The 55,609-nt window shown below is 60.3% G+C and carries 52 protein-coding genes, 4 tRNA genes, 1 rRNA gene and 1 pseudogene (1 of these 58 cut by a window edge); 35 read left to right on the forward strand and 23 right to left on the reverse strand.

The features are described from left to right. The first annotated feature begins 42 nt into the window (after positions 1–42). Together rrf and ACF8E5_RS04315 are read left to right on the forward strand one after the other, a co-directional pair. Positions 43–158: ribosomal RNA gene (gene rrf, locus ACF8E5_RS04310) — 5S ribosomal RNA — on the forward strand. Positions 159–385: 227 nt separating this feature from the next. Beyond that, a complete protein-coding gene (locus ACF8E5_RS04315; RefSeq protein ID WP_078478801.1) occupies positions 386–940 on the forward strand; it encodes a histidine phosphatase family protein in 555 nt (184 codons plus the stop codon). Here ACF8E5_RS04315 and ACF8E5_RS04320 read toward each other — a convergent pair. The 4 genes and pseudogenes from ACF8E5_RS04320 to ACF8E5_RS04335 all read right to left on the reverse strand — a co-directional run bounded on the left by ACF8E5_RS04320 (position 922) and on the right by ACF8E5_RS04335 (position 4,755). Then, on the reverse strand, positions 922–1,707 hold the full coding sequence (locus ACF8E5_RS04320) for a sulfite exporter TauE/SafE family protein (protein ID WP_058603770.1): 786 nt from the start codon (positions 1,705–1,707) through the stop codon (positions 922–924). The two genes, ACF8E5_RS04315 and ACF8E5_RS04320, sit on opposite strands and share 19 nt — an antisense overlap. Before the next feature lie 142 nt (positions 1,708–1,849). Next, entirely contained in the window at positions 1,850–2,590 is a 741-nt protein-coding gene (locus ACF8E5_RS04325; RefSeq protein ID WP_371259668.1) for a methyl-accepting chemotaxis protein, read from the reverse strand. 114 nt (positions 2,591–2,704) lie between these two features. After that, positions 2,705–3,736, reverse strand: a pseudogene (locus tag ACF8E5_RS04330) (cache domain-containing protein); the annotation flags it as partial. A gap of 140 nt (positions 3,737–3,876) precedes the next feature. Then, a complete protein-coding gene (locus ACF8E5_RS04335) occupies positions 3,877–4,755 on the reverse strand; it encodes a LysR family transcriptional regulator (RefSeq protein WP_058637421.1) in 879 nt (292 codons plus the stop codon). Positions 4,756–4,854: 99 nt separating this feature from the next. Between ACF8E5_RS04335 and ACF8E5_RS04340 the strand changes: the two genes are divergently transcribed. Next, positions 4,855–5,283: a PACE efflux transporter gene (locus ACF8E5_RS04340; protein ID WP_058603773.1), complete on the forward strand. Its 429-nt coding sequence runs from the start codon at positions 4,855–4,857 to the stop codon at positions 5,281–5,283. A gap of 37 nt (positions 5,284–5,320) precedes the next feature. Here the strand turns inward: ACF8E5_RS04340 and ACF8E5_RS04345 are convergent, their stop codons facing one another. The 4 genes from ACF8E5_RS04345 to folD form a co-directional block, all read right to left on the reverse strand. Next, positions 5,321–5,989 carry a GntR family transcriptional regulator gene (locus tag ACF8E5_RS04345; RefSeq protein ID WP_196124796.1) on the reverse strand — a complete coding sequence of 223 codons (669 nt, stop codon included), beginning with the start codon at positions 5,987–5,989 and terminating at the stop codon, positions 5,321–5,323. A gap of 15 nt (positions 5,990–6,004) precedes the next feature. Continuing rightward, a complete protein-coding gene (locus ACF8E5_RS04350) occupies positions 6,005–6,709 on the reverse strand; it encodes a FadR/GntR family transcriptional regulator (RefSeq protein WP_058637419.1) in 705 nt (234 codons plus the stop codon). A 44-nt stretch (positions 6,710–6,753) separates the two neighbouring features. Beyond that, a complete protein-coding gene (locus tag ACF8E5_RS04355; RefSeq protein WP_058603776.1) occupies positions 6,754–8,064 on the reverse strand; it encodes a C4-dicarboxylate transporter DctA in 1,311 nt (436 codons plus the stop codon). Positions 8,065–8,674: 610 nt separating this feature from the next. Next, positions 8,675–9,532 carry a bifunctional methylenetetrahydrofolate dehydrogenase/methenyltetrahydrofolate cyclohydrolase FolD gene (gene folD, locus ACF8E5_RS04360; protein ID WP_058603777.1) on the reverse strand — a complete coding sequence of 286 codons (858 nt, stop codon included), beginning with the start codon at positions 9,530–9,532 and terminating at the stop codon, positions 8,675–8,677. Between the two features lie 270 nt (positions 9,533–9,802). Between folD and ACF8E5_RS04365 the strand changes: the two genes are divergently transcribed. From ACF8E5_RS04365 to ACF8E5_RS04415, 11 genes are all read left to right on the forward strand, one after another. Continuing rightward, a tRNA-Arg gene (locus ACF8E5_RS04365) sits at positions 9,803–9,879 on the forward strand. A gap of 41 nt (positions 9,880–9,920) precedes the next feature. Continuing rightward, a tRNA-His gene (locus tag ACF8E5_RS04370) sits at positions 9,921–9,996 on the forward strand. A 51-nt stretch (positions 9,997–10,047) separates the two neighbouring features. Continuing rightward, positions 10,048–10,132 (forward strand) — tRNA-Leu (locus ACF8E5_RS04375). A 36-nt stretch (positions 10,133–10,168) separates the two neighbouring features. Next, positions 10,169–10,244 (forward strand) — tRNA-His (locus tag ACF8E5_RS04380). Positions 10,245–10,542: 298 nt separating this feature from the next. Continuing rightward, entirely contained in the window at positions 10,543–10,842 is a 300-nt protein-coding gene (locus ACF8E5_RS04385; RefSeq protein WP_058637417.1) for a DUF6388 family protein, read from the forward strand. A 246-nt stretch (positions 10,843–11,088) separates the two neighbouring features. After that, positions 11,089–12,402, forward strand: a complete 1,314-nt coding sequence (gene tig / locus ACF8E5_RS04390) for a trigger factor (protein ID WP_058603779.1) — start codon at positions 11,089–11,091, stop codon at positions 12,400–12,402. Positions 12,403–12,492: 90 nt separating this feature from the next. Then, positions 12,493–13,134, forward strand: a complete 642-nt coding sequence (gene clpP / locus ACF8E5_RS04395) for an ATP-dependent Clp endopeptidase proteolytic subunit ClpP (protein ID WP_023536171.1) — start codon at positions 12,493–12,495, stop codon at positions 13,132–13,134. A 108-nt stretch (positions 13,135–13,242) separates the two neighbouring features. Beyond that, on the forward strand, positions 13,243–14,526 hold the full coding sequence (gene clpX, locus ACF8E5_RS04400; RefSeq protein WP_023536000.1) for an ATP-dependent Clp protease ATP-binding subunit ClpX: 1,284 nt from the start codon (positions 13,243–13,245) through the stop codon (positions 14,524–14,526). 161 nt (positions 14,527–14,687) lie between these two features. Next, positions 14,688–17,084 (forward strand): endopeptidase La, encoded by a 2,397-nt coding sequence (lon, locus tag ACF8E5_RS04405; RefSeq protein ID WP_058603780.1) that lies wholly within the window; start codon positions 14,688–14,690, stop codon positions 17,082–17,084. Between the two features lie 150 nt (positions 17,085–17,234). After that, positions 17,235–17,507 carry a nucleoid-associated protein HU-beta gene (hupB, locus tag ACF8E5_RS04410; RefSeq protein ID WP_058603781.1) on the forward strand — a complete coding sequence of 91 codons (273 nt, stop codon included), beginning with the start codon at positions 17,235–17,237 and terminating at the stop codon, positions 17,505–17,507. A gap of 183 nt (positions 17,508–17,690) precedes the next feature. Further along, complete coding sequence (locus ACF8E5_RS04415; RefSeq protein WP_392474950.1) at positions 17,691–19,562, forward strand: SurA N-terminal domain-containing protein; 1,872 nt, start codon at positions 17,691–17,693, stop codon at positions 19,560–19,562. Positions 19,563–19,634: 72 nt separating this feature from the next. Here the strand turns inward: ACF8E5_RS04415 and ACF8E5_RS04420 are convergent, their stop codons facing one another. Continuing rightward, positions 19,635–20,675: a patatin-like phospholipase family protein gene (locus ACF8E5_RS04420; RefSeq protein WP_058603783.1), complete on the reverse strand. Its 1,041-nt coding sequence runs from the start codon at positions 20,673–20,675 to the stop codon at positions 19,635–19,637. Positions 20,676–20,838: 163 nt separating this feature from the next. Here ACF8E5_RS04420 and ACF8E5_RS04425 point away from each other — a divergent pair, with 163 nt between their 5' ends. The 3 genes from ACF8E5_RS04425 (at position 20,839) to ACF8E5_RS04435 (ending at position 22,780) form a co-directional block, all read left to right on the forward strand. Beyond that, positions 20,839–21,117 (forward strand): hypothetical protein, encoded by a 279-nt coding sequence (locus ACF8E5_RS04425; RefSeq protein ID WP_023536014.1) that lies wholly within the window; start codon positions 20,839–20,841, stop codon positions 21,115–21,117. A gap of 14 nt (positions 21,118–21,131) precedes the next feature. Continuing rightward, positions 21,132–21,911, forward strand: coding sequence for a CHAD domain-containing protein (locus tag ACF8E5_RS04430; RefSeq protein ID WP_058637415.1), 780 nt, complete (start codon positions 21,132–21,134; stop codon positions 21,909–21,911). A gap of 71 nt (positions 21,912–21,982) precedes the next feature. Beyond that, complete coding sequence (locus tag ACF8E5_RS04435; protein ID WP_058637414.1) at positions 21,983–22,780, forward strand: acyl-CoA thioesterase II; 798 nt, start codon at positions 21,983–21,985, stop codon at positions 22,778–22,780. Positions 22,781–22,786: 6 nt separating this feature from the next. Here the strand turns inward: ACF8E5_RS04435 and ACF8E5_RS04440 are convergent, their stop codons facing one another. The 3 genes from ACF8E5_RS04440 to ACF8E5_RS04450 form a co-directional block, all read right to left on the reverse strand. Then, on the reverse strand, positions 22,787–23,155 hold the full coding sequence (locus ACF8E5_RS04440) for a hypothetical protein (protein WP_058603786.1): 369 nt from the start codon (positions 23,153–23,155) through the stop codon (positions 22,787–22,789). Between the two features lie 75 nt (positions 23,156–23,230). After that, the gene (locus ACF8E5_RS04445; RefSeq protein WP_078478799.1) at positions 23,231–24,709 is read right to left on the reverse strand and encodes a methyl-accepting chemotaxis protein; all 1,479 of its coding nucleotides are present in this window, start codon (positions 24,707–24,709) and stop codon (positions 23,231–23,233) included. Positions 24,710–24,815: 106 nt separating this feature from the next. Next, entirely contained in the window at positions 24,816–25,613 is a 798-nt protein-coding gene (locus ACF8E5_RS04450; RefSeq protein ID WP_392474951.1) for a TatD family hydrolase, read from the reverse strand. 152 nt (positions 25,614–25,765) lie between these two features. Here ACF8E5_RS04450 and ACF8E5_RS04455 point away from each other — a divergent pair, with 152 nt between their 5' ends. Both ACF8E5_RS04455 and ACF8E5_RS04460 read left to right on the forward strand, forming a co-directional pair. Next, complete coding sequence (locus tag ACF8E5_RS04455; RefSeq protein WP_392474952.1) at positions 25,766–27,178, forward strand: transglycosylase SLT domain-containing protein; 1,413 nt, start codon at positions 25,766–25,768, stop codon at positions 27,176–27,178. Positions 27,179–27,385: 207 nt separating this feature from the next. Next, positions 27,386–27,694, forward strand: coding sequence for a hypothetical protein (locus tag ACF8E5_RS04460; protein ID WP_392474953.1), 309 nt, complete (start codon positions 27,386–27,388; stop codon positions 27,692–27,694). Between the two features lie 32 nt (positions 27,695–27,726). On the opposite strand, the gene greB is transcribed toward ACF8E5_RS04460, so the two are convergent. From greB to ACF8E5_RS04475, 3 genes are all read right to left on the reverse strand, one after another. Beyond that, positions 27,727–28,230 (reverse strand): transcription elongation factor GreB, encoded by a 504-nt coding sequence (gene greB / locus ACF8E5_RS04465; protein WP_058603791.1) that lies wholly within the window; start codon positions 28,228–28,230, stop codon positions 27,727–27,729. A 215-nt stretch (positions 28,231–28,445) separates the two neighbouring features. Next, the gene (locus ACF8E5_RS04470) at positions 28,446–29,780 is read right to left on the reverse strand and encodes an MFS transporter (protein ID WP_392474954.1); all 1,335 of its coding nucleotides are present in this window, start codon (positions 29,778–29,780) and stop codon (positions 28,446–28,448) included. A gap of 44 nt (positions 29,781–29,824) precedes the next feature. After that, positions 29,825–30,745, reverse strand: coding sequence for an SMP-30/gluconolactonase/LRE family protein (locus tag ACF8E5_RS04475; RefSeq protein ID WP_058637407.1), 921 nt, complete (start codon positions 30,743–30,745; stop codon positions 29,825–29,827). A gap of 203 nt (positions 30,746–30,948) precedes the next feature. Between ACF8E5_RS04475 and ACF8E5_RS04480 the strand changes: the two genes are divergently transcribed. The 9 genes from ACF8E5_RS04480 (at position 30,949) to msrA (ending at position 40,562) form a co-directional block, all read left to right on the forward strand. Further along, positions 30,949–31,980 carry an ABC transporter substrate-binding protein gene (locus ACF8E5_RS04480; protein ID WP_392474955.1) on the forward strand — a complete coding sequence of 344 codons (1,032 nt, stop codon included), beginning with the start codon at positions 30,949–30,951 and terminating at the stop codon, positions 31,978–31,980. Next, positions 31,980–32,795 (forward strand): ABC transporter ATP-binding protein, encoded by an 816-nt coding sequence (locus ACF8E5_RS04485; RefSeq protein ID WP_058637405.1) that lies wholly within the window; start codon positions 31,980–31,982, stop codon positions 32,793–32,795. The genes ACF8E5_RS04480 and ACF8E5_RS04485 overlap by 1 nt, the downstream gene beginning before the upstream one ends. Then, the gene (locus ACF8E5_RS04490) at positions 32,788–33,660 is read left to right on the forward strand and encodes an ABC transporter permease (protein ID WP_078478794.1); all 873 of its coding nucleotides are present in this window, start codon (positions 32,788–32,790) and stop codon (positions 33,658–33,660) included. Before ACF8E5_RS04485 ends, ACF8E5_RS04490 begins: the two co-directional genes overlap by 8 nt. An 84-nt stretch (positions 33,661–33,744) precedes the next feature. Beyond that, the gene (locus tag ACF8E5_RS04495; RefSeq protein ID WP_392474956.1) at positions 33,745–34,767 is read left to right on the forward strand and encodes an amidohydrolase family protein; all 1,023 of its coding nucleotides are present in this window, start codon (positions 33,745–33,747) and stop codon (positions 34,765–34,767) included. A gap of 192 nt (positions 34,768–34,959) precedes the next feature. Then, a complete protein-coding gene (locus ACF8E5_RS04500) occupies positions 34,960–35,652 on the forward strand; it encodes an IclR family transcriptional regulator (RefSeq protein WP_078478792.1) in 693 nt (230 codons plus the stop codon). Positions 35,653–36,086: 434 nt separating this feature from the next. Next, the gene (locus ACF8E5_RS04505) at positions 36,087–38,117 is read left to right on the forward strand and encodes an ATP-binding cassette domain-containing protein (protein ID WP_392475008.1); all 2,031 of its coding nucleotides are present in this window, start codon (positions 36,087–36,089) and stop codon (positions 38,115–38,117) included. Positions 38,118–38,134: 17 nt separating this feature from the next. After that, entirely contained in the window at positions 38,135–39,181 is a 1,047-nt protein-coding gene (locus ACF8E5_RS04510) for a glycine betaine ABC transporter substrate-binding protein (RefSeq protein ID WP_058603798.1), read from the forward strand. Then, complete coding sequence (locus ACF8E5_RS04515; protein WP_392474957.1) at positions 39,178–40,098, forward strand: homocysteine S-methyltransferase family protein; 921 nt, start codon at positions 39,178–39,180, stop codon at positions 40,096–40,098. Before ACF8E5_RS04510 ends, ACF8E5_RS04515 begins: the two co-directional genes overlap by 4 nt. Next, positions 40,095–40,562, forward strand: a complete 468-nt coding sequence (msrA, locus tag ACF8E5_RS04520; RefSeq protein WP_392474958.1) for a peptide-methionine (S)-S-oxide reductase MsrA — start codon at positions 40,095–40,097, stop codon at positions 40,560–40,562. The genes ACF8E5_RS04515 and msrA overlap by 4 nt, the downstream gene beginning before the upstream one ends. 50 nt (positions 40,563–40,612) lie before the next feature. On the opposite strand, the gene ACF8E5_RS04525 is transcribed toward msrA, so the two are convergent. Further along, positions 40,613–43,120 carry an ABC transporter permease gene (locus ACF8E5_RS04525; protein ID WP_392474959.1) on the reverse strand — a complete coding sequence of 836 codons (2,508 nt, stop codon included), beginning with the start codon at positions 43,118–43,120 and terminating at the stop codon, positions 40,613–40,615. Beyond that, entirely contained in the window at positions 43,117–43,803 is a 687-nt protein-coding gene (locus ACF8E5_RS04530) for an ABC transporter ATP-binding protein (protein WP_058637398.1), read from the reverse strand. Before ACF8E5_RS04530 ends, ACF8E5_RS04525 begins: the two co-directional genes overlap by 4 nt. 10 nt (positions 43,804–43,813) lie before the next feature. On the opposite strand from ACF8E5_RS04530, the gene ACF8E5_RS04535 reads away from it, so the two are divergent. From ACF8E5_RS04535 to ACF8E5_RS04545, 3 genes are all read left to right on the forward strand, one after another. Beyond that, the gene (locus ACF8E5_RS04535; RefSeq protein WP_145255347.1) at positions 43,814–44,419 is read left to right on the forward strand and encodes an arylesterase; all 606 of its coding nucleotides are present in this window, start codon (positions 43,814–43,816) and stop codon (positions 44,417–44,419) included. Positions 44,420–44,477: 58 nt separating this feature from the next. After that, a complete protein-coding gene (locus tag ACF8E5_RS04540; protein WP_058603804.1) occupies positions 44,478–44,768 on the forward strand; it encodes a hypothetical protein in 291 nt (96 codons plus the stop codon). Positions 44,769–44,879: 111 nt separating this feature from the next. After that, entirely contained in the window at positions 44,880–45,857 is a 978-nt protein-coding gene (locus ACF8E5_RS04545; protein WP_078478787.1) for a L,D-transpeptidase family protein, read from the forward strand. 117 nt (positions 45,858–45,974) lie between these two features. Here ACF8E5_RS04545 and oprI read toward each other — a convergent pair whose 3' ends face one another. After that, a complete protein-coding gene (gene oprI / locus ACF8E5_RS04550; RefSeq protein ID WP_003259780.1) occupies positions 45,975–46,226 on the reverse strand; it encodes an outer membrane lipoprotei OprI in 252 nt (83 codons plus the stop codon). A gap of 500 nt (positions 46,227–46,726) precedes the next feature. Here oprI and ACF8E5_RS04555 point away from each other — a divergent pair, with 500 nt between their 5' ends. Then, positions 46,727–47,008, forward strand: coding sequence for a GNAT family N-acetyltransferase (locus tag ACF8E5_RS04555; protein ID WP_023536046.1), 282 nt, complete (start codon positions 46,727–46,729; stop codon positions 47,006–47,008). A 42-nt stretch (positions 47,009–47,050) separates the two neighbouring features. On the opposite strand, the gene ACF8E5_RS04560 is transcribed toward ACF8E5_RS04555, so the two are convergent. Continuing rightward, entirely contained in the window at positions 47,051–48,127 is a 1,077-nt protein-coding gene (locus tag ACF8E5_RS04560; RefSeq protein WP_058603806.1) for a 3-deoxy-7-phosphoheptulonate synthase, read from the reverse strand. Positions 48,128–48,359: 232 nt separating this feature from the next. Here ACF8E5_RS04560 and ACF8E5_RS04565 point away from each other — a divergent pair, with 232 nt between their 5' ends. From ACF8E5_RS04565 to cysB, 3 genes are all read left to right on the forward strand, one after another. Beyond that, positions 48,360–49,313 carry a putative 2-dehydropantoate 2-reductase gene (locus ACF8E5_RS04565; protein ID WP_196121650.1) on the forward strand — a complete coding sequence of 318 codons (954 nt, stop codon included), beginning with the start codon at positions 48,360–48,362 and terminating at the stop codon, positions 49,311–49,313. A 90-nt stretch (positions 49,314–49,403) separates the two neighbouring features. Continuing rightward, positions 49,404–49,901: a universal stress protein gene (locus tag ACF8E5_RS04570; protein ID WP_058603808.1), complete on the forward strand. Its 498-nt coding sequence runs from the start codon at positions 49,404–49,406 to the stop codon at positions 49,899–49,901. A 161-nt stretch (positions 49,902–50,062) separates the two neighbouring features. After that, on the forward strand, positions 50,063–51,037 hold the full coding sequence (cysB, locus tag ACF8E5_RS04575) for an HTH-type transcriptional regulator CysB (protein WP_023536044.1): 975 nt from the start codon (positions 50,063–50,065) through the stop codon (positions 51,035–51,037). 53 nt (positions 51,038–51,090) lie between these two features. Here the strand turns inward: cysB and ACF8E5_RS04580 are convergent, their stop codons facing one another. From ACF8E5_RS04580 to ACF8E5_RS04595, 4 genes are all read right to left on the reverse strand, one after another. Continuing rightward, positions 51,091–51,825, reverse strand: a complete 735-nt coding sequence (locus ACF8E5_RS04580) for a phosphoadenylyl-sulfate reductase (RefSeq protein WP_058637394.1) — start codon at positions 51,823–51,825, stop codon at positions 51,091–51,093. Positions 51,826–51,947: 122 nt separating this feature from the next. Further along, positions 51,948–53,291 (reverse strand): aminodeoxychorismate synthase component I, encoded by a 1,344-nt coding sequence (gene pabB / locus ACF8E5_RS04585; protein WP_392474960.1) that lies wholly within the window; start codon positions 53,289–53,291, stop codon positions 51,948–51,950. 120 nt (positions 53,292–53,411) lie between these two features. Beyond that, entirely contained in the window at positions 53,412–54,392 is a 981-nt protein-coding gene (locus ACF8E5_RS04590) for an alpha-L-glutamate ligase-like protein (protein WP_023536214.1), read from the reverse strand. Further along, positions 54,392–55,609, reverse strand: partial view of an inactive transglutaminase family protein gene (locus ACF8E5_RS04595; protein WP_027914607.1) — the 3' portion only. The gene runs 318 nt beyond the window's last position; 1,218 of the gene's 1,536 nt are visible here — the last part of the coding sequence; the start codon falls outside the window, past its right edge — the gene reads right to left on this strand; its stop codon occupies positions 54,392–54,394. Before ACF8E5_RS04595 ends, ACF8E5_RS04590 begins: the two co-directional genes overlap by 1 nt.

The raw sequence follows: 55,609 nt of genomic DNA on the forward strand, positions 1-55,609 counted from the left end.
ATTCGCTGGGCTGTCCAACAGGACATTCTGGTTACAGAATTTCTTGACGACCATAGAGCATTGGAACCACCTGATCCCATCCCGAACTCAGTAGTGAAACGATGCATCGCCGATGGTAGTGTGGGGTTTCCCCATGTGAGAGTAGGTCATCGTCAAGATTCATTTCGCAAAACCCCTATCTGCGCATGCAGGTAGGGGTTTTGTCTTTGGGCTGCAAAAAGTCTCAACGGTGCTTCTCCATCTGCCTGTGAGCAGGGCGTTGAAAAACAACAACTGTGTTTGATTAATGAATCATCCTGCGTAGGCTATACCGCTCCGGACGAGGTCACTAGGATGATCGCCTTCGGGGCTAACTGAATTCATTCCTACCCTCGAGGCCCAAAAGGTGAAAGCCACTCGCCTGACGATGATCTGCCATGGACTAACGCTGGCTCAAAAGCGTGGGTATTTCCCTGAACCGGAAGAGCCGCTGGTGTCCGTACCCCGCCGCTGCGTACCGCACGGTACATTTCAGATCCTGACAGCGCCGGAACAGCGCGCTCAGCAAACCGCCCTGGCCTTGGGCGATGCAACGATTGCGTCAGGATTGGCGGATTGCAACATGGGGCGATGGCAAGGGCTGGCGTTAAAGCGCGTACAAGCCGAGCAGCCGTCAGCCTTGGCCGACTGGCTGGAGAACCCCGCGAGCGAGGTGCATGGAGGGGAGTCTTTTCAAGCGCTCTGCCATCGTATGAGCGTTTGGCTGAAGGATTTTGAGCTGCCGGGTGAATGGTTCGCTGTCACTCACCCAATGGTCATGCGTGCAGTATTGGTACAGGTGCTGGGCTGCCCAATGGTGGCAGCCCAACGCATCGATGTCCTGCCATTGTCACGCATCGAATTGAGCTTCAGCGGCCAGTGGCGGTTGAGGATCAACTGCCCTCAGAACGCCAGCTTATAGCCAATCAACAGTAGCATCGCGGCCAAGCACGGGCGCAGCACGCGGTCCGATATGCGCCCGGTCAGGTGGCTACCCAGGTAGATACCCGGCAGTGATCCCAGCAGCAGGTAGCCGAGCAATGACCAGTCCATGTTACCCATGCCCGCATGACCCAGCCCAGCCACCAACGTGAGCGGGACGGCATGAGCTATCTCGGTGCCAACCAGGCGACGTGTGATCAGGAAAGGGTAGAGCAGGAAGAGGGCGACGGTGCCCAGTGCGCCAGCGCCGATGGAGGTGAGCGTTACCATGACACCCAATACGACGCCGGTCAGGACAGTCAGGGTATTGAGGCTACGATCGCTCAGATGGTAATGGTCACCGGCGTGGCGGCTAGCGAATGCCTGCAACCGCGATTTGAACAAGATAGCCAAGGCTGTGAGGATCAATACAACGGCTAGGCCCTGCTTGATGATCGCGTTTACGGCCGTGGTGTCGGTGTGCAGCGTACTGAGGAACCACAGCGTCAGTGCAGCCGCGGGAACGCTCCCCAGGCTGAGGAGCCCCGTGATCTTCCAATCGATGTTCTTGTTACGCGCATGTACCCATACGCCGCTGGCCTTGGTGATCGCCGCATAGAGCAAGTCGGTACCCACTGCCGTTGCTGGGTTGATCCCGAACCACAGCAGGATTGGCGTCATCAGCGAGCCACCGCCTACACCTGTCATGCCAACGATGAACCCTACGACCAATCCTGCAATGGTAAAACCGAAAGAACCTACATCCATACGCTACTCGACTGCCCAGCTTTGCCTGTTATCGGATGCAGCCAGCATATAGATTTTTTTATAGCCAAATAGACTTGTTCGTTATTAGGTTATAACTGGGGGCAGCCCGCATCATGGCGCTGCCCCATACGACGTTAAACAATCAGATCCGGAAACTGCCCACCAGCTGCTTCAACCGGCCGGCTTGCTGGGCCAATTGATCACAATGGCGCAGCGTTTCGTTGAGATTCTCCACACCCTGCTGGTTCAACGCATTGATCTGGGTGATATCCAGGTTGAGGCTTTCCACCACGGCAGTCTGCTCTTCGGTGGCGGTGGCCACCGACTGATTCATGCCGTCGATTTCGCCAATGCGCTGAGTCACGCTGGCAAGGCGTTCACCAGCCTGGTTGGCTACCTGGACGGTTTGCTCACTGGAAACCTGGCTGGTGTTCATCGTATGCACCGCCTCGCGTGAGCCGACCTGCAGGCCGGTAATCATTCGATGGATTTCCTCGGCCGACTCCTGCGTACGGTGGGCAAGATTTCGCACTTCATCAGCCACAACGGCAAAGCCACGGCCGGCCTCGCCAGCGCGAGCGGCTTCGATGGCCGCGTTCAAGGCCAACAAGTTGGTTTGCTGAGAAATGCCCTTGATCACATCCAGGATCTTGCCAATTTCGTCGGTGCTGGCGTTCAGGGTTTCGATTTGTGCACACGATTCGCTGATGCGCTGCGACAGCGAGGTCATGGCGCTGATCGCTTCCTCCACCACGGCACGCCCATCGTGGGCCTGCTCACTGGCGCCGCTCGCATGCTGCGATGCATCGGCTGCGTTACGCGCGATTTCCTGGGTCGCGGCGCCCAGTTCATTGATCGCTGCCGCCACGCTGTTGGTGCGCATGCTTTGTTCTTCAGAACCGTTGATGGAGGCATTGGAAGCGCTGACGACTTTTTCAGACAGGTCGTGGACCAGCCGTGTGGCCGAGGACACCTCGCTGATGGAGGCATGGATACGTTCAACGAAGCGGTTGAAAGAGGTAGCCAACTCACCGAACTCATCCTGATTCTGCACCGCCAGGCGGCGGGTCAGGTCACCTTCGCCTTCGGCGATGTCACGCATGGCGCGTCCCATGGTGGTCAAGGGGCGCATCAGCACCGGAATCAGCAAGCCAAGCAGGCCTGCGATGGCAGCGACCGCGATGAGCATGGCGATCAGTGCCGAAGTACGGAACTGGCTCAGGGCTGCATAAGCCTTGTCCTTGTCGATCGAAAGACCGATGTACCACTTGGCCGAGGGCAGGCCGGCTACTGGCGCAAATGAGATCAAGCGTTCCTGGCCATTGAGCACGACGTCCTGCATACCGGGTGTAACGCGCAGGTTGGTGCCAGGGTAGATGTCCTTGAGGTTTTTCATGACCTGATCTTTGTCAGGACTGACGATCACCTGGCCATCGCTGTCGGCGAGGAAGGCGTGGCCTATGCCGCCAAAGTCGACACTGTTGATGATTTCGACCAGTGTATCGAGGCTGACGTCGCCGCCCACTACACCGAGCAGCTCGCCGTTTGACCGGCTTTTGACCGGGATGGCTACCGTCACCACCAGGCCACCCACAGCCGCTTGATAGGGCGGCGTCAGCAAGGTCTGGCCGGCGTTGGCAGCTGCGCTGTACCAAGGGCGTTTGCGTGGATCATAGTCTGCAGGCATTTGCGCATCCGGGCGCTGCGTGAATAGCCCGTTGGCCTGGCCCATGTAGGTGAAGAGGAAGTTGCGCGTATAGGAAGGCTGATCCACCAGGCCAGCGAGGGTATCCCCCGTTCCGAGCTGGGCGATGTCTTGCGCCAGGTTTTCCAGTACAAGAATGCGCCCGCTCATCCAGTTCTGCACGCTGCTGGCGGTCAATGCGCCGGATTGTTCCACCGATGCCTCGATGTTCTGCCGGATCGTATTGCGTTGCAGGTAATCGTTGTACAGCGTGAACAAGGCGAATGCCAATACCACTACGCCGCTGGCGCTGAGCAGAATCTTGTGGCGAAATTTCAGGTTCATGTTTCGAGACCTTGAGCCATTAACGGGAGGGCACAGCGCGGGTGTGGTGCGCTGTCAGCCCTGTCCAAAGGGGTATCGGCGTGGCGGGTAAAAGGTTGATACGCCTACGGAAATTTCTCACAGCTTTCGACAAGCGGCGATCACCTCAAGGCCAGCCGCTCGACCAGCATCCTGGCAGCCTTGAGCAGCGGTTGCTGCTTACGCCAGAACACATGCACCGGGAGTTGCAGCTCGTTGCGCGTGTTCTGGAAGGCCAAACGTTTCAGGCGGCCTGCGTCCAGCAGCGGCGCGACCCTGGACAGCGGCAGATCACCCCAGCCCAGGCCTGCCTCGACCATCTGCAAGGCGAAATCGAAGCTGTCGGTCGTCCAATGGGTGGCACCAATGACCATGCGCGGGTCGGTCAACGGCAGGTCGCGGCTGCGTACCAGGATCTGCCGCACGCCTGTAAGGTCTTCGAGGTTCTGGATTACACCAGACCGTGCGGCCGGATGATGAGGAGCAAGGGTCGCCACCAGAGACTCGACGCCAATCAGCTGAAACCCGCGCTGCGGGTCGACGTGAAGACCTGCAAATGCCACGCACAGGTCGGCCCGACCGCTGTCCAGCAAATCCAGCGCTTGTTCTTGCGGCGCACTCAGTATCGCGACTTCGAGCAATGGATAACGTTGGCCGAGCTCGGCAATGGCCGCTATTAGCAGCTGCTGATCGACGTCCGGCACCACCGCCAGGGTCAGGTTGCTTTCCAGGCCCTCGGAGAGCTCTACGGCATGCACTTGCAGCAAACCCAACTGCTCGGCAATCAGCCGCGCATGGGGCTCAAGCGCAAGGGCTTGGACTGTGGGTCGAACATCGCGAGCTCCGCGCTGGAACAGGCTGTAGCCCAGCTCGGCCTCCAGGTTGCCGATTGCCATGCTGACCGCCGAGGGCACGCGCTGCAGGCTGCGCGCGGCGGCAGAGAATGAGCCTTTGTCCAGCACGGTGAGAAAAACCTGGATAGTTTCACTGGTAAATGACACACGCTTCTCCTGTCAGTCAGGCTGAAAGCTGCTGACTTTTGTTGTCAGATGTAATGACGCACTATACCCGGCCCAAGCTATTTAGATGAGGTCGATGCAGTGCAGGGTTTGAAGCGCAAACTGGTTTATGTGACGTTTTACGAGTTGATCGGCCTGTGCATGTCCACCTTGGGTCTTGCCTACCTGTCCGACACCCAGGCTTCTCACACGGGGCCGCTCGCGGTGATGATCACCACCATCGCCATGATCTGGAACCTGGTCTACAACACGCTGTTTGAATATTGGGAAAGCCGGCAAGCCACACGAGGGCGCAGCGTGGCTCGGCGCGTAGTGCACGCAGTAGGGTTTCAGCTGACCCTCGTGATCTACCTGATTCCGCTGATCGCGTGGTGGTTGGACATGAGCCTGCTCGATGCGCTGCTGGTGGACATGGCATTCATCGTGCTGGTGCCTTGCTATACCTTTGCCTACAACTGGGCTTTCGACAAAATGTTCGGCCTGCCCAGTTCGGCAATGGCAGCAACTTGAGGCGCTGCTGTCAGCAGGTTCGCTGAAATCACCTGGCTCAGTCCAGTCGAAGCTTGGCTTCAAGCCGGTCAAGGTGCTCGTTCATCAGGGCGAGGGCGGACTGTGCATCGCCTCGCTCGAGCGCCTCAATCAGCGCTGCATGTTCTTGCCAGGCGCAATGGTCACAGCACGGTGACTCGTATCGCGCGATGATAAGGGACGTCATGGGCACCAACCCATTGAGAAAGCGCGACAACGGAGCATTGTCCGCCACCTGGGCCAGTTTCAGGTGAAACTCACCACCCAGACGTATAGCGGCGCAGCGTTCGCCCTTTTCATGATGCACGCGTTCACGCTCGACCAATTGGCGCAGCTGCTTGAGTTGCTCGGGGCGGGCGCGTTCGACGGCCAGGGTTATCAGCGTGGTTTCGGCAAGCCGGCGCGCGCTCAGTACCTGACGTGCCTGATTCGGATCGGGCGCAACCAGATGAGCCGTATGGCTTGGGCGTTGTACTACTACTTGCTGGTCGCTCAAGCGGCCTAGCACTCGGCGGATGACCGTACGGCTCACGCCAAATGCCTGGCCCAGCGCTTGCTCTGGCAGCAAAGTGCCAGGCGGCAGGCGTTGCTCCAGAATGGCATCGAACAACCGTGGGTAGATCTGTTCGGCGCAAAGCCGGGTCTCACCGGCTGCAAGCAGGTCGGGCAGGTGATGTGCACCCTTCATGATTGCTCTCCTGGATTATGGGTGCCGATGTTCGTCCGGCACATTGAGCGCAATGCCCATGCGCAAACCCTCGGCGAGAATGTGTTGCCGCATCTGGGTGCTGGCCTGGGTGCTATTGCGCTCACGAATCGCCCGCACCACGGCTTCGTTTTCCTTGAGACGGGCAGCCAGGTGCTCGGGTGAATTGCGCAGCATGTCCGCGCTTTGCTTCAGGGCAATGCCCGTTTGCTGTACGACGCTCTGGAAAATGGGGTTGGTGGTCAGGGCAAACAGCGCCTGGTGGAATGCAATGTAAGCGTTCATGCCCGCTTCGCTGTCATCGGCCTCAAGGGCTTCACGCATGTCCATCAAGGTCAACCGTAACTGGCCGATGTCCTGGCTGTTGGCCGACTGGGCCACCAGTCCGACGATGAAGGGTTCGAGGGTATAGCGCAGTTCAAGCACATCGGCGAGGCTGGCCTGTGCACTGGCAGTGGGCGCCGAAGCCGAGGTAGCTGTATCGGCATCCAGCACCAGCACACCTTTGCCTGGCAAAGCGCGCACCAGCCCAAGGGTCTCGAGCACGATGACCGCCTCACGCAGGCTCGGGCGGCTGATGCCCAATTGTTCGGCCAATTCTCGCTGGCCAGGGAGCATGTCGCCACTGCGCCATTGGCCACGGGCGAGGGCTTGACGCAGCTTTTCCACCACAGCGTTGACGACGGTTGATGAGCTGATCACGTTTCGCTCCTTCAGGGGCCGGCATGCGAGCCGGCCCTTTTCTTTCAGAATTCCTGTTGGTGGGCTGCAGGCTGCTTACGCGGGTTGTGCGCAAAGCCAGGCTTGCCGTCGAGCACGTTCTGAGCGCGCTCCAGGTCGATGTCTTTTTCCCAGCGGGCGATGGCCACGGTGGCAACGCAATTGCCAATCAGGTTGGTCAACGCGCGTCCGATGCCCATGAACCAATCCACAGCGAGTACCAGTACCAAGCCCACCACCGGGATCGCAGGGACTGCAGTCAGTGTCGCGGCAAGTATCACCAGCGCCGAGCCTGGAATCCCATGCGCGCCCTTGGACGTGACCAGTGAAACCAGCAAGATCGTCAGCAGGTCTGTCATCGCCAGGGGCGTACCGGTGGCATTGGCGATGAAGACAATGGCCAAGGTCAGGTAGATGGAGAAACCATCAAGGTTAAAGGAATAGCCGGTTGGAATCACCAGCCCGACCGTTGAGCTGCCGATGCCCAGGTGTTCGAGCTTGCGCATGATCTGCGGTAGCACGGCATCGGAAGAAGCCGTACCCAGGACGATGGTCAGCTCTTCGCGCAAATACTTGATCAGGGGCAGCAATTTCAGCCCCGACAAACGCATGACGGTACCCAGCACGATCAGCACGAACCCTGCGCAGGTGAGGTAGAACAACGCCACCAGGCCGCCCAGATGCTGGAGCGACTCCAGGCCGTACTTGCTGGTCGTGAAGGCGATGGCGCCGAACACGCCAATGGGCGCCAGACGCACGATCATGCCCATGATGCGGAAGATCACATGGCTAAGCTCGTTGATCAGCCGCGAAATGCCCGCAGCCGAATCGCCCACCAGGTTGAGCGCGCTGCCGAACAGTACCGAGAACAACAGTACCTGCAGGATGTTGTTGTCAGCAAAGGCACCTACCACCGAAGTGGGGATCAGGTCCATAAAGAACGCTGTGGCGCCATGGATATGCTGACCACGCTCGGCCAGGCTGTTGGCATCAGCGCCGGACAACTGGTCGAGGTGGATGTTGGCGCCGCTACCGATACCACTGGTGAACGCGAACACCAGGCCGATGACCAGCGCCAGCGTGGTCAGCACTTCGAAATAGATGACCGATTTGAGGCCGATGCGACCGACCTTCTTCAGGTCACCGGCACCGGAAATGCCGCTGACCACTACGCAAAAGACGATCAGGCCGATCAGCATCTTGATCAGCTTGATGAAGCCATCGCCGAGGGGTTTGAGCTGCAAGGAAAGGTCGGGGAAACTCAGGCCGCAGGCAACGCCAAGGGCCAGGCCCAGCACGACTTGAAGGAAGATCGAACGCGAGCACCATTTGAGCATGGGAGTGATCTCAGGTCGGTGTCCTTGCTTCGTTGGCCGCACGGGGCGAATGAGCGCAGGACTTAATTATTGTGGTCTTACCGGTTTGTTCAGCGCTTGGCCATAAAACGCCTATTTTCGGCGCAGTGCAAGCTTTTTTGGCCTTACCGGTCTGACCAGTCATGGTGCATGTAAACGCTCAATGCTCTGTTGGAGTGCAGTAAGTGTCAGCTCACCCATCAGAGGGCCTAGAGCTTAGGCAACATGCTACAGGCAGCAATAAGCTTGCCATGGAGGGCGGCATTCAACGCGAAAGCGTTTTAGATACAGACCCCAAGGGGATGTGATGAGGCTTGCGCAGGCCCGCGGGTTTAGGGCATCTGTGTTTATTGGAAACCCAATGGGGCAATGGATTGTTAGCTGACCCATGTAGTGCCAATTGTCACGCGCTGGCAGGTGGAGCCGAGAGGAGTCTGGCGTTCGATATCAGAGGTGCGCGATTAGCGGTGACTAAACGCAGCGGCAGGGCGGGCAGGCTGGCCAATAATCGAATTCGCCTGAATGAGGATGGGGCGGTAGATAACCGCCCGTCGCTCAAGCAATGACGGCAGGGCCGCCATGCTCGCTTGCCTCAATCGCCGTGAAGCGTTTCGGCCGCATACAAGGTGTTTTCCAACAGGCAGGCGCGGGTCATCGGCCCTACGCCGCCTGGCACCGGAGTGATCCAGCCAGCACGGGGAAGGGCGGTTTCGTAGACGACATCGCCCACCAGCTTGCCATCCTCCTGACGGTTGATACCGACGTCGATGACGATGGCACCTTCCTTGATCCATTCACCCTTGACCAACCCAGGCTTGCCGGCGGCAACGACCACCAGGTCCGCGCGCCCGACATGCCCTGCCAGGTCCTGGGTGAAGCGATGGCACACGGTGATCGTACAGCCGCTGAGCAACAACTCCAGCGCCATTGGCCGGCCAACGATGTTCGAGGCCCCGACGATCACGGCATTCATGCCGTACAGGTCCTGCCCGGTGCTCTGGAGCAGGGTCATGATGCCCTTGGGTGTGCAGGGGCGCAGCAACGGGATGCGCTGTGCGAGGCGACCGACGTTATAGGGGTGGAAGCCGTCCACATCCTTGTCCGGGCGGATGCGCTCGAGCAGCAACGACGCGTCGAGGTGCGCGGGCAGCGGCAGTTGGAGCAGGATGCCGTCAATGGACGGGTCGTCATTGAGGCGATCGATCAGTTCAGTAAGCGCTTCTTGCGTGGTGTGGCTAGGCAGGTCGAAGGCCTGCGACAGGAAGCCTACTTCTTCGCAATCCTTGCGCTTGTGCGAGACGTAGACCTGGGAGGCAGGGTCGGTGCCGACCAGAATCACTGCCAGGCCCGGCGTGCGCAGGCCCTCCTGGCGCCGCTGCGCGACACGTTGAGCGATTTGCTGGCGCAGCTTGGCGGCAATCGCCTTGCCATCGATTAGTTGTGCAGTCATAGACGCGTGATTAACCATCGGAAGGGAAACAATAAAGAACGCGTATTCTCGCACGACATGGCCGGAGGGCAAAGGCGGGCGGTCGGGCAAATGCCCTAACCCCTTCAATAATTTAAATTTTTTTTAGAAAGTTGTTGACGACCCCAGGGGTCGGCTATAAGATTCGCCGCACTTGTCGGGCACAGCCTAGCACTGGTTGGCGAAGTCGGGCAGAATGAGTCGTTTGGCAGTGAGCTGTCAGTGCCTTGTTCAGTTAGGCTTCAAGCTTAAGCGCCCGTAGCTCAGCTGGATAGAGCATCCGCCTTCTAAGCGGATGGTCGCAGGTTCGAGTCCTGCCGGGTGCGCCACTTAGGCAGCTTTGGCAAGCAAGGTGTTTGAACGCGTTATGGTGGGCGTAGCTCAGTTGGTAGAGCGCTGGATTGTGATTCCAGTTGTCGTGGGTTCGATTCCCATCGTCCACCCCATATTCTTCGAAGGCGCCGCGCGGTAACTGGCGCCTTTGTTTTAAGCGTTACGCGGACGTGGTGAAATTGGTAGACACACTGGATTTAGGTTCCAGCGGCGCAAGCTGTAAGAGTTCGAGTCTCTTCGTCCGCACCATGCTTCAGTAAGGCAGTACCGTTACACCGCAATATGGTGGGCGTAGCTCAGTTGGTAGAGCGCTGGATTGTGATTCCAGTTGTCGTGGGTTCGATTCCCATCGTCCACCCCATCCTTAATACGAAAGGCGCCTTGATCGCGAGATCGGGCGCCTTTTGTTTTTTGGTGCGCCCGGATCCTGTGTGGGTGTTCGACGCGGTCGATCCTGTGATGATCAGGTCGGTCAACGCGCTGGACTGGCTCGCTCCCAGGCACCCGGCTTGCCTAATGGCTCGGCAGCGCTGCCTCGGGCCGTGGCGTCAGTATTTATTGCAGGCCGCCCTTGCAATCCGCTGGTTTCGTCCCAATAAAAGCTGATAGATTTCAGCCGGTTGAAACCCGGTGAAGCGGGAAGTACCAGGACATAGCCAATGATCGCAAAAGAAGCCCGCCAGGCTGCCGCGCTGCAGCGTTTCGCCGAAGCGAACCCTCACTTGCTCGAAGAGATCCGCGCGCTGGATGCGCGTGAGCAGGCGCAGCAAATTCAATGGGCGTTCGAGGATGCCGCTGAAGAGCAAGGTATCCAGCCCTGGGAGCTCGCACTTGAGCTGATCGCCGAAACCCCGGAACAATTGCGGGTCATGCGCCTTGAGACCCACCGGGAGGTGGCCGATGCGCTGGGGTTGTCCTGGGAGGAGTACTGCGAGTTCAACGAGATAGAGCCCGAATAAGGGGCGTGCAGTTCAAGGTGTATTTGTTGAGCAAGATGTTGCGGCAAGTGATCGTTGCAATGTCTGGCCAGGCTTCTTGGAAACAGGTCGCGCGGTTCGCCGTGCGGCCCTTGAAAGTTAATCGACCGGCGTTGTTTCAGGTCGTCCCGAGTGGGGTGACTTCTGCTGCGCGACTCACTAGAATGCTTGCCCTTGATTCTGGAGTCGGGCTAACGCCGGCTAACGTCTGTGCAACGAGGAATATCCATGCAAGTTTCTGTTGAAAACACTTCCGCTCTCGAGCGCCGCATGACCATCGCCGTTCCGGCTGAGCGCGTCGAGAACGAAGTCAACAAGCGTCTGCAGCAGACTGCCAAGCGCGCCAAGGTTGCCGGCTTCCGCCCCGGCAAGGTGCCCATGAGCGTGATCCGTCAGCGCTTCGAGGCCGATGCCCGCCAGGAAGCCTTCGGTGATCTGGTTCAGGCTTCCTTCTACGAAGCCATTGTCGAGCAGAAACTGAACCCTGCCGGCGCGCCGTCCGTGGAACCGAAGTCGTTCGAAAAAGGCAAGGACCTGGAGTTCGTCGCGATCTTCGAAGTATTCCCGGAGTTCACCGTTGCCGGCCTCGAGTCGATCACCGTCGAGCGCCTGAGCGCCGAAGTCGCCGATTCTGACCTGGACAAGATGCTGGAAGTGCTGCGCAAGCAGAACACGCGCTTCGAAGCCGTCGAGCGCGCCGCGCAAACCGATGATCAGCTCAACATCGACTTCGTTGGCAAGGTTGACGGTGAAACGTTCGCCGGTGGCTCGGCCAAAGGTACCCAGTTGGTGCTGGGCTCCGGCCGCATGATCCCAGGCTTCGAAGACGGCCTGGTCGGCGCCAAGGCTGGCGAAGAGCGCGTCGTCAACGTGACCTTCCCAGAGGACTACCAGAACTTGGACCTGGCCGGCAAGGCCGCCGAGTTCACCATTACCGTCAACAGCGTGTCGGCCCCTGTGCTGCCTGAGCTGAACGAAGCGTTCTTCGCCCAGTTCGGTATCAAGGAATCGACCCTGGAAGGCTTCCGCGCCGAAGTTCGTAAGAACATGGAGCGTGAGCTGCGCCAAGCCATCAAGACCAAGGTCAAGAACCAGGTCATGGACGGTCTGCTGGCTGCCAATCCGATCGAAGCGCCAAAGGCTTTGCTGGAAAACGAAGTCAATCGTCTGCGCGTGCAGGCGGTTCAGCAGTTCGGTGGCAACATCAAGCCTGAGCAACTGCCGGCCGAGCTGTTCGAAGAGCAAGCCAAGCGCCGTGTTGCGCTGGGCCTGATCGTGGCAGAAGTGGTCAAGCAATACGACCTCAAGCCAGACGATGCCAAGGTTCGCGAGATGATCGAGGAGATGGCTTCGGCCTACCAGGAGCCTGAGCAAGTCATCGCCTGGTACTACAAGAACGACCAGCAGATGAACGAAGTGCGTTCGGTTGTGCTTGAAGAACAAGTTGTGGATACTGTTCTGCAGAAAGCGACTGTGACTGACAAGTCGGTCTCGTATGAAGAGGCCGTCAAGCCAGCCCAGGCACCTGACGAAGCCGAGTAAGCGGTCTTTTCGCAGGAAGCCCCCACAAGCCAGCCTTCGCGCTGGCTTGTGTGTATTCAAGCCATGACTATTTGGGAGTGAGCGCAGGACATGTCCCGCAATTCTTTTATTCAGCAGAGCTCTGACATCCAGGCTGCAGGCGGCCTGGTCCCTATGGTTATCGAGCAGTCCGCCCGTGGCGAACGCGCCTACGACATCTACTCGCGCCTCCTGAAGGAGCGCGTGATCTTCCTGGTTGGCCCGGTCGAAGACTACATGGCCAATCTCGTCGTCGCACAGATGCTGTTCCTTGAGGCGGAAAACCCGGACAAGGATATCCATCTGTACATCAACTCGCCGGGTGGGTCCGTAACCGCCGGCATGTCGATCTACGACACCATGCAGTTCATCAAGCCGGACGTATCGACCATCTGCATCGGCCAGGCCTGCAGCATGGGTGCGTTCCTGCTCGCTGCCGGTGCCAAGGGCAAGCGTCACTGCCTGCCGAACTCGCGTGTGATGATTCACCAGCCCTTGGGCGGGTTCCAGGGCCAGGCTACCGATATCGAAATCCATGCCCAGGAAATCCTGAACATCAAGGCGCGCCTGAACGAGCTTCTGGCCTACCACACCGGTCAGGATCTGGAGACCATCAAGCGCGACACCGAGCGCGACAACTTCATGAGCGCCTCGCGCGCAGCCGAGTACGGCCTGATCGACTCGGTATACGACAAGCGGCAACTGGCTTCCTGAAGCGGGAGGCCAGGGCAGGTAGGCGCATGATGCGCCTGCCTGCGGACTTGAAAAAGCCCGCAATTGCCTTCATCTTGTGTTGCAAGCCTACCGGATTGGATCGATCGAATGACTGACACCCGTAACGGCGAGGACAGCGGCAAATTGCTTTATTGCTCCTTCTGCGGCAAAAGCCAGCACGAAGTGCGCAAACTGATTGCCGGGCCCTCGGTATTTATCTGCGACGAGTGCGTCGACCTGTGCAATGACATCATCCGCGAGGAGGTGCAGGAAGCTCAGGCCGAAAGCAGCGCGCACAAATTGCCTTCGCCGAAAGAAATCAGCGGTATCCTCGACCAGTACGTCATTGGTCAGGAACGCGCGAAAAAGGTGCTTGCCGTGGCGGTTTACAACCACTACAAGCGCTTGAACCAGCGTGACAAGAAGGGTGACGATGTCGAGCTGGGCAAGAGCAATATCCTGCTCATCGGCCCGACGGGCTCGGGTAAGACCTTGCTCGCCGAAACCCTCGCGCGCTTGTTGAACGTACCGTTCACAATCGCGGACGCCACCACCCTGACCGAAGCTGGTTATGTGGGTGAGGACGTTGAGAACATCATTCAGAAACTGCTGCAGAAGTGCGACTACGATGTGGAAAAGGCCCAGATGGGTATCGTCTACATCGACGAAATCGACAAGATTTCGCGCAAGTCGGATAACCCGTCCATCACCCGTGATGTTTCGGGTGAAGGTGTGCAGCAAGCCTTGCTCAAGCTCATCGAGGGCACCGTTGCCTCCGTACCTCCACAGGGCGGTCGCAAGCACCCACAACAGGAATTTTTGCAGGTTGATACCCGTAATATCCTGTTCATCTGCGGTGGCGCGTTCTCTGGCCTCGAAAAGGTCATTCAGAACCGCTCCACCAAAGGTGGTATGGGCTTTGGTGCTGAAGTGCGCAGCAAGGAGGAGGGCAAGAAAGTCGGTGAATCTCTGCGTGAGGTCGAGCCTGACGACTTGGTCAAGTTTGGCCTGATCCCCGAGTTCGTGGGGCGCTTGCCCGTGTTGGCAACGCTTGATGAGCTGGACGAAGCAGCGCTTATCCAGATCTTGACCGAGCCCAAGAACGCGCTGACCAAGCAGTATGCCAAGCTGTTCGAGATGGAAAGCGTCGACCTCGAGTTCCGCAGCGATGCGCTCAAGGCCGTTGCTCGCAAAGCTTTGGAGCGCAAGACTGGCGCCCGTGGCTTGCGTTCCATCTTGGAAGGGGTGCTGCTCGACACCATGTACGAGATTCCCTCTGCGAAGGAAGTCAGCAAGGTGGTGATCGATGAAAGCGTCATCGAGGGCACCTCGCAGCCGCTGATGATCTACGAGAACAGCGAGCCGCAAGCCAAGGCAGCGCCTGACGCCTGATTCGGGGCAGGTCGCCTGACCGCGTAGCACAGAGGGGGCCTAGGGCCCCCTTTTTGCTTTTCCTGCGCCAGCGCTTGTAATTTCGCGGGTGTACCCCCACATTAGGTCCAAACATCAATTCCACGGTTTCCGGCCACTAAGGCCGCTGTAGAGGCGAAATCATGAAGACCACCCTCGACTTGCCTCTTTTGCCATTGCGCGACGTCGTTGTTTACCCGCACATGGTCATCCCGCTGTTTGTGGGGCGTGAGAAATCCATCGAGGCCCTCGAAGCCGCGATGACGGGCGAAAAGCAGATTCTCCTGCTCGCCCAGAAAAACCCGGCTGATGATGATCCGGGCGAAGACGCGCTATACCGCGTTGGTACCGTAGCTACCGTGCTCCAGCTGCTGAAACTGCCTGACGGTACCGTTAAAGTGCTGGTCGAAGGCGAGCAGCGGGGTACTGTCGAGCGCTTCAGTGAAGTCGACGGCCATGTGCGCGCTGAAGTGTCTCTGATTGACGAGACCGAGGCTGTCGAGCGCGAATCGGAAGTCTTCGTGCGTACACTGCTTTCGCAGTTCGAGCAGTACGTGCAACTGGGCAAAAAAGTGCCAGCCGAAGTGATGTCCTCGCTCAATAGCATCGATGAGCCCGGGCGCCTGGTCGACACCATGGCTGCCCACATGGCCCTGAAGATCGAGCAGAAACAGGAAATTCTGGAAATCGTCGACCTGCCAACGCGGGTCGAGCATGTCCTGGCATTGCTCGATGCCGAGATCGACCTGCTGCAGGTCGAAAAGCGCATCCGCGGCCGGGTGAAAAAGCAGATGGAGCGCAGCCAGCGCGAGTACTACCTGAATGAGCAGATGAAGGCCATTCAGAAAGAGCTTGGCGATGGTGATGAGGGTCACAACGAGCTCGAGGAGCTGAAAAAGCGTATCGAAGCCGCTGGCCTGCCCAAGGACGCCATGACCAAGGCCCAGGCCGAGCTGAACAAGCTCAAGCAGATGTCGCCGATGTCGGCTGAGGCCACCGTGGTGCGGTCCTACCTGGACTGGCTGGTTCAGGTGCCTTGGAAAGCCCAGAGCAAAGTGCGCCTGGACCTTGCCAAGGCCGAAGACATTCTCGATGCAGACCACTACGGTCTGGAAGAGGTCAAGGACCGTATTCTCGAGTACCTTGCCGTGCAAAAGCGCGTCAAGAAAATCCGTGGTCCGGTGCTGTGCCTGGTTGGTCCACCTGGCGTGGGCAAGACGTCCCTGGCCGAATCCATCGCCGCTGCGACCAACCGCAAATTCGTGCGCATGGCCTTGGGCGGGGTACGAGATGAAGCTGAAATCCGTGGCCATCGCCGGACCTACATCGGATCCATGCCCGGGCGGCTGATTCAGAAGATGACCAAAGTGGGCGTGCGTAACCCGCTGTTCCTGCTCGATGAAATCGACAAAATGGGCAGCGACATGCGCGGCGACCCGGCCTCGGCACTGCTGGAGGTGCTGGACCCCGAGCAGAACCACAACTTCAACGATCACTACCTGGAGGTCGATTACGACCTGTCGGACGTGATGTTCCTGTGCACCTCCAACTCGATGAATATCCCGCCAGCATTGCTGGACCGGATGGAGATCATTCGTCTTCCGGGTTACACCGAAGATGAAAAAATCAACATCGCAGTCAAATACTTGGTGCCCAAGCAGGTCAAGGCAAACGGCCTGAAAAAAGAAGAGCTGGAGATCGATGTCTCGGCCATCCGCGACATCATTCGTTACTACACGCGCGAGGCGGGTGTGCGCGGTCTTGAACGTCAGATTGCCAAGGTCTGCCGCAAGGTCGTCAAGGAGCACGCAGGACAGAAGCAGGTCAAGGTCAAGGTCGCCGGCGAGCAGCTCGAACACCTGCTGGGCGTGCGCAAGTTCCGCTACGGCCTTGCCGAGCAGCAGGACCAGATCGGCCAGGTGACGGGTCTGGCGTGGACGCAAGTGGGGGGCGAGTTGCTCACCATCGAGTCCGTGGTCATTCCTGGCAAAGGTCAGTTGATTAAAACCGGCTCGCTCGGTGACGTCATGGTCGAGTCGATTACGGCTGCGCAGACAGTGGTGCGTAGCCGCGCCCGCAGCCTGGGGATCGCAGCCGACTTCCATGAAAAGCACGACGTTCACATTCATATGCCCGAAGGCGCCACCCCCAAGGATGGCCCAAGTGCAGGTATCGGTATGTGCACCGCGCTGGTGTCGGCCCTGACTCAAATACCCGTACGTGCGGATGTGGCGATGACAGGCGAAATCACGTTGCGTGGCCAGGTTCTGGCCATTGGCGGGCTCAAGGAAAAACTGCTGGCCGCTCACCGGGGCGGCATCAAGACGGTGATCATTCCTGAGGAGAACGTGCGCGACCTCAAGGAAATTCCAGAAAATATTAAACAGGATCTGCAGATCAAACCGGTCAAATGGATTGACGAAGTCCTGCAAATTGCGCTGCAATACGCCCCGGAGCCCTTGCCAGATGTGGCTTCCGACATTGTCGCGAAGGACGATAAGCGCGACACTGAGGCAAAGGAAAGAATTAGCACGCACTAGCAGTTTTAGTCTGGGGGGCTTTCTTGACAGTATTTTCGGCGCCTTGCTATAAAGCGGCACGTTATTGTCATCAGGCCACCCAGCACCGTTTTCACACGCTTTCTTTACATACTTAGAAACATACTCAATAGAGCACAAGGGGACTTACGAGTGAACAAGTCGGAACTGATTGACGCTATCGCCGCACAAGCTGACATTTCGAAAGCCACCGCTGGCAAAGCGCTGGACGCAGTGATCGAATCCGTCACCGGCGCCCTGAAGCAAGGCGACGATGTCGTTCTGGTCGGCTTCGGTACCTTCACTGTCAAGGATCGTGCTGAGCGTACCGGCCGCAACCCGCAGACCGGTAAGGCGATCAAGATCGCTGCCGCCAAGGTGCCAGGTTTCAAGGCAGGTAAAGGCCTGAAAGACGCCGTCAACTAAGTCGTCTCTTTCAGCCGGACCCGGCCTGGCCAGGTCCGAGCACGCTGAAGGCGGGACGCAAACGTTACCGCCTGATTCGTATGCTAAGAAAAGGCGCATCCTCGGATGCGCCTTTCTTTTATCAGGACTCTACCCACGCTCCGCGGTTGTCGACGCAGTGGTACAGCCGTCTCTGGGGGACGCATGCTGCAAAATATCAGGGACAATTCACAAGGTTGGATTGCCAAAACCATCATCGGTCTCATTGTCGTGCTGATGGCATTGACCGGGTTCGAAGCCATTTTCCAAGCCGCCAGCCACAGTCAGGATGCTGCCAAGGTCAACGGCGAAACGATCAGCCAGAACGAGTTGAGCCAGGCGGCCGACATGCAGCGCCGCCAGTTGGTGCAACAGCTGGGTAAGGACTTCGATCCTGCGCTGCTTGACGACAAGCTGCTGCGTGAAGAGGCCCTCAAGGGGCTGATCAGCCGCAAGCTGTTGCTCGAGGGTGCCAAAGACGCCAAGTTCGCGTTTTCCGACGCTGCGCTGGATCAGGTCATGCTGCAAACGCCGGAATTCCAGGTTGACGGCAAGTTCAACAGCGACCGTTTCGATCAGGTCATCCGCCAGATGGGCTATGGGCGTATGCAGTTTCGCGAGATGCTCGGTGAGGAAATGCTCATCGGGCAGTTACGTGCCGGAATCGCCGGCAGTAGCTTCGTAACCGATCAGCAAGTCGACGCTTTCGCACGCCTTGAAAAGCAGACCCGCGATTTCGCGTCCTTGACCTTCAAGGCCGACCCGGCTGCGATCAAGGTCAGCGACCAAGAGGTCAAGCAGCACTATGACGCCCATGCCAAGGAGTTCATGTCGCCTGACCAAGTCGTCATCGACTACGTAGAGCTCAAGAAATCGTCCTTCTTCGACCAAGCCAAAGTCACTGACGAGGCGCTCAAGGCTCAGTACGAGAAGGAGATCGCCAACCTTGCCGAACAGCGCCGCGCGGCGCATATCCTCATCGAGGTCAACGACAAGACGACCGATGCCCAGGCCAAAGCGCGTGCTGACGAAATCGAACAGCGCCTGGCCAAGGGTGAAGATTTTGCCGCGTTGGCGAAGGAATTTTCCCAGGATCCAGGTTCGGCCAATAACGGCGGTGACCTCGGCTTTGCCGGTCCTGGTGTGTACGATCCGGCGTTCGAACAGGCGCTGTATCAGCTGCACGACGGTCAGGTCTCAGCTCCGGTTCGTACCGAATACGGCTATCACATCATCAAGCTGCTTGGCGTCGAGGCGCCCGAGGTGCCGAGCTTCGCTAGCCTGAAAGACAAACTGACCCGCGACCTCAAGACGCCACTGGTCGAGCAGCGCTACGTGGACGCCAGCAAGCAGTTGCAGGACGCCGCCTACGAGGCCTCCGACCTGGTACAGCCGGCCCAGGACTTGAACCTCAAGGTCCAAACGTCCGCTCCGTTCGGCCGCGAAGGCGGCGACGGCATCACTGCCAACCGCTCTGTGGTGCAGGCAGCGTTCTCGGAGGAAGTGCTGGAAGAGGGTGCCAACAGCACCGCCATCGAGCTTGATCCTGAGACGACGGTGGTACTGCGCGTCAAGGAACACCGCAAGCCTGCGCAGCTGCCACTCGAAACGGTTGCCAAGAACATTCGCGAGCACCTGGCCAAGGAGAAAGCCACCGCTGCCCTCAAGGCCAAGGCGGACAAGCTGATCGCGGGTCTGCGTGATGGTTCCATCGCCCCTGCGAGCGTTCAGGAAGGCCAGGGCTGGAAGCCCTATGAAGCTGTCTCGCGTGGTCAGGACGGTATCGACCCTGTCGAGCTACAGGCATTGTTCCGTCTCGGCAAGCCGCAAGCCAAGGACAAACCCGTGTATGGCAGCGTTGTGCTGCGTGATGGCAGCCTGGTCGTGCTGCAACTCAAGGGCGTCAATGACGGTGCTGCGGCCACGGATGAAGAGAAGCAGCAGATCCGCCGCTACCTGGCGTCTCGTGCTGGCCAGCAGGACTTCGCCGCCTACCGCAAACAGCTGGAGGCCAACGCGGACATCACGCGTTACTAAATCCGTTTGGAGACACCCGACAGGCCGCCGCAAGCGGCCTGTTTTTTTACCTGAGCGAAGACGCCGCTAGCGTTAGCGTTTGACGCCCTCATGATTGTCCAATGTGTCGCGTGCAATCTCGCGCCCCAGCGCGATCAGCTCGGGCGCCTTGTAAAACTCGAAGAAGCGGCACACACGTTTGGGCACGTTGATCAGTACGTCAGGCGGATAGCCGGCGATCTTGTACTGCGCCAGTGAAGTCTGCATGACTTCGAAGCTCTGGTTGATCAAGTCCAGCAGCGAGGCGGGCCCTACGTTGTCGATGATGAACGAGCCGGTGGCAGACTTGGGCGCGCCTTCGCTTTCGGGTGCAGCCGTGGGCTGCTGCGCCTGTGGATCTGCCGACTCGGCCAGCCAAGGGTTCACGGGCGGAAAACGGTCGCGCGTCATGCCTTTTTCGATACGGACCAACTCTTCGGCGGGCTTGCGGCGAAATGGCAGGTGCGAGCCAAGCGAGTTGATCAGTGCATCGAATCGCATCTTGAAGGCTGCAGGCCGCTCTATCACCGGAAGTTGATAGTGCTTCTGGTTGGTCGCGTTGAGGTTGACCGCAATAATCAGGTCGCAATGGCTCGATACCACGGGCACGATGGGTAACGGATTGAGGATGCCGCCGTCCACCAGCATGCGGTTACCCTGAACGACAGGCGTGAACAGACTGGGTATGGCAGCCGAGGCACGCATGGCCTGATGCAGGCAGCCTTCCTGAAACCAGATCTCCTGCTGGTTGGTCAGGTCAGCGGCAACGGCGGTATAGGGAATGCGCAATTGCTCGATGTCGATGTCGCCTACTATCTTGCGGATCTGGCCGAAGACCTTGTCGCCTCGGATGGCGCCCAGACTGAAGCTCACATCCACCAGGCGCAGGACATCCAGATAGTCCAGGCTCTCGATCCAGCGCTTGTATTGCTCAAGCTTGCCTGCAGCGTAGATGCCGCCAACCACCGCTCCCATGGAGCACCCGGCGATGCAGGCGATTTCGTATCCGCGACGTTCGAGTTCCTCGATCACGCCGATGTGCGCATACCCTCTGGCCCCGCCTGATCCGAGCACCAATGCCACGCGTTTGTTCATCAACTTCCCTCAGCATTCGCGACTTAAACACTACAATGCACGCATCGCACCCTCGGCATCAATGCGCAACCTGTCGAGCATGTGGCTTGCGAAGCCAAGCGGGCACTTTTGCAACGGGTTGGCGTCGAACGTGCATTGTTTCTTTCCCTCAGAGGTTTAACCGATGAAAGCCTGGATCTGCCTGCCGTTGATTGCCCTGACCCTTGCCGGTTGCGCTGGCAAGACGGCGTACCGTGACAGCTGTGCCACACAACTGGACGCCGCCTGGAAGGAGCTCGATCTGGCCAAGGCTGAAGGCTTCGCCGGGGCCGTGAGTTACTCCAAGGCGCTGTCGCTGCTCACTGGCGCCAAGACGCAACAGCAATTCGAGGGTTACGAGAGCTGCACGCGCAAGGCTGAAAAAGCACGCTTCTACATCCGTGAGTCCCGTGCCGGCCGTTGATCGAGGGTTGCCATGTGTCTGACATGATTGATCACCTCATCGCTCAGATCATCACCTTGCACGTCCGGCTCCTGGCGTGCCGCGAACGCCTGGCGGTCGACACCGACAGTGAAGCCTTGCACGATCTGCGCACCAGCGTGCGCCGCCTGCGCAGCCTGGTGCGACCGCTACGCGGGCTGCCGGGTGTGGAGCCACTCGAAAGTGCTGCCAAGGCTCTTGGAACGCTCACCACGCCGCTGCGCGATGGCGAGGTGCTGGGCGCCGCCCTCATTGCCCAGGGGGCCGAGCAAGCTGGCCGCAGGCGTCTGCAAGGGCGAGGACCATCTTATGCCAGCGTCGCACACAGCCCGCAGCTGACCCGGCTGCTGGCGACGGTTGATGCGTTTCCCGCGTTTGTGCGTGGCGCAGAGCGCGATGGCCTGATTAAGGGGTTGGACAAGCATATCGAGAAACGCCTGCGCAAACAGTGGCGCAAACTGGCCGCGGCCTTGCAAGATCCCGAGCACGATCGCCACCGGTTGCGGTTGCTGATCAAACGGGCGCGGTACGCAGACGAAGCCTACCCCCAGTTCGGCCACGCCCCGAAGAAGCTTCAGCGCACACTGAAACGCGCGCAGGGCGATCTGGGGGATTGGCATGACCGTCTGCAATGGCTGCTGCAAGCGCAACAGCATGCCGATCTGGCTGGCTGCATGAGCGGATGGGCACACGAACTGGAAGCGGCCGAGCGTCGGTCGGACAGCACGCTGGACGCCTTGGGTGAGGCGTTGGCCCACCACAAGCCCGGACAATGACCGATATGAAGGCTGCTGCGGGGGCTAGAGCAGGCTAGGATGGACATCCGTTACCCGTCCAGGAGCTGCCCATGACGTTTGAACAAGTGCTTGAGGCTGCCAGAGCTCACCCCGACAGCGTACGCGTGCCAGCAGGGTGGGGTCAGGGACGAGCGATCTTTGGCGGCCTGATGGCTGCCATGGTGTTCGAGGCGATGCGTGCCCGGTTAGGCCATGACCGCCCGGTGCGTTCGCTGGCCATTACCTTTGTCGCCCCTGCTTCGGCAGATACTCCGATTTGTCTGGAGGTCGAAGTATTGCGCCAGGGCACGGGTGTCAGCACGCTGCTGGGCCGCGCCGTGCAGCAGGGGCAGGTGGTGACGCTGGTACAGGGCAGTTTCGGCGCCGCACGAAGCTCTGCGGTGTCCGTACTGCCCCTACCTGCGCCGCAGATGCCAGCCCTTGAGGAAAGCGCGGCAGCCTTGCCTCACATCCCGGGAGTGACCCCGGAATTCATGAAGAACCTGGAGTTGCGCTGGGCAATCGGTGGGCTGCCGTTCAGCGGCAATGACTCGCGCGTCATGGGGGGCTGGGTGCGCTTGCGTGACATGCAGGGCGGGGTAATGAGCGAGGCGCACCTGCTGGCATTGGTAGACGCATGGCCACCTAGCGTACTGCCCATGCTGAAACAGCCAGCGGCCGGCAGTACGCTTACCTGGACCATCGAGTTCGTGCAGCCTGTACGTTCACTGAACGCTGGCGATTGGTGCCAGTACCGCGTGGAGACCGAATACGCACACGAGGGCTATGGCCATGCCGCCGCCGCATTATGGAGTGACGATGGCGCGTTGTTGGCCTTGAGCAGGCAAACGGTAACGGTATTTGCCTAAAGGCCATCACCTTCGAGGCTTATGACGGTCGCGCCAGGCCTGCCACCACGCGCCACTCAGGACGAAACGCGGGAATGTGATGAACTGTTCGCTGAGCACGCGTTGAACCCGGTCGGTACGGTCGATGAAGGGCTCTTGAGTGTCCGCCTCCAGGCGGTGGCCGTGACGTTGAAGCGCAATGGCCGCGACCAGGGCGAGCAGACCGACGGCCAGTTGCACGATGTCCAGCCCTAACAAGCCAGACACGATCAACAGCGCACCTAGAATGAACAGCGGAACCGCTATCAAATGCAGCACCAGGTTTGCAGGGTGACGATGACTATGCGGGTAGCCGCGCCATTGCCAGGCGAGCAGATTGGGTAGGCGTTTGTTCATGGGCACTTCCTCTCGATCATGCCCAAAGCTTAGTGTGCAGGCGCGCGCAGAGCCAATCGGCGCTGGCTATGAACCTTATAGCTTCAGTTGACCTATGGCCTTGTTAAGCGCGCCGGCCAGTGTCGCGAGTTCCGAACTGGTGGTGGCCGAACCTACGGTCTGCTGCACGGTTTGCTCGGTGACATCACGGATGCTGACCACGGCGCGGTTCATTTCCTCTGCCACCTGGCTCTGTTGTTCGGCAGCCACGGCGATCTGCGTATTGCTTTCACGCATCTGCGCCACTGCGCCGGTGATCTCGGCCAATGCCGCACCTGCTTCCTGGGCCTGTTTTACACAATCGTCGGCTTTGTAGGAGCTTTCCTGCATGAACTCCACCGCATCCCGGGTGCCTGACTGCAGGGCAGACACCATGGTGGTGATCTCGTCGGTTGATGACTGAACGCGTTTGGCTAGGTTGCGCACCTCATCGGCCACCACGGCGAACCCGCGGCCCAGGTCACCGGCACGGGCCGCTTCTATGGCCGCGTTCAGTGCCAGCAGGTTGGTCTGCTCGGCAATGCTGTGAATAACGCTCACCACGCCATTGATCTTCTGGCTGTCTTCGGCCAGTTGACGGATCATTTCGGCGGTCTGCTGGACGCCGCTGGAAAGCCCGGCAATGGACGTCTGCACACGAGTGACCACGTCTTTTCCACTGCCGGCGAGCGTGTCGGCAGTCTGGGAGAGATCGCGAGTCGCCCCTGCATGCTGGGCGATATGGTAGACGGTGGCGGACATTTCATTGATGGCTGTCGCGGCTTGGTCGGTTTCGCTCTGCTGCCCCAGCATGCCGTGGCGCACGTCGTTCATGCTGGCCGCAAGACGCGCAGCACCTGAGTCGAGCTGTGCTGCAGTGGTGGCAACGGTGCTGACGATACGGTGGTAGGTACCCTGCATGGCATTGAAGGCGCCCGCCATCTGACCGACTTCGTCACCGCCGGCCAGGGGTACGCGAGCGGCCAGATCGCCGGTTTTTTCCACATGCAGCATCACGTCCTTGAGCGTGTTGAGCTGGCTGAGTAGAAAGCGGATCAGCAGTTGCGAAGCGGCGAGCATGGCCAGCATCAGAATCAGCACGCACACCGCATAATGCGAGAATCGATCGATGAAGACCTGGCGCAGGCTGGGTGACTGGGCAAGTACTGCGACGTAATGATCACCGCTTTGCAGCACATGAGCACCCTGTAATGGGTCTTGTCCCAACAGTTGGCTGGAGGGCAGTGCTACCCAGCCCTGTGCGCCGCGCAGGGCCTCCAGGGGCTCGCCGGCGAAGGAGGGCGTCTGCCCAGCACGCCAGGTGATGATGCTTGGCGAAAGAGGCAAAGGCTGGCTTTCGGGCCACGCCGCCAGCAGGCTTGCCTGGGCGGTGGCTTGGTGTACAGCCCCTTCAGCACGGGCGCGTTGCTCCAGGTGAACCGCGTACAGCACCAATAGCAACGTGGTCACGAAGGCTACGGCGTTGACCGCCCAGAACTTGTATTTCAGTGAAACATTGCTAAGCCAGGCACCCATGGGCAGGTCTTCTCTGAGTTGAGCGAAAACAATATTGGCAAGGTGCCATCATTGTGCCCAGAGCGACTCGGAGGGTGTTGATATGTATCAAGAGATATCAGGGTAGCTACGGTAATTTGAAGAATGCCTTGGCCGTGGCAGTGGTATGCGCGGCGGTTTCTTGCAGGGTTTCCCTGCGGTGCAGCGCCACTTCTCGTAGCACTTCAGGCAGGTACGCCGGCTCGTTACGCCCGTTCTTGGGCTTAGGGCGCAGGCTGCGCGGCAGTAGATATGGCGCATCGCTCTCCAGCATCAAGCGGCCGGTTGGGATACTGCCCACCAGTCCATGCAGGTGCATCCCACGTCGTTCGTCACAGATCCAACCGGTGATGCCGATGTGCAGGTCCAGGTCTAGGTAGCTGAACAGGGCAGCACGTTCCCCGGTAAAGCAATGGACCACGGCTGCTTTCAACTGGTCGCGATACTCTTTCAGGATGGCCAGCAGGCGCTCACTGGCGTCGCGCTCATGAAGGAACACCGGTAGCTGGCATTCCACGGCCAATGCCAGCTGGGCATGCAAGGCCTTTTCCTGAGCAGGGCGTGGAGAGAAGTCACGATTGAAGTCCAGGCCGCATTCGCCCACAGCGCGCACCCGCGGCTCGGCGAGCAGTTGGCGCATGTGCGCTTCGCTCTGGCTGTTCCAGCTGTTTGCATCGTGCGGGTGAACCCCGGCCGTCGCGAACAGGTGAGTTTGCGCGCTGTCCAGTTGCTGGCAAAGGTCAATTGCCTGTTCACTCACAGGCAGGCTGGTGCCTGTCAGAACCATTTGCGCGACGCCCGCTTCCAAGGCGCGGTTGACCACTTCCGCTTGGCGGTCATGGAAACTACTGTTGGTCAGGTTGACGCCAATATCGATCAATTGCATGGTGCTACCTCGTGCCGCAGGGACGCCAGCATAGCAAAAGCCCGTGCCGAACTGGCTGTCCAAGAACTTCGAGTCCAGGGCATGGTCTTTTTGACCTCAAGCCCAAACGTGGCGAACGTCATTTGGCTACCCACTCACGACGGATACCTTGAATGCCACGCTACTGGCTCATGTTCATGCTGCTGTTAGGGCTGCCCCTGGCCAGCCAGGCGCAGACGCAGGTACGTCCCCCGGGCCCGCAGCACCACATCCCGCCGGCCAATGCCCGCGATCTCCAGCACATTCGCAGCAGCAAGGTCTTGCGCGTGCTGGTCAATCAAAGCCGCAACAGCTCCGGCGAAGTGAAGGGCGAGCCGGTGGGCGTCGAATACTACCGCCTGCGCGCGCTCGAGCACTTCCTCAATGCCCGGGCACAGGACAGCCAGCGCATCGAACTCAAACTGATCCCCCGCGCCAAGGAGCAACTCCTGGGCGCACTGGGGCGCGGGGAGGGCGATTTGGCCGCCCCAGGCGAACTGCTCGATCCTGCCACGGTGCGTAATGTCGTGGCGACTGCCCCAGTACGTGATCAGGTGACGCTGGTGTTGGTCGGACGCAAGGGCGAGCGCACCTTCAGCCAGGCAGAACAGTTGTCAGGCCGCACCATCGCGCTGACCAGCGCAAGTGCCGCGGGCCCGGTGATTGAGCAACTGAACCAGCGCCTGGCCTTGCGCAAGCGCCCTGCGGTCAAGGTCGAGTGGGTGGATCCGACCCTGGCTATCGAGGATGTGCTGGAGATGGTCCAGGCCGGGATCTATCACTTGACCGTGGTCGAGCAGCCAATCGCCCGCCGCTGGTCAAAGGTCATGCCGAAGCTGCGTTTCAACCCACGCGTGCACTTGGGGCCCCCACAAGCCATGCGCTGGTACGTTGGGCGTAACTCGCCGCAGTTGCAGGCATCGGTCGACCGCTTCCTAAAAAACTATCGTGCCCCTGACAACGAGGATGCAGCGTTCGAGCGCATCTATCGGCGTCAGTACCGGGTACACAACCCGCTCGCCCGTCAGGACCGCCAGCGGTTGGCCTCGGTCAGTGCCGTGTTGAAAAAGCATGGCCAAGCGCAGCAGATCGACTGGCTCAACCTTGCCGCCTTGGCATTCAAGGAGTCGACCCTCAACCCGGCCGCGCGCGGGGCAGGGGGCGCACACGGGTTGATGCAGATCACGCCGGCAGCTGCCCAGCGGGTCGGGGTCAGCAACATCAAGACGGTGGACGGCAATGTCCAGGCCAGCGCGCGTTACCTGGCCCTGATCCGGCGCAAGTTCTTCTCCAGCCCCCGCATCAATGAGCGTGAGCGCATGGCGTTCGTATTGGCCGCCTACAACCTGGGCCCCGAGCGCGTGCAAGCCATGCGCGCCGAAGCGCGCAAGCGTGGGCTCAACGGTAACCAATGGTTCTTCCAGACCGAACGCATCGCCATGGAGCAGGTGGGCATGGGGCCGGTCAACTTCGTCAACAGCGTGAACAAGTACTTCCTGGCGTTCAATCGGGAACGGCGGGTGCTGGAGCCCAAGGGCAAGCACTGAGCAGGGCCGCACCGGAGCAGGCAATTGGCCAGAATCGGGCGCTTGCATGTTCGGTTCAATCGCTCTAGCATGACGCCTGCGCCGATTTAAACAGCTACTTGCGGGGCGCAGAGACGCCCCAGGGGTGTTTCGAAATACCGCTAAAGCGCTGGTTCGGTGACGCCTCCCACCGCTGCCCAGCGAGATTGGCGAGGCGGAGAATGCACCATGAGTTGCCCACGTACCAGCGTTTGTCTAAGCCCTCTGCCTGTCAGTCAGGCATCGCGTACCCCGCGCATCCTGCTTGGGGGGCCGCACCAGCCCACACTTTTGCGCCACCTCGAAGGTTTGTCCCGTCGAAGGGGCCAGGCCCGCGCATTCCTGATTCAGTTCGCCGAGACCGGCGAGCATTTCGCCCAGTACACCAATGACCGGTTCGACCTTGCCGTGATTCAAGCACCCGCGGCCGAGGCCTCGGCCGAAGTGATCGGCCACCTGGTGCGTATCGCACGCCAAGGCCTGATCACGGCACGCTGAAAAGCCTGCCGTCCCGCGGCGGTGCAAAAGAATCAGGGTTTGACGAACCGGGGCGCGGTTTCGTGTGCATCGTATTGAATGTCGGTGACGTCCCAGTAGGCTTCCCCCGTTGGCGTGCGCACCGTGATCTCGTCCCCGACGCATTTGCCTATACAGGCCCGGGCCATCGGTGAATCAATGGAAATGAAGTCCTTGCGGTCGTAGATCTCATCCGCGCCGACGATTCGGAACCGCTTGCTTTCGTCCTCCTCGTTGGCGATGGTTACCCACGCCCCAAAGAACACTTTTCCTTCCTGCGCGGGCGAGTAGGGCACCACGCGCAGGTTCTCGATGCGCTTGCGAAGGTAGCGCACACGCCGGTCGATTTCCCTCAACCGTTTCTTGTTGTACTGGTAGTCCGCATTTTCACTGCGATCGCCCAGGGACGCTGCCCAGGTCACTTTGCGCGTGATCTCCGGTCGCTCATCGCGCCAAAGCCAGTCCAGTTCATCTTTAAGGGCTTGGTAGCCTGCTTCGGTGATGAGGTCAGTCGCCATGTGTGCCTTTTTCCGTATTCGAACCTGGCCGACAGGGTCGCTGCGCGCACGGGGAGGCGGCGCAGGGTAGCCGGGAGGCTACAGACGTTAACCGCCCAGCAGCGCCATGTACAAGCACTGGGTACTGTGGTTGGAAGAAGGGGCGACGGCTTGGGCCGGCAGAGCCTCCGTCCGCTTACTGCGGACGGTGGCGGTCAGGGCGCAGCTCCTGGGCATCAAGCCGTTTGGCCGTGGCCTTGGGGCGTCCGGCGCTTGGCAGGATCACCCAGCCACAGCATCAGGCAGGTACCGATCAACAGAATCGATGCAACCGCGAAGAAAGGCAGCGTGAAGCTTTGCGTGGCATCTTTGATCAGGCCGATCAGGAATGGGCCGGTGAACCCGCCGAGATTGCCGATCGAGACGATCATGGCCAAGCCGCCAGCGGCCGCACGGCCGGTCAGAATGGTCGATGGGATGGCCCAGAAAGTCGCCTGGAAAGACAAAATCCCGGAGACAGCCATGCACAGGCAGGCGATCTTCATCACCGGCTGCTCGATCAACGCTGCGCCCACCAATGCCAAGGCCGCGAAAGCGAGCGCGCTGGCGACGTACGGAAGACGGTGCTCACTGCGGTTGGCCAGGCGTGCCCATAGGGTCATGGCCGCTGCACCCAGCAGGTAAGGCAGTGCTACCACGAAACCTACGGTCCCGCTGGAAATACCCAGGCTCTTGATGATTTGTGGAAGCCACAGGCCGATGCCAATGGAGCCCACGATGCAGCAGAAATTGATCGCAGCCAGCGTAAACACCTTCGGGTTGGTCAGTGCAGCGCGCAGGGTCGTGCCGTGGGATGCACCTATCGCTTGTTGCTCCTGAGCCAGGCGCTGAGTGAGCCAGGCTTTCTCCCGGGGCTTGAGCCACTTGGCCTTGGCCGGGGTGTCGACCAACACGAACAGGCAGGCAATGCCCAGCAGCACTGCCGGCATTGACTCGGTCACCAGCAGCAGCTGCCAGTTCTTGAGCCCCCAGACACCGTGCTGCTCCATCAGCCAACCCGACAACGGTGAGCCGACAATGTTGGCCACAGGGATGCCCAGCAGGAACGCCGCCGTGGCCTTGGCCCGCCACTTGCCTGGGAACCAGTAGGTGAAATACAGGTAGACCCCAGGGGTGAAGCCTGCTTCGGCCAGCCCCAGAAGGAACCGTGCGATGCTGAAGCTGATGGGCCCGGTGGCAAATGCGGTGGCCATCGAGATCAGACCCCAGGTGATCATGATCCGTGCGATCCATACCCGCGCGCCAAAGCGCTGCATCAGTAGGTTGCTGGGGATTTCAAACATGAAATAGCCGAAGAAGAACAGGCCCGCCGCCCAACCGAACATCGTCGCTGTCAGGCCCAGGTCCTGATTCATGCTGATGGCGGCGAACCCCACGTTCGTGCGGTCGAGGTAGCTGATCACGTAGCAGATGAAGATGAATGGCACCAGGCGCCAGAGGGTCCGGCGCATCAGGCGTTCACCCTCGGCGTCACTGAGCGGCGCTTGTGCGCTAGGGTTTTCGTAAGTCATGTCGTCACTCTTTTTGTAGTTGTGGTGTGCGCTGACAGGCGCGTTCAGCTGTGGGAGAACATCGGCAATCCTGGTGTGTGGGTACGGACCTGCAGGATGCTGCCGGTCTCGGATTCGGTGATGAACAGCGTCTGGCCATCGTCGCCACCAAATGCCAGGTTGGTGTTGCTGATACCTGCGCAGGAGACGATGCGTTGCAGGGGCTCGGCGACCCTGGACAGCTTCCACACCGAGCCGAACCCGGTATGGGCGATGTACAGATTGCTCTGGGCGTCCAGGGCCAGACCGTCCGGGCCCCCGAGCCCACCGTGGAGCTGCGCGAAGACGCCAACTTTGCCGATCATCGAACCGTTGCCCAGCGGGATGCGCCAGATTTGCTGAGCGCGGGTGACCGCTATCAGCAGGTGGTTCAGATTGGGGTCATAGACGATGCCATTGGGGCTGGGAACAGTGTTGAGCAGGCAGCTCAGATTGCCTTGGGCATCGAGTTTGTAGACCCGTCCGGTAGGGTCCTGTAAGCCAGTCTGGCCTTGGTCGGTAAAGTACAGGTCGCCGTTGGGCGCAAACACGAGGTCGTTGACGCCCTTGAACCCTTCAGAACCGGCCGAATCGAGCAGCGGTTCGATGGTCCCGGAGTGCGGGTCGAGCACCATGAGCCCGCGCTTGTAGTCCGTGATGAAGATTCGTCCGTCCTGATGGATTTTCAGGCCATTGGGCCAGCCGTCGTACTGGCACACCAATTCCCACTCGCCTTGAGGTGAGATGCGGAAAATTCGGCCGTTGGGTATGTCCGTCACGTAAAGCCGACCTGATCGATCAAACGAAGGGCCTTCAAGGAACGAATCGATGGCCCGACCCTGGCGATTGGCGTTGGCCCAGGCGGTAGGCCGTGGGCTTCGGAAATGATCGGGCAGGCGCGTGAAAACGGTGGTCTCGACAGTCGGTGGGGCAGCGAAAAAGCTCATGCTCAGGCTCCTGGCCGCTGAGGGCACAAAAGGACAGGATCGTTGGGTTTTATGTTTTTAATGCAACGTCATTTCAAAGTAAATCATGATTTGAAAAAATGCGAGAGGCTTGATCCGTGATTTTCACGCTTGACATGGTTGTACCGTTTATGAGTTTCTCTAAAGGAAATGGCGTTCCAAAATAAAAACAACTGGAGATTGCTATGCAGAAGCGCTCATTGCGTTTGAGTCGTCGCCTGACGCGGCCCTTGAAGGCCTTTTCATGGGTCTTGGCCCTAGGCGCGCTCGGCAGCCCCGCACTGGCCGAGCAAGACCGCGTAACCCTGGCGATCCAGTACGGCTACGCCTACTTGCCAGTCACCGTTGCTGACAAACTGGGCTTGTTCCGTCAGCAAGCCCAGGCCCATGGTCAGCCGCAAGCCTCTTTCGAGATCAAGCGCATCAGTGGTGCGCCAGCGATCAATGACGCGCTGATCAGTGGCAACGTCGATATCGGTGGTTATGGTTTGTCAGGCACGCTGATCGCCTGGGAAAAGACGCGTCGATCGTTGGATGTGCGAGCGTTGTGCGCACTGGTGGCAGGGGACAACGCGCTGTTCGTGAATGACCCTGCGATCAAGTCACTCGCCGATTTCAAAGCCGATGACAAGATCGCCGTCAGCTCTCCCAGTGGCCAGCAGGCATTGTTGCTGCAGATGGCTGCGCAGCGACAGTTTGGCCCTGATCAAATACACAAGCTCGATCACTTGATGGTGAGCCTGCCTCACCCCGATGCAATGTCCAGCCTGCTCAACAAGGCTGGGATCAAAGGCTATATCGGGCCCAATCCGTACAGCTATCAACTGGCTCAGGACCCTCGAGTAAGCAAGTTGTTCGACTTCTCGAGCGAGCTCGACAAGCGTATGACCAGCGGTGTCCTGACCAGCACAGGGCGCTTCGTCAAGAACAACCCCCAACTGAGTGCCGCGGTAGTAGCGGCGATCAACGAAGCCAATGCGTATATCCGCAAGGAACCACGCAAAGCCGCAGAGCTGTTCCTGGCCAGCGAGCCGTCCAGTCTGTCGCTCGATCAGGTCGAAGACATGCTGCGCCAGGTCAGCGGTGAATGGTCCGTGCAGCCGAGCGGCGTCATGGCCCTGGCCGAGTTCATGGTGCATTCGGGGGCCTTGAAAAAAGCCCCGGACAACTGGCAGTCGGTTTTCTTCGCACCGGTCGCTGATGGGGAGGGGAGCTGATGAGTCTGTTATCTCCCATCGCCGCCCCCTCACAGGCAAAGACCCGTGCGGTGCTTTGCGTGGATAACGTGACGTTGCAGTACAAGACCCGTGACCAATTGATCACCGCGACTCACCAGGTCTCTTTTGACGTACAGCGCAATGACCGCTTTGTCCTGCTGGGGCCATCAGGCTGCGGCAAATCGAGTCTGCTCAAGAGCGTCGCAGGATTTATCGAACCCGTGGCAGGCCAGATCTGCCTGGATGGACAGGTAATCCGGGAGCCTGGCCCTGATCGCATGATGGTTTTCCAGGAGTTCGATCAGTTGATGCCATGGAAGACGGTAATGGCCAACATCATGTTCCCGATGCAGATGACAAGGCGATTTCCACGCACCGAAATTACCGAACGCGCGGCGCGTGCCGCCGCCAAGGTGGGGCTTGAAAAATTCAAGGATGCCTATCCGCACCAGTTGTCAGGCGGGATGAAGCAGCGGGTTGCCATCGCCCGAGCCCTGGCAATGGAGCCTGCGATGCTGTTGATGGATGAACCCTTCGCCGCGCTTGATGCGTTGACCCGACGCCGCATGCAGCAAGAGCTGCTGGAACTGTGGGAGCAAGCACCGTTCACCCTGATGTTCGTGACCCACTCGATCGACGAGGCCATTGTTCTGGGTACAAGAATCCTGGTCCTGACGCCACACCCTGGGCAGGTACGCGCAGAACTCGATGCCAGCGCATTTGGCTTCGCCGACCAGGGCAGCGAGCTGTTCGCTCAACTGCACCAGCGTATCAGCCATATGCTTTTCGGCCACACGGAGACAGCCCATGGATAAGCCTTCGATCCAGCCCCGAGCCGATGTGGAGTATGCACCGGTGCCACCGGGACAGGTAGGGGACGTCGCTCGGCAACTGGGTCTGGTAGAACGTGTTCTCGCTCATACCGGGATACGCCGGGCGTTGGTGCTGGTGATGTTGGCCCTGATATGGGAACTCTATGCCCGTTATCTGGACAACCCGCTGATGTTCCCAGCCTTCAGCGAGACCGTAGTGGCGATGGTTGGGGACCTGCTCAATGGTGTATTGCCCCAGGCCGTGTTCAGCTCACTCAAGGTACTTTTGATGAGCTATGCCGTGGCCATCGGTTTGGCAGCGATCCTGACCTCACTGGCCGTGTCGACCCGCTTGGGCACGGACGTACTGGCGACACTCACTGCGATGTTCAACCCGCTGCCAGCCATTGCGATCCTGCCTCTGGCCATGCTGTGGTTCGGTTTGGGCATACAGAGCCTCATGCTGGTGATTGTGCATTCGGTACTGTGGGCCGTCTCGCTCAATACCTATTCCGGTTTTCAATCTGTCAGCCAGACCCAACGCATGGCAGGGCGTAACTATGGCTTGCGCGGCTTGCGCCTGGTCACGCGTATTCTCATCCCCGCTGCTGTACCGTCCATTCTGGCGGGACTGAAAATCGGCTGGGCGTTTGCCTGGCGCACCCTGATCGCCGCCGAGCTGGTATTCGGGGTGTCCGGTAATTCCGGAGGCCTGGGCTGGTATGTCTTCCAGCACCGCAACGCGTTGGAAACGCCTAACGTCTTTGCCGGTTTGCTGATGGTCATCGTCATCGGATTGGTGGTCGAAGGACTGGTTTTTCGCAGCATCGAACTTGTCACCGTGCGCCGCTGGGGCATGCAGGGCTAAGTGCTTCACCGCATCGATGCCCTTTCACGCCAGCCCTCAGCGCATGGCATGGAGGGATATCGGTGCGGCGAACAGGAGATAAACATGCAAACACCCCACGCCCCCGTGCGGCCGCAGTGGCTTGCGCAGTGGTGCGAAGCCGCCCTGGAGCCTGAGCGCGTCATCATCGACGCTCATCACCACCTGTGGGACCGCCCCGGCCAGCGCTACCTTGCCGAAGACTACCTGGCAGACCTGGCGTGTGGTCATCGGGTGGTGGGTTCCATTTACGTGCAGTGCCGCTCGATGCTGGCTGTCGATCGTCCAGAGGCCTTCCAGCCGGTAGGTGAGGTGGAATACGTCAACGGTGTCGCTGCCTACAGTGCCAGCGGCCTGCTGCAGGAATTGCGGCTATGTGCGGCCATTGTGGCAGGCGCCAATCTGTCGCTTGGCGATGCGGTAGCGCCGGTGCTCGACGAGATGCTGGCCCGTGCTGGGACGCGCCTGCGCGGTATTCGCAACACCACTGCCTGGCATGCCGATCCGAGGCTGATTTCCAACCCCAAGCCGCCACCTCCCGGCGTGCTTCTGGAACCTGCGTTTCACCGAGGTGTTGCTCAGCTTCAACAGCGTGGGCTGGTACTGGATGTCTGGGCTTACCACACCCAGCTCGATGAAGTGCTTGAGGTCGCCCGAGCCTTTCCCGACCTGCTGATCGTCGTTGATCACCTCGGCGGGCCGCTGGGGGCTGGCCCATACGTCGGTCAACGCGATGCGGTGTTCATGCAGTGGTCGGCAGGTCTTTGCCGGTTGGCGCAATGTCCGAATGTGCGACTGAAGCTAGGGGGGTTGGGTATGAAAGTCGCGGGGTTCGACTACCACCTTGCCCTAAAACCGCCAAGCTCGGTCATCCTGGCGGAGCAATGGCGACCCTATCTGTTGCATGCCATAGATTGCTTCGGCGTGGAGCGTTGCATGTTCGAAAGCAACTTCCCGGTGGACAAGGGCATGTTCGGCTACGACGTGTTGTGGAACGCGTTCAAGCGTGTAGTGACAGACTTTACCGAACCTGAAAAGAATCGGCTGTTCAGCGGGACTGCCCGTGAGACCTATCAGCTCATGAGCTGAGCGGTTGATTCACCTGATTGCAGGCCAGCTCCCAACCAGATGGGCTCGTTCAGCCGGCGTTCCTTCGATGCAGAATTCGCAACATTGCAACCGACGTGGTCAGCTGTGATGGCGGTCGTCGGGGCATTGCCAGATAATGGACGCTTTCAATGCCGCCAATGACTTGCATCATTCACAGGTGAGGAACTTTCGATGGTAAATGTCCGGCCGCGTCCAGCGGTTAATGGAGTGGCTTCGGCCGACCGCGTGCTGACGGTGCTTTCTGCGTTTCAGGTGGGGGACACGGCGCTGACGCTGGTCGAGCTTGTCGAGCGCACCGGGCTGATCAAAAGTACCATCATGCGCCTGATGGTTTCGCTTGAGAATCACGGCTATGTCAACCGCATGGCCGACGGTCGCTATCAACTGGCCAGTGAAGTGATGCGACTTAACGCCGTGTACGAAGAGGGTATCGATCTGGAGCGGCACGTGATGCCCAGGCTGCACCTTCTGGCCGAGCGTACGGGTGAAACGGCGTCGTTCTACGTGCGCCACGGGGCCTACCGCATGTGTCAGTACCGGGTGAATTCCCCCCATCGTCTACGCATGCACGTTCAACCTGGCGATATGCGTCCGATGGACGATGCTGCCGGCGCCCAGGCATTGCGCACACCGTTTGCCAGCGGCATCACCATGCAGCAGCCGTTCTTCTCGATGGGGGCCACGGACCCGCATGCGGCTTCGGTAGCCTTTCCCGTCTACGGGGCAGGTGATGAATTGGTCGGTGCATTGGTGCTGTCAGGCCCTTCAAGCCGCTTGACGCCAGAGTGTGTCGAGGCGATCAACGACGTCTTTCTCGACGCAACCCGCGATCTGATGCGCAGCCTCGGTTGCAAGGCCGCCTAGTCTTCAATGTCTCTTCAGGTAGCCGTTTACCGCCGTTGAACAATGCGCGGTCTTGATTCGAAAGCCTGGTGATCTGCGAGGCTTCTCGACCCTTCAAGCGCCAGGCACGTCACGCTTGGCGACCTTCCCATTGGGTGCGCTTGCAACCAACGCAAATAGGCTTGGCGCAAGCCTGGGCCTGCGCCTAAGCTAATTCCAAAAAGATATTTATAAAAGATTTTTAAGATCGATTAGATTTAACTCGATCGGCGCGATTCGCTGCGTTCGCCGATCAGCTTGCAGCCGCTCGATCATTCAGGTCGCAGGCTTGCGGCTTAATCCATCTCACCCCCTGAAGCCAGCGCCTGCTTGCAACAGTGGTTTCATGCTCGGAGTCCCCCGTGACAATCAATCAGAGTGCCTTGGCCGAGAAGTCCCTTCCGTCTCGCCACGTTATCGCTCGTCCTGACAACGACAGAGGGCGTGGCGTCGATGCCGTCCTTGAGTTCAGGGGCGTTACCAAGGCTTATCCTGGCGGCGCATCCGTGTTGCCCGCTGTCGATCAGGTCAACTTGGAAGTGCGGCGGGGAGAGGTGCTGTGCTTGATGGGCACATCCGGCAGCGGAAAGTCCACGTTACTTCGGCACATCAACCGCCTGATAAAGCCCTCCAGTGGCGAAGTCCTGGTCGATGGTCAGGCCATCGGCGACCTGGACGCAAGGGCGCTGCGAGCGTTGCGGTCCCGGCGTATCGGCATGGTCTTCCAGCACTTCGGGCTGTTACCCCACCGCACCGTCCTGGACAATATCGCATTACCATTGGAGTTGCGGGGTACCCCAGAAGCGGTTCGTCATGCAGCGGCCAAGGTGCAGCTACGCGCAGTCGGGCTGGAGGGCTGGGCCGAGCATTATCCCCACCAGCTGTCCGGCGGCATGCAGCAGCGGGTCGGCCTGGCGCGGGCTTTGGTGAGCGAACCGGACATCCTGCTGATGGACGAGCCCTTCAGCGCGCTCGATCCTACCATTCGACGAGACCTGCAAAATCACTTCATGGCGTTAGTCCGTGAGCGCGGTATTACCACCTTGTTGGTTACGCATGACCCCGCAGAGGCCCTGCGCCTGGGTGATAGGATCGCGATCATGCGCCAAGGTCGCCTCGTTCAGGTCGGTACCCCAGCGCAATTGCTGGAAGCACCGGCCGACAGCGAAGTGGCCGACTTCTTTCAGGACCACACCAAGGTCATGCCGCGCGCACGTTCCGTCGCCCCTGCGGCTCCGAAAGAAAACCCCCGAGCAATGCCTGGCCGCACCGTCGTTGGCCGCTGGCAAGCCCTGTTGATGGGGCCTGCGGCGCTGGCCGCCGCCGGCAGAGGCGGCGCCTTCTGGCTCTGCTTGGCCACTGAACTCGCAGCGCTTGCGGTATTGGCCCAGAGCATCGTCGGTTCATCGACGTTGGCAGCCCTGGCGGCCCTGGCCGTATTCGTGACGAACCGAATCATAGCGGCCTCGTTGAGTCGCCAACCGGTGTCGCTCTCCGAGTCAGGCTGGGTGGTGCCGCTTGCAGTACTGATGGTGAGTCAGGTGCTGGTGATCTGGCGTGTGTTTGCACCCGAGACAGGTCACGTTTTGCAGCAGTTTCCGGCTGACCGCCAGCTGATGTTGCAGGTGGCCCAGAGCATTGACCAGTTCATCGCATGGTCGCAGGTGAACTTCGAGCGTGCTTTCATCGGGGTCATCTACATCGTACGCGGCGTCATCGACGGTATCGAGAGTGGGCTGGGCTGGCTGCCTTGGCCCGTTCCTGCCTTGGCGCTGGTACTTCTGGCTTGGCGCTCGGCTGGAACGACGCTTGCGCTGACCAGCACTGCGGCGGTCTTGTACATCGGTCTGTTCGGCTTCTGGGAGCGCACTGTCTCCACCTTGGCGCTGGTCGGCTCTTCGGTATTGATTGCATTGCTCATCGGCGTTCCGACCGGGATCCTGCTGGCCAAGCGCGCGCGGGTGCGACGGCTGGTCACACCGCTACTGGATGTGATGCAAACGCTGCCAACGTTCGTTTATCTGATCCCTGCAGTGGCCTTTTTCTCGGTAGGCAAGACCCCGGCCGTGATCGCCACGGTGGTTTTCGCCCTGGCGCCGATGATCCGTCTGACATCGCTGGGCATCCAGGAAGTACCCAAGGAAACCGTCGAGGCAGCGCTCGCCCATGGCGCAAGCCCTTGGCAAGCGCTGCTCAAGGTGGAGTTGCCGTTGGCACGCCGGTCACTGTTGCTGGGTATCAATCAGACCATCGTCATGAGCCTGTCGATGGTCGTGGTCGCCGCGCTGATCGGCGCTGGTGGGCTGGGCTACGACGTCATGACTGCGCTGCGCAACATCAAAGGCGGGGAGGGCGTGCTGGCAGGCGTGGCGATAGTGCTGTGCGCGCTCATACCCGACCGGATCATTCAATCGAGCTTGCGCCAGCAAGACCCTCTTCGTACCTGAACACAGCGAGAACCCACATGAACAGACACCTGCCCAGCAAACTGGGGACCGCCGCACTGCTGGTTTCCCTTATCTTGCCTGCAGCAGCCTCGGCGAAGGAATCGATCGTCATCGGTGAGCAGAACTGGACCGGCGCGATTGCCATTCAACACATCCTGGGCGAAGTCATTCAGAGCCGTCTGGATGGCGAAGTTTCTTACCTGGCAGGCGATGTGCCGGTGCTATTGAGCGCTGCGGCAAAAGGGGATGGCTCGGTTGACGTGCTGACCGACATCTGGCTGCCGAACCAGTCGGCGGCCTGGGCCAAGTACGTCAGCGGTGGGACCAAGTCCTTGGTACCCAATGCCCATCCCTACACCGGTGTTCAGGGCTTCTACATCCCGGGTTACCTGCAGGACAAATACGGCGTCAAGTCCATCTACGATCTCAACAAGCCTGAAGTGGCCAAGCTGTTCGAGCCGTTGGGCGGTGGCCAGGCGCAATTGCTGGTGGGCCCTGCGGGTTGGGAGTCCACCTACATTGGCCAGATCAAGGCCAAGGATTACGGCTTTGCCGACAAGTTCGAAGCGATCTCGACCGAGGCCTCGGTGACGTACGCCAAGCTGGCGTCAGCCTACAAAGCGCAGCGCGGTGTGGTGTTCTACGCCTACACGCCCGATTGGGTGTTTTCGGCATTCGACCTGCGGCGCCTGGAAGAGCCGGCGTTTGACGGCTATGCCCAGGACAACAAGAAGGGTGACCCGCTTTACAAGGCCGATGGATGCTGGAAGTTCATAAGCCCTACAGTAGACGCCGATTGGCTGAACAAGAGCAAGATCACCTGCGCGTTCCCCGATGCCAAGGTCTATGTGCTTGCATCCGCTGGGCTGCAAAAACGCGCGCCGAAGGTCGCAGCGTTCCTGCACAATTTCGCCATTGACCCCAGCGATCTCAATGCGTTGATACTGAAGATCGAAAAGGAACAGGTACCTGCTGATGTCGCAGCCAAAGCTTGGATCCAGGATCATCAGGCCACCGTCGATCAATGGCTGGCCGCAGCTCCCGCACAGGGCCAAGCCCAATGAGCCAGAGTCCGATTCACCTGCTTGACGGCGGAATGGGGCGGGAACTCAAGCGCAGCGGAGCGCCTTTCAGGCAACCGGAATGGTCAGCGCTCGCGCTGATCGAGTCCCCAGAGCACGTGCTCCAGGCGCACGAGGCGTTCATAAGGGCCGGCGCGCGGGTCGTGACGACCAACAGTTATGCTGTGGTGCCTTTTCACCTAGGCCAGACGCGCTTCGCCGAGCAGGGGCGAGCGCTTGCCGATCGCGCAGGGCGGCTTGCTCGCCAAGCGGCTTCGCAAAGCGCTGTCCCTGTACGCGTCGCCGGCTCGCTGCCGCCGGCGCTCGGGTCTTATCGACCCGACCTGTTCGACCATCAGGCTTCTGTGGCCATCCATCAGGAGCTGATTGCAGGGCTGCAAGAGCATGTAGACGTATGGCTGGCTGAAACGCAAAGCTCAACGGCCGAAGTGCAGGCCGCTGCCCAGGCGCTGGGTGAGCGTTCCAAGCCGCTGTGGGTGTCCTATACGCTGATCGATGATGCCGATCACGCGCCACGTTTGCGTTCAGGGGAGTCGGTGGCTGATGGCGTGCGCTGCGCCCTCTCGGTCGGAGCCAAGGCAGTGCTGTTCAATTGCAGTCAGCCTGAGGTCATGGGGGCTGCGTTGGAGCAGGCTCAGGCCGTCCTTGACGATATTGAGCAGCGTGTGGAGCTGGGGGTTTATGCCAACGCTTTCCCGCCTGTGTCGCAAGAGGCCGAGGCCAACACTACGTTACTGGACATCCGTGCAGACCTCGGGCCTGAGCCCTACCTGGACTGGGCCAGAAACTGGGTCGCCGCAGGCGCCACGATCATAGGCGGGTGCTGTGGTATCGGCCCTGAACATATCGAACAACTTCATAGACACTTCGCGATTGAGCCAGAGGGCATCACCTCATGACGGACAGACAACCACAGCAACGTGTGGAGCAGGCGACTTTTGGTGCGGGCTGCTTCTGGGGCGCCGAAGCGGCCTTCCGAGCTTTGCCGGGTGTAGTAGACAGCCGAGTGGGCTTTGCGCGATCAGCCCAGGGGGAGGCTGACATGATCGAGGTGGTCCAGGTCGACTTCGATCCAGGCCTGACGTCGTACAGCCAACTGGTGGGGCATTTCTGGGCGCTGCATGATCCTACGTCGGTCGACCGTCAGGGCACGGATATTGGCGTCAAATATCGCTCTGCGCTCTTCGTGAGTAACCCTGCTCAGGCTGAACTGGCACAAGCCGCCAAGCACTACTTGGAGGCCTCAGGGAAACTGAGCAAGCCAGTGGCGACCGTCATCTTGCCATTGGGTGACTTTCAGTTGGCTGACCAGGACCAGCAGCGGTATTTGGAGAAGCACGGCCTGGGCAGCTGCTCGCTGTAAGCCTGGCATGTCGCCAAGACGGTCCTGCGTCACGCAGAACCGTCCTGGCTTCACCCTTCACGCAGGACCGCCAGCGGTGAGGCGTTTAGTGCGCGGCGAGTGCCGAGCACACCCTCGCAGCCGACCAGCAGCGCGCCTGCAACGGGCATCAGCAGCAACCACGGGTGCAGGCTCCACGGCAGTGCGAAAGCGTAGTGATACAAGACGAAGGTGATCAGTTCGCACCCCAGCGCCGCCAGCAAACCGCTCAGTGCACCCAGCAAGCCGAATTCGATGCGCCGTGTCTTGGTCAGCAATTGGCGTTGGGCCCCCAGGGCACGCAACAGTGCACCTTGACGAATGCGCTCATCCAAGGTGGCTTGAAGGCCTGCGAACAAAACGGCCATTCCTGCGGCCAGTACGAACAGCAGCACGTACTCTACAGCCAGCGTGACCTGAGCAAGTATGCTGCGTAGCTGGGCGAGCAATGCATCGACCTGAAGGATGGTCACCGCAGGAAATGCGCGTGACAGGGCGACGATTTCCTGATCATGCCCGGGTGCGAGGTAAAAACTCGTCAGATAGGTGGTAGGCAGCCCTTGCAACGTACCGGGTTGGAAGATCATGTAGAAATTGGGCTGAAAGCTGTCCCAGTGAACGCTGCGCAGACTGGTCACCTTGGCCTGGCGCTGCTGGCCCCCAATATCGAACGTGAGCCTGTCCCCCAGTTTCAGCTGAAGGCTTTCGGCGAGCTGGGCCTCCACCGATACGCCAGGTACATCGTCATCGCTTGGTGATCCTTGCCACCAATGACCACCGGTCAATTGATTGCCGTCAGGCAACTGCGCCGCCCATGTCAGGCTCAGGTCCCGTTGTACGGCGCGTTCGCCTGCAGAGTCCTTCGTGACGATCTGTTGGACCGGCTGCTGGTTGATCTCGATCAGCCGCCCAGGTGTGGCCGGGTACAGGGGAGCCGCAGCGGCGTTGATCTGTTTGAGCTGTTGGGCGAAGCGGTCCTGGTCGTCAGGCAGAATATTGAGTGCGAAATGATTCGGGGCATCTTCAGGCAGCTGTGCCTGCCAAGTGTCGAGCAGCTCCGCACGCAGCAGCGCGACCAGGCCCATGGCGAGCAGGATCAGCCCGAAAGCCAAGGCCTGCCCGGCGGCGGCCGTGGGGTGGCGAAGCAACTGCCCCAGCCCCAGGCGCCAGGCCAGCGGCGCCCCTGACAGGAGTCGACGCAGGCTGCGCAAACCCAGCCACAGCAACCCGCCCAGCACCAGGGCTGCCGCCAGGCCGCCTGCCAGGAGTGCGAAGGTGAGCAGCAGGTCAAGGCTCAATCGCCACATGATAAGCCCCAGGGCGAACAGGGCTGCACCGTAGACCAGCCAGCTACTGGGAGGTACAGGGAGCAGGTCACGACGCAGCACCCGCAACGGGGGCACTTTACCCAAGGCTGCAATCGGCGGCAGAGCAAAGCCTGCCAGCGCGACCAGCCCCGTGGCGACGCCAGCCAAGGCCGGCCACAGGCTCCCTGGCGGTACGTCGCTGGGCAGTAATCCGTGCAGCAGCTTGAACAAACCCAGCTGCGCAAGCCAGCCCACTGCGGCGCCCACGATCGCAGCTGCAAGCCCGAGCATGGCCAGCTGCAGGCTGTACAGAAGCAGCGCCTGGCGCCGCGACAGGCCCAGGCAACGCAGCAGGGCGCTGGCGTCCAGGCGCCTGGCGGCATAGCGACTGGCAGACAGCGCCACGGCGACACCGGCCAGCAATACTGCAACGAGGCTGGCCAGGTTCAGGTAACGCTCGGCTTTGCCCAGTGCGCCGCCGATCTGCTGGTTGCCATCGCGGGTGTCGCGCAACCGCTGGCTGGCCGAAAGCGTATTCTCGACGCTGGCGCGGTATTGCGCCAATGCCTCGGCAGGGCCGCTCCACAGGTCACGGTATGTCACGCGGCTGCCGGGTTGCACCACGCCGGTCGCTGGCAGGTCCGCCAGGTTCATCATCACCCGTGGGGTCAAGCTATAGAAGTTGTTTGCCCGGTCCGGTTCATAGGTCAGTACGCGGCTCATGCGCAGGGCCTTCATGCCCACATCGATGCTGTCGCCGACGTTCATGCCCAATGCCGCCAGCAGCCGTGGTTCTACCCACACCTCGCCGGCTGCCGGCCCGCCGCCTGGTTTTTCCTCGGCATAAGGCTCGGCGGCGCTGCGCACCTGGCCGCGCAATGGGTAGGCGTTATCGGCGGCCTTGACCCCCGCGAGCTGGATACCGTTATCTGCGCCCACCACGCTGGTGAACTCGACCACTTGCGCGTGATGCAGCCCCAAAGCCTCGCCGATTGCAATCTGTGGCGCCGCGGCCGGGGCGCTGCCCTGCAGTACCAGGTCAGCGCCCAGGAACTCACTGGCACGCAATTGCATGGCGGCATTGAGCCGGGCGCCGAAATACCCGATGGCGGTACTGGCCGCCACGGCGACCAGGAGCGAAAAGAACAATACCCGCACTTCGCTGGCCCGAAGATCGCGCAGCAGCTGTCGCCAGGCCAGCCCCAGCAGGCGCGCCGCCGGCATGCCCTTCATCCGGCCTCCAAGGGGCTGACCAACTGGCCCGCATCCAGGCGGATATGGCGGTGGCAACGGCGAGCCAGCCGCTCGTCATGGGTCACCAGGATCAAGGTGGTGCCGCGCTCCTGATTCAGTTCGAACAGCAGGTCGCTGATGCGCTCGCCCGTATGGCTGTCGAGGTTGCCCGTCGGTTCGTCGGCAAACAGTACGGCGGGCTGAGCAGCAAAAGCACGGGCAAGAGCCACCCGCTGTTGCTCACCGCCCGACAGTTGCCGCGGCGTATGGGTAAGCCGTTGCCCTAACCCTACGCGTTCGAGCAAGGTGCGCGCGTGATCGCGCGCGTCTGCGCGACCATGCAGTTCCAACGGCAACATCACGTTTTCCAGCGCATTGAGGCTGTCGAGCAGCTGGAACGACTGGAACACAAAGCCCACGTGCTCGGCCCGGATGCGGGCCCGCTGGTCCTCATCGAGCACGCCTAGGTCGTGCCCGGCGAGCGTCACCGAACCTTGGCTGGGCTGATCGAGCCCGGCCAGCAGCCCAAGCAGGGTCGATTTGCCTGAACCTGAGGCGCCGACGATGGCAAGGCTGTCCCCTTCGGCCAGCGCCAGCGACATGGGGTGCAGGATGGTAAGTTCACCTTCCGCGCTGGTGACCACTTTGCTAAGGTGCTGCGCAACGAGCATGCTGGGGCCCATGGAGAATCCGATGCGAATGTGGTTGATGAGTGCCGGTCTGGCCCTGTATTGCCTGGCCCAGAGCGCGACTGCGGGAACGGTGCTGATTGTCGGTGATAGTATCAGCGCAGGTTTTGGCCTGGATACCCGCGAAGGTTGGGCATCCTTGTTGCAGACCCGCCTGCGTCAGGAAGGTTTCGACGACAAGGTGGTCAACGCCTCGATCAGTGGCGACACCAGTGCCGGCGGGCAAGCGCGGCTGCCAGCGTTGCTGGCGGCGCACACGCCCGAGGTGGTGGTGCTGGAGTTGGGGGGCAACGATGGGTTGCGCGGCCAGCCGCCAGCGCAACTGCGACAGAACCTTGCCGCGATGATCGATCAGTCGCGCCAGGCAGGTGCCAAGGTCTTGCTGCTGGGCATGCAGTTGCCTCCCAACTATGGCGTCCGCTATACCACTGCTTTCGCCGAGGTGTACAAGGAGTTGGCCAAGGACAAGCAGGTAGCACTGGTGCCGTTTTTCCTGGAAGGGGTTGGCGGCGTTCCTGAGTTGATGCAGGCAGACGGCATCCATCCTGCCCAGGGCGCCCAGCAGCGGCTGCTGGAAAACGCCTGGCCGGCGCTCAAACCCTTGCTCTGACGCTTTAAACGGGGGCGGGTTTGGGCTAATGTTGCGCCCCCCGTTCCGAGTACCCCCGATGCCGCGCCCTGCCTGGTCCCTTTTCGCCTACCAATTGATCGAGCCCGACGAACAGCTTGACCTGTTCGCCTGCCAGGAAAGTCGCGTTCACCTGGTCGCGCGGCAGCTCGAACTCGGCGTGCCGGTGGACAGAACATTGTGCGGGGGGCTGTTGCCTGCGCACCCTCGCTGGTCCGGCGTGCCACGCACCATCTATCGCGATACCCGGCTGTGCGAGCTGTGCCGCGCCATTCTCGATGCGCAGCGGCGAGGCATGCGACCGGTCTGGCCACAATTGCAGGCGGTCTGAGGCGCGCACCTTTCATCATCTGTAACCGCGTCCGGCTCAGGATGCCTCCCGCTGTCTGGGGTGGGGGTGTACAATCATGCCTTTCGTCCCACCTCCCAAAGGATTTACCGGATGTCGCCGCGCTTTCCCGCCGTCACTCGTAGCCTGTCCCTGGCCGCCTTGCTGGTAGCGGGGCCCGCTGTCGCACTGGAGTTGCCACTGCCGCCACCTGGGGACGACATCGTCGGTCAGGTGCATGTGATCAAGGCCAAGTACGAAGATACATTCGCCGATATCGGTACGGCCAATGACCTGGGCTATCTGGAGATGATCGCCGCCAACCCGGGTGTCGATCCCTGGCTGCCTGGCGCAGGCACCGAAATCATCTTGCCCACGCGCTACATCCTGCCACCGGGTCCTCGTGAAGGCATCGTCATCAACCTTGCCGAGTACCGCTTGTATTACTACCCCAAAGGCGAGAATGTGGTGCACACCTTCCCGTTGGGGATCGGTCGCGAAGGCTGGGGCTCGCCGATTGCCAATACCAAGATCATCGCCAAGACGCCAAACCCTACCTGGACGCCGCCGGCGTCGATCCGGGCCGAGCATGCAGCCGATGGCGACATCTTGCCTGCCGTGGTTCCAGCAGGCCCGGACAACCCGCTTGGGCCCTTCAAGTTCACCCTGGGTGTACCGGGTTACTTGATCCATGGCTCAAACAAGAAATTCGGGATCGGCATGCGTACCAGCCATGGCTGCTTCCGCATGCTCAACAACAACGTACTGGAACTGTCGGGCATGGTGCCGGTGGGCACTCCTGTTCGCATCATCAACGAACCGTACAAGTTCGGGTTGAGCGGGGGCAAGGTATACCTCGAAGCCCACACGCCGCTGGATGATCAGGGCAATCCGTCGGTGGTCGACAAGCATACGGCGGTCATCAACGCGTTGCTCAAGCGTGAAGACCTGGCCAATAACCTGCGCATGAACTGGGACATGGTCCGCGACGTCGTGGCTGCCGAAGATGGCATGCCGGTGGAGATTGCCGTGCCCGTCGACAATCAGAGCGCTACGCCCATGGTCTCGACGCTTCCCGAGGAGATACAGTAACCCTCTCTGCGAACTGCGTTGACGGCAACGTAGTGCGCAATCGCGCCTCGGTGTCAAAAAATCGCAAAAAAAAGCCGACCCCAAAGGGGTCGGCTTCTTAACAGCCCCAAGGGACTATTATTTGCGGCTGGCTTTGTCCAGCATGCGCAGTGCGCGCTCATTGGCTTCGTCAGCGGTCTGCTGAGCTTTCTGAGCGGCTGCCAGTGCGTCGTCAGCCTTGCGGTAGGCTTCATCGGCACGAGCTTGTGCGCGGGCTGCTGCGTCTTCAGTTGCAGTCAGGCGAGCTTCGGTTTCTTTGGAGACGCTGCTGCAACCGGTAGCCAGAACTGCGGCCAGAGCCAGAGCAGAGAATTTCAGAACGTTGTTCATCGTGTTCCCCTTCAAGGACTTTCTATTAATGAGCCATCTCTCAGAAAAGAGAAACTGGCCGGCGTACATAGTACCCATTACTTGTAGTAAGTAAACTGACTGAACGCAAGAACTGCAAAAAAAAACAGTGCGCAGTTTCTGCGCCAGCCGAGGGGCGCGGCTCATCGCCCCGAGCCAGCAGGGTAACTCTGCACTAACGGCAACTTTCATGTTGAACTAAGGGTGACTTCTACTGTCTTTGTGCGTCTTAGTCCTACATGATTTGCCGGCACTGTCAATGTCACACTTAACAGCGTAAGCCGTTAATGGCTGGCTTTCATCCGAGCGCTTTACTTGAGTAATCCTTCGGTAAGCGCCTAGTATGTGGGTCTACAGAAAACCCGAACGAACGCAGACGTCCAGCGGTCCAACGCGCAATAGACGATGCATGTGCCAAGTGTGCCGGGTATTGACCATCGGTTAGGCTAAGGGTCTGCCAAAAAGGCCCGCGAGGAGTAGTGATGAGCGAAGCGCTGACCATCCACCATGACCAGGCGGGTCATCAGTTCGAGACCAATGTGGACGGTCATCGTGCCTATCTGACCTACATGGACTTGGGTAAGCAGACGCTGGACATCTACCGCACCTTCGTACCCAACGCCTTGCGCGGGCGTGGGATCGCAGCTGCCCTTACCGAGCGCGCGCTGCAATATGCCGAGCAGATGGGCTACACGGTGATACCGTCCTGCTCGTACGTGGAGCGTTACATGGAGCGTCAGCAGCGTCACGCCAGCAAGGTGTGATCGCTGCTTTGAACACTAGGGCCTGAACGGCCCCCAAAGGTCTCAGGCGCGATTGCGCTGAGGGAGGACGTCCTTCAACTTCGCGCGCATGCTGCGCAGCGTCTTCTCGGTCGCCGACCAGTCGATGCAGGCGTCCGTCACCGAAACGCCATACTGCAGCTGGGACAAGTCCTTGGGAATGGATTGGCAGCCCCAGTTCAGGTGGCTCTCGACCATCAACCCGATAATCGATTGGTTGCCCTCCAGAATCTGGTTCGCCACGTTTTCCATCACCAGCGGTTGCAAGGCCGGGTCCTTGTTGGAGTTGGCATGGCTGCAATCGACCATGATGTTGGCCTTGATCTTGGCCTTGGCCAGGTCTTGTTCGCACAGGGCGACGCTGACCGAGTCGTAGTTGGGTTTGCCATTACCGCCGCGAAGCACGACATGCCCGTAGGGGTTACCCTTGGTGGTCACGATGGAGACGCCACCTTCCTGGTTGATCCCCAGGAACCGGTGCGGCTTGGACACCGACTGCAGGGCGTTGATAGCGACGGTCAAGCCGCCGTCGGTACCGTTCTTGAAGCCGACGGCCGACGACAGGCCAGAGGCCATTTCGCGGTGGGTCTGCGACTCGGTGGTACGGGCACCGATGGCTGACCAGCTGATCAGATCCTGCAGGTATTGCGGGGAAATCGGATCCAGTGCCTCAGTGGCCGTGGGCAAGCCCATTTCGGCGAGGTCCAGCAGCAGCTTGCGACCGATATGCAAACCATCCTGGATCTTGAAGGAGTCGTCCAGATATGGGTCGTTGATCAGGCCCTTCCAGCCCACGGTGGTACGCGGTTTTTCAAAATATACCCGCATGACCAGGTACAGCGTGTCGGACACTTCTTCGGCCAGGGCCTTCAGGCGCGCTGCGTATTCATGCGCGGCCTTGATGTCGTGGATGGAGCAGGGGCCGACCACGACGAACAGGCGGTGATCCTTGCCATCGAGAATATTGCGCACCACGTCTCGGCCAGCAGTCACGGTCTGCAGGGCCTGGGCGCTAAGGGGGATTTCCTTCTTGAGCTGGTCGGGGGTGATCAGCGTCTCGTTGGATGCAACGTTCAAGTCATCGATCGGTAAATCAGCCATCGTGTTACTCGTCAGGTCACGGGTGCCGGCCGCCAGCTATCCCCGTGCGGCCCAGCAGCAAGAATAATCGCAGCGGGGAGCCGAACCTTAGCGCGTTAGCGTTTGCGCCACAATGGGCATTGCCCCGTGCAGGCGGGGTTTTTCCCGGTAGCAGGGGTCGACGGCGAGCATCGATCTGCGCGAAGGTGCCCAACCGGTGTAATAAGCAGGCTGACATGAGAAGGAGAACCGCATGCACGCGCGCAACCCCCGGATTGGCATCATCGGCAGCGGTGCCATAGGCGGCTTTTACGGGCTGCTGCTGGCAAAGGCCGGCTTCGATGTGCACTTTTTGCTCAGAAGCGAGTATGAAGCGGTCAGTCATCACGGGCTGACCGTCCAGAGCGCTGTCCATGGTCGGCTGCACGCCAAAGTAAATTGCTACGCCGACGCCGCGCAAATGCCACCCTGCGATTGGCTATTGATAGGCGCCAAAGCCACCGGCAACCCGCAACTGGCGCCATTGATCGTGCAGGCCGGTGCACCGGATGCGAAAGTGGTGCTACTGCAGAACGGACTGGATGTCGAAGCGCAACTGCGCCCGTTACTGCGGGCTGATATGCACCTGCTTGGCGGGTTGTGCTTCGTCTGCGCCGACCGCCAGACACCCGGAGTGATTCGCCATCAGGCGTTGGGTACCGTGAACGTGGGTTATCACAGTGGTCCTAGTGACGATGGCGGGCGCCGCCTGGTGGAGCAGGGGGTTTCATTGTTCCAGGCTGCGGGGGTGAGTTCTGTGGGCATGCCTGATCTGGCTGGCGCCCGGTGGCAAAAGTTGGTGTGGAACGTGCCTTTTAACGGCCTGTCAGTGTTGCTCGGCGCCAGCACTGCCCAGCTGCTGGGCGACAGCCATGCCCGCACGCTGGTGCAAGCCTTGATGGAGGAGGTGATGGTGGGCGCTGTCGCTTGTGGTCATGCCATGCCCGCAGGCTATGCTCAGCAACTGCTGAGCATGACCGAGCGCATGCCTGATTACTGGCCCAGCATGTACCACGACCACGTTCATCATCGACCTCTAGAGACAGAGGCCATCTATGCAGCGCCTCTGGCCCGCGCCCAGTCCGCGGGTTGCCATTTGCCCCGCATGGAGATGTTGTACCAGTCGCTGAGGTTCCTCGGTAAAAACAGTGAAGGGGCCATGCTCTAGGCGCAGTCATGCGCCGGGCTGGGCAAGCGAGGCGCCGATGCGCTGCTAAGCTCAAGTTTGCCCTGCCGCCATGGCAGTCGAGGAGGTCGAATGATCCGCTCTCTGCTGTACGCCACAGACCTCGGCGTCTATGCGCCATTCGTGATGCAGCATGCGCTTGCGTTGGCGCGCACATTCGGTGCCGAGTTGTACGTCATTCATGCGGTCGAACCGATGGGCCAGTTTGCCGAATCCCTCCTGCAAAGTTACCTGGACGAACACACCCTGGACCAGCTGCACAGCCAGGGTGTGGGTACGGTAATGGCCAACATCGAGCAGCGTGTACTGGAAAATTTTCGTGAGGAGCTGGGGGAGCAAGCCGATCTGGCGGTGCTCAAGGCGGTGCGCGTGCGCCAGGGCGACCCTGCGCAAGTCATCCTGGATCAGGCCCAGCGCCTGAGCGTCGACCTGCTTGTCTTCGGCAGTCACAGCGCCGGGGCGGGCGTGGACGTGCCCTTGGGTAGGACGGCGGTCAGATTGCTCCAGCTCTCGCCTGTACCGGTCTATATGGTCCCCTTGGCACAGCATCTAGGTCGTAGGAAAGGCTGAATCACGCTGTGGGAATATTCCGGGCGGTGTAACAAAATAGTTCTAGATTTATTACGATTACCACTAATATAGTTATATATCGTCGCTGCCCGCTGCCCGCTGCCCGCTGCCCGCTGCCCGCTGCCCGCTGCCGCTGACCCACGCTGAACTGAGGGAACCTTATGAAGCTTCAACAACTGCGCTACATCTGGGAAGTAGCGCACCATGACCTCAACGTCTCTGCGACAGCACAAAGCCTGTATACCTCGCAGCCGGGGATCAGCAAGCAGATCCGACTGCTCGAAGACGAGTTGGGCGTCGAGGTATTTGCGCGTAGCGGCAAGCACCTGACGCGTGTGACCCCAGCAGGGGAGCGCATCATCAACACCGCTGGCGAAATCCTGCGCAAGGTCGAGAGCATCAAGCAGATCGCCCAGGAGTTTTCCAACGAGAAAAAGGGCACGCTCTCCATCGCCACCACCCACACCCAGGCTCGCTACGCTTTGCCTCCGGTGATCAGTGGCTTCATCAAGCAGTACCCGGAAGTGTCCTTGCACATGCATCAGGGCTCCCCGATGCAGATCGCCGAGATGGCCGCAGACGGTACGGTGGATTTCGCCATCGCCACAGAAGCGCTCGAGCTGTTCGGCGACCTGATCATGATGCCGTGCTACAAGTGGAACCGTTGCGTGGTGGTTCCGCAGGGCCATCCATTGGCCAAGCTTCCCAAGCTGACCCTCGAAGCGGTGGCCGAATATCCCATCGTTACCTATGTGTTCGGCTTTACTGGGCGCTCCAAGCTGGACGAAGCTTTCAGCAACCGCGGCCTGACGCCCAAGGTGGTGTTCACGGCGGCGGACGCGGACGTGATCAAGACGTACGTCCGCCTCGGTTTGGGCGTGGGCATCGTTGCAGGCATGGCAGTTGACGCCAAGCTGGACGGTGACCTGGTAGCCCTGGACGCCAGCGAACTGTTCGAAGCCAGCATCACCAAGATCGGCTTCCGGCGTGGCACTTTCCTGCGCGGGTTCATGTGCGACTTCATCGAGAAGTTTGCGCCGCACCTGACCCGTGAAGTGATGGCCAAGGCCATCCAGTGTCACAACAAGCAGGAGCTGGAGGCATTGTTCGAAGGTGTCGAGTTACCGGTGCACTGATCCTCGGACGCAAGGGCCGCCACGCGGCCCTTTTCAAAGGTATCGCCCGCGTTTCAGGCCTTGGTGATCAGGTTGCCGGCGTGCAGGCCGCATTCCTTCTGGGTCGACTCTTCCCACCACCAGCGGCCTTCGCGCTCGTGCTGATTAGGTAGCACAGGGCGCGTGCAGGGCTCGCAACCGATGCTGATGAAACCGCGCTCATGCAGGCTGTTGTAGGGCAGCTCGAGCATGCGGATGTAGCCCCAGACTTCTTCGCTGCTCATCTGAGCCAGAGGGTTGAACTTGTAGAGCGTGCGCTCCGGGGTGGAGAAGCCGGTGTCGATCTCCAGGGCTGCGACCTGGCTGCGCGTGCCGGGGCTCTGGTCGCGGCGCTGCCCCGTGGCCCAGGCACTGACGGTCGCAAGCTTGCGGCGCAGGGGCTCGATCTTGCGGATGCCGCAGCACTCGCCGTGGCCGTCACGGTAGAAGCTGAACAGGCCTTTGTCTTTGACGAACGGGTCGAGCTTGCTGCGATCGGGGCTGAGGATTTCGATGGGCAGGTTGTACTGCTCGCGCACCTGATCGATGAAGCGATAGGTCTCCGGATGCAAGCGCCCGGTGTCGAGGCTGAATACTTTGACCTGTTTGTTAAGCTTCCAGGCCATGTCCACCAGTACCACATCTTCGGCACCGCTGAAGGAGATCCACAGATCGTCGCCGAAGTGCTCGAAGGCAAGCTTGAGAATGTCCTGTGGGGATTTGTCCGCGTAAGCCGCTGCCAGGGCAGCGACGTCGAAAGGTTGGCTCATCAGGCGGTTTCCATCTTGGCTGTGGCGCTGGGCGCTCGTAGTGAGGCAATGGTAACAAAAAACCCATCCTGGTTGCGGGACACGCCAAGCTGCGTTCAGCAGTTCACGGGGTAAACCAGCTTTCAAAGCCCCTGCAAGGTCTGCATCAGCACCCGCACTTTGGCAATGGACTCCTCGTACTCGGCCTGCCATTCGGAGTCGGCGACCACGGCGCCACCGCCCCAGCAACTGACCTGGCCGTTCTTGATCAACAGGCTGCGGATGGCGATAGAACTGTCCATCTCGCCGCGTACATCGACATACAGCAGCGATCCGCAGTAAAGCGCTCGGCGAGTGGGTTCAAGCTCATCGATGATCTGCATCGCGCGGATCTTGGGCGCGCCGGTAATCGAGCCGCCAGGAAAGCTGTCGCCGATCAGATCCAGTGCGTCCCTGCCAGCCGCCAGCGTGCCTGTCACGCTGCTGACCAGATGGTGCACATTGGGGTAGGTTTCCAGGCTGAACAGCTCAGGCACTTTGACGGAGCCAATTTCGCACGTACGGCCCAGGTCATTGCGCAACAAGTCCACGATCATCAGGTTTTCCGACCGGTCCTTGGGGCTTTGCAGCAGTTGCTCGGCATTGCGCGCATCCTCGGCCGCATCGTGACCCCGCGCACGGGTGCCCTTGATCGGACGGGTTTCCACATGACCCTTGCTGACCCGAATGAACCGCTCGGGCGAGAAGCTCAACAAGGCGCTGCCGTCTGCCAATTGCTGGAACCCGGAGAAGGGCGTTGGGCATGCCTGGCGAAGGGCTTGATAAGCTCGCCAGGGATCGCCCTGGCAAGCAGCGCGAAACCGTTGGGTCAGGTTGATCTGGTAGCAGTCACCTGCCTGGATGTAGCGTTGAACCTGCTCGAAGGCTGCATGGTACTGCTTGGGCGCAAGGTCACCAGCCATTGGGGCGAGCAGCTTGAAAGCCCCGCTAACCCGAGGTTCACACCCCTCGAACAGGCGCACCAGTCGCTCACGCTCTTCACGGCCCAGGCTTGGGTGAAACACCAGTTGGCTGGTACGGGTGGCGTGGTCGGTAACCAACGCCCATGCGTACACGCCCAGTTGGGCATCCGGCAGGCCGAGGTCGTCCACCGCCTGGGTCGGCAAGTGTTCCAGCCGACGACCAAAATCGTAGCTCAGGTAACCGATCAACCCACCGGCAAACGGCAGCTCGCTCTCTGGCGGTAGATGTGCAGCGCCCAAGCGAGCCAGCGCAGCGCGCAACCGCTGCAGGAAGGCGCGCCCTGTTTCGTCCGCCAGCACCTGCAACTGCTGTACTGGCCACGCGCTCAGCAGGTCGAAGCGGCCGCGTTCAGCGCCGGGGCGAGCGCTGTCGAGCAAAATGGCGCCTGGAGCATCACGCAAGCAGGAAAAGTAGGTAGCCGGGTCAGGCTGGTAGGGCAGGGCGTACAACGTGCAGGTCGGCATCAGTAGGGACGGCGATTAAAAGCGAGGACGGCGATTGTAGTCCGGTGCAGGCATTGCGCCTAGCGTCAGGGCGACATTCGCCATCTTCATCTGGCCGGGGCTGGTGGCCAACCCCGCTCCTTAGTGACCGGGCCTGTGGCCGAACAGGCCTTGGGCAACGCGCACGCGTTGCTCGGCATCTTCGGTCACACCCTCTTTGGCCAGTGCCTCAAGATGCGCCTCGATCGCATGGGTGCGTTGCGTCAGGCCGCAATCGTTGGCGATCTGGATATTCAGCCCTGGGCGAGCGTTGAGCTCGAGGATCAGTGGGCCTTTTTCCTGGTCCAGCACCATGTCCACGCCAATGTAGCCCAGGCCGCACAGCTCATAGCAGCCGGCGGCCAGCTTCATGAACCCGTCCCAGGTCGGCAGCTGCACGCCGTCCACTGCGTTGGTGGTGTCGGGATGCTTGCTGATGATGTTGTTCAGCCAAGTGCCACGCAGCGTCACGCCTGTGGCCAAATCCACGCCCACACCGATGGCGCCTTGGTGTAGGTTGGCCTTGCCGCCGGACTGGCGGGTGGGCAGGCGCAGCATGGCCATGACCGGGTAGCCCATCAGGACGATGATGCGGATGTCCGGTACGCCTTCATAACTGATGCTCTTGAAGATCTGGTCCGGGGTGACGCGGTACTCGATCAGGGCGCGGTCGCGATGGCCGCCGAGCGAGTACAGCCCGGTGAGGATGCTGGAAATCTGGTGCTCGATTTCCTCATGGCTGATGATCTTGCCGGACACCGTCCGGTAACGGTCTTCGAAACGGTCGGCGATGACCATGATGCCATCACCCCCGGCGCCCTGAGCCGGCTTGATCACGAAGTCGCTGCGCCCGCCGATGATCTCGTCAAGCTTCTCGATCTGCTTTTCCGTCTCGATGACGCCGTACATTTCCGGCACATGGATGCCGGCTGCCAGGGCGCGCTCCTTGGTGATGATCTTGTCGTCGACGATCGGGTACAGGTGGCGCTTGTTGTACTTGAGTACATAGTCTGCATTGCGCCGATTGATACCCATGATGCCCCGGGCCTCCAGGGCTTTCCACGTCTTGATCAGGCCGAACATCAGGCGTCCGCCTTCTTCAGGAATGCCTTGAAGCGGACCAGCTCGGTCAGGCGGTAGCCGCGATAGCGACCCATTGCCAGCATGAAGCCCACCAGAATCAACAGCACGGCCGGGAAGGTGAACACGAAGTAGACCAGCTCCGGTACCATCATCAGCAGGTGCGCGAGAGAGGCGGCGAACAAGGTGCCGATGGCCACTTTCATGGCATGACCGCCGCCGCGTTCTTCCCAGGTGATCGACAGGCGTTCGATGGTCATGGTCAGGATCACCATCGGGAACAGCGCGACCGACAAGCCGCGCTCAAGGCCCAGTTTGTGGCTGAACAGGCTGATGGCGGCAATCAATACCACGACGAATGTCAGCACCACCGAAAGGCGGGGCAGCATCTGCAGCTTCAGGTGCTCGAGGTAGGAGCGCAGCGATAGCCCCAGCGCGGTGATGACGGTGAACAGCACGATCCCGAAGCCGAGCTGTGTTTCGCGGAAGGCCAGGGCGATCAGGACCGGTGTGAAGGTACCCAGGGTCTGGATGCCGATCAGGTTGCGCAGCACCAGAATCACCAGCACGCCGATGGGAATCATGACCATGATCATGAAGGTCTGCTGGGTCTGCAGCGGCAGCCCATACAGGGAGTATTCGAGGAAGTCGGCGTCGGTGTTCTCGTCTGTCAGCTTGGCCAGGCGGATGGCGTTCATCTCGCTGTTGTTCATGCTGAAGGTGACGTTGGCCCGCTTGCCGCCATCGACCGTGATCAGGTTGTCATCCCCGGTCCACCACAATAGCCGATCGTTGGGCAGGCCTTGCTCACCGGTCTCGGGGTTGAAATACAGCCAGTCGTTGCCGTTGAAGCTGCGCAACCACAGTTCCGGGGTTTGCGGGGTGTCGGCCACCAGGCGGATCGTGTGCACCTTCTCCATCGGCACGTGGGCAATGGACAGCAGCAGGTCAATGACCTGCGCCTTCTTCATCGGTGAGGTATCGCCTGCCAGCAGCAGCTTGACGTTGTCGTCGTTGAGGTTGTTGACGCGCTTGATGGTTTCGCTGACGAACGTCTCGACATCGGCCGAATGCTGACGAATCGGTGCCATCAAGGCTTCGGCGGCGATCTTCTCGGGGCCTTCTACTGCGAGGCTGTCGCGGAAGGTCGGGCCCTTGACCTTGGCTTTCTCGGTGCTATAGCGCTTGGTCAGCACCAGCCGGTAGTAAAGGGTCTGGTT

The organism is Pseudomonas sp. WSY_20, assembly GCF_043104335.1.
Lineage (GTDB): Bacteria > Pseudomonadota > Gammaproteobacteria > Pseudomonadales > Pseudomonadaceae > Aquipseudomonas > Aquipseudomonas parafulva_B.

Bases quoted from the DNA above. Each gene is read 5' to 3' on its own strand.
- ACF8E5_RS04320 (WP_058603770.1), bottom strand. From the start codon at position 1,707: ATGGATGTAGGTTCTTTCGGTTTTACCATTGCAGGATTGGTCGTAGGG.
- ACF8E5_RS04325 (WP_371259668.1), bottom strand. From the start codon at position 2,590: ATGCGCACCAACAGCGTGGCGGCAGCGATCAATGAACTGGGCGCCGCG.
- ACF8E5_RS04345 (WP_196124796.1), bottom strand. From the start codon at position 5,989: ATGAAGGGTGCACATCACCTGCCCGACCTGCTTGCAGCCGGTGAGACC.
- ACF8E5_RS04355 (WP_058603776.1), bottom strand. From the start codon at position 8,064: ATGCTCAAATGGTGCTCGCGTTCGATCTTCCTTCAAGTCGTGCTGGGC.
- folD (WP_058603777.1), bottom strand. From the start codon at position 9,532: ATGACTGCACAACTAATCGATGGCAAGGCGATTGCCGCCAAGCTGCGC.
- ACF8E5_RS04385 (WP_058637417.1), top strand. From the start codon at position 10,543: ATGATCGCAAAAGAAGCCCGCCAGGCTGCCGCGCTGCAGCGTTTCGCC.
- tig (WP_058603779.1), top strand. From the start codon at position 11,089: ATGCAAGTTTCTGTTGAAAACACTTCCGCTCTCGAGCGCCGCATGACC.
- clpP (WP_023536171.1), top strand. From the start codon at position 12,493: ATGTCCCGCAATTCTTTTATTCAGCAGAGCTCTGACATCCAGGCTGCA.
- clpX (WP_023536000.1), top strand. From the start codon at position 13,243: ATGACTGACACCCGTAACGGCGAGGACAGCGGCAAATTGCTTTATTGC.
- lon (WP_058603780.1), top strand. From the start codon at position 14,688: ATGAAGACCACCCTCGACTTGCCTCTTTTGCCATTGCGCGACGTCGTT.
- ACF8E5_RS04415 (WP_392474950.1), top strand. From the start codon at position 17,691: ATGCTGCAAAATATCAGGGACAATTCACAAGGTTGGATTGCCAAAACC.
- ACF8E5_RS04420 (WP_058603783.1), bottom strand. From the start codon at position 20,675: ATGAACAAACGCGTGGCATTGGTGCTCGGATCAGGCGGGGCCAGAGGG.
- ACF8E5_RS04425 (WP_023536014.1), top strand. From the start codon at position 20,839: ATGAAAGCCTGGATCTGCCTGCCGTTGATTGCCCTGACCCTTGCCGGT.
- ACF8E5_RS04435 (WP_058637414.1), top strand. From the start codon at position 21,983: ATGACGTTTGAACAAGTGCTTGAGGCTGCCAGAGCTCACCCCGACAGC.
- ACF8E5_RS04440 (WP_058603786.1), bottom strand. From the start codon at position 23,155: ATGAACAAACGCCTACCCAATCTGCTCGCCTGGCAATGGCGCGGCTAC.
- ACF8E5_RS04445 (WP_078478799.1), bottom strand. From the start codon at position 24,709: ATGGGTGCCTGGCTTAGCAATGTTTCACTGAAATACAAGTTCTGGGCG.
- ACF8E5_RS04450 (WP_392474951.1), bottom strand. From the start codon at position 25,613: ATGCAATTGATCGATATTGGCGTCAACCTGACCAACAGTAGTTTCCAT.
- ACF8E5_RS04455 (WP_392474952.1), top strand. From the start codon at position 25,766: ATGCCACGCTACTGGCTCATGTTCATGCTGCTGTTAGGGCTGCCCCTG.
- ACF8E5_RS04460 (WP_392474953.1), top strand. From the start codon at position 27,386: ATGAGTTGCCCACGTACCAGCGTTTGTCTAAGCCCTCTGCCTGTCAGT.
- greB (WP_058603791.1), bottom strand. From the start codon at position 28,230: ATGGCGACTGACCTCATCACCGAAGCAGGCTACCAAGCCCTTAAAGAT.
- ACF8E5_RS04470 (WP_392474954.1), bottom strand. From the start codon at position 29,780: ATGACTTACGAAAACCCTAGCGCACAAGCGCCGCTCAGTGACGCCGAG.
- ACF8E5_RS04475 (WP_058637407.1), bottom strand. From the start codon at position 30,745: ATGAGCTTTTTCGCTGCCCCACCGACTGTCGAGACCACCGTTTTCACG.
- ACF8E5_RS04480 (WP_392474955.1), top strand. From the start codon at position 30,949: ATGCAGAAGCGCTCATTGCGTTTGAGTCGTCGCCTGACGCGGCCCTTG.
- ACF8E5_RS04485 (WP_058637405.1), top strand. From the start codon at position 31,980: ATGAGTCTGTTATCTCCCATCGCCGCCCCCTCACAGGCAAAGACCCGT.
- ACF8E5_RS04490 (WP_078478794.1), top strand. From the start codon at position 32,788: ATGGATAAGCCTTCGATCCAGCCCCGAGCCGATGTGGAGTATGCACCG.
- ACF8E5_RS04495 (WP_392474956.1), top strand. From the start codon at position 33,745: ATGCAAACACCCCACGCCCCCGTGCGGCCGCAGTGGCTTGCGCAGTGG.
- ACF8E5_RS04500 (WP_078478792.1), top strand. From the start codon at position 34,960: ATGGTAAATGTCCGGCCGCGTCCAGCGGTTAATGGAGTGGCTTCGGCC.
- ACF8E5_RS04510 (WP_058603798.1), top strand. From the start codon at position 38,135: ATGAACAGACACCTGCCCAGCAAACTGGGGACCGCCGCACTGCTGGTT.
- ACF8E5_RS04515 (WP_392474957.1), top strand. From the start codon at position 39,178: ATGAGCCAGAGTCCGATTCACCTGCTTGACGGCGGAATGGGGCGGGAA.
- msrA (WP_392474958.1), top strand. From the start codon at position 40,095: ATGACGGACAGACAACCACAGCAACGTGTGGAGCAGGCGACTTTTGGT.
- ACF8E5_RS04525 (WP_392474959.1), bottom strand. From the start codon at position 43,120: ATGAAGGGCATGCCGGCGGCGCGCCTGCTGGGGCTGGCCTGGCGACAG.
- ACF8E5_RS04530 (WP_058637398.1), bottom strand. From the start codon at position 43,803: ATGGGCCCCAGCATGCTCGTTGCGCAGCACCTTAGCAAAGTGGTCACC.
- ACF8E5_RS04535 (WP_145255347.1), top strand. From the start codon at position 43,814: ATGCGAATGTGGTTGATGAGTGCCGGTCTGGCCCTGTATTGCCTGGCC.
- ACF8E5_RS04540 (WP_058603804.1), top strand. From the start codon at position 44,478: ATGCCGCGCCCTGCCTGGTCCCTTTTCGCCTACCAATTGATCGAGCCC.
- ACF8E5_RS04545 (WP_078478787.1), top strand. From the start codon at position 44,880: ATGTCGCCGCGCTTTCCCGCCGTCACTCGTAGCCTGTCCCTGGCCGCC.
- oprI (WP_003259780.1), bottom strand. From the start codon at position 46,226: ATGAACAACGTTCTGAAATTCTCTGCTCTGGCTCTGGCCGCAGTTCTG.
- ACF8E5_RS04555 (WP_023536046.1), top strand. From the start codon at position 46,727: ATGAGCGAAGCGCTGACCATCCACCATGACCAGGCGGGTCATCAGTTC.
- ACF8E5_RS04560 (WP_058603806.1), bottom strand. From the start codon at position 48,127: ATGGCTGATTTACCGATCGATGACTTGAACGTTGCATCCAACGAGACG.
- ACF8E5_RS04565 (WP_196121650.1), top strand. From the start codon at position 48,360: ATGCACGCGCGCAACCCCCGGATTGGCATCATCGGCAGCGGTGCCATA.
- ACF8E5_RS04570 (WP_058603808.1), top strand. From the start codon at position 49,404: ATGATCCGCTCTCTGCTGTACGCCACAGACCTCGGCGTCTATGCGCCA.
- cysB (WP_023536044.1), top strand. From the start codon at position 50,063: ATGAAGCTTCAACAACTGCGCTACATCTGGGAAGTAGCGCACCATGAC.
- ACF8E5_RS04580 (WP_058637394.1), bottom strand. From the start codon at position 51,825: ATGAGCCAACCTTTCGACGTCGCTGCCCTGGCAGCGGCTTACGCGGAC.
- pabB (WP_392474960.1), bottom strand. From the start codon at position 53,291: ATGCCGACCTGCACGTTGTACGCCCTGCCCTACCAGCCTGACCCGGCT.
- ACF8E5_RS04590 (WP_023536214.1), bottom strand. From the start codon at position 54,392: ATGTTCGGCCTGATCAAGACGTGGAAAGCCCTGGAGGCCCGGGGCATC.